Source organism: Streptomyces sp. NPDC002463, assembly GCF_042889835.1.
Classification (GTDB): Bacteria; Actinomycetota; Actinomycetes; order Streptomycetales; family Streptomycetaceae; genus Streptomyces; species Streptomyces nymphaeiformis.
Genome location: NZ_JBIARL010000028.1, coordinates 57,241 through 98,255, shown reverse-complemented (window position 1 = coordinate 98,255; position 41,015 = coordinate 57,241). Strand labels below are relative to the sequence as shown.

The following is a 41,015-nucleotide window of genomic DNA, read 5'->3' as shown; positions in this document are numbered from 1 at the left end:
GGGTGATCTTGGTCGAGAACCCGTATACCAGGAGCTTCGTCGTTGTGCAGAACCGTTCAACACACGGTCGCATCCGTCAGGTTGGAAGAGGCTCAGTACAAGCTGAGAGGTCAGCTGCGCTGCCTGCGCTTATGGATCCGCCCGATCAGCTTCTCGTCGAAATAAGCGAACCGCTCCCGATCCGTATCCACTGCGTCCAGGATCATTCTGGCCATCATGGCATGACCAGACGCATATTCTTGATAGAGGGCCCAAATCCCCTCCCGAGCCGCGATCTGACAATCGATCTCGATTTCCGGAGCTCCTGCTTCAATCTCCGTCCAGTGGGATTCCCCTCCCACACAGGCCCCGAGTTCATCAAGCAACCTGAGACGCACTTCATCGGAAGTGGGCTCATGCAGGGCCGCCACAATCATTGCGGTAACAGGTACCGCGACCTCGAAGAGCAGCGATTGGACGTAGACGTGCCCTTCCAATGATGCTTCCACAAAATCGCGCGAGGATGTGGCTGTCAGCAATGTGGCGAACTTCTCCGGGATATGCGTACCCATCTGGCCACATCCACAGCGCAGGGAGGACCAGTCAACTCGCTCAGCTTGGATCAATGCCGGGCTAACACTCATGCCTCTGTCCCTGCGCCTTTCGTTCCCTGGATCCGCCGTTCACCTGGCAGAACATCATACGTGAGCAAGCCAGTTACCTGTTGTCCCATTCGCCAGGATGCATGTACCACGCCCCCGGTTCGACGTCCTCTGGAGTCAGATACGTCTGGCAGACCTGACAGATGGGCATCTCGTCCCAGGCCCCCAATTTCATGTCCCAAGTCAGTGCCCGTGTGAGTACCACACGATTCGCGTCACCCCCCAGAGCGTTGATGACATTCCCTTCCGCGCAGTAGCCACAGCCCGATGACGCAACGGCGATCTCTCCCGTCTCGGCGTTGTACCCCGCGGACCATGTCTTCTTCGCCAGCCCCATGCTGGCCGGAATCCGACCACCGTCAGGGAAGAGGGTACGATGCGCCACCCGGTTCCGAAGGTTCCTCGCACCGGCGAGACCGTCCTCGATGGAGGTCCCCCTGGGGAGCCGAGTCTTGCTGACGACCGCCTTGGACGAGGCCTTTGAGCCAGGGTTACCCTTCCGTGCCGGCGCCCGCGAGTCTCGCGCCGAGGGCTTGACTCCGGGTGATCCGACGGCCGGGTCGTCGGCCCGCGCAGTTTCGGCCGCGGCCTTCTCGGCCTGGGCTTGGGCATTGGCGCGTTTGAGGGCGACGAGGTCGGCCGCATCGGAAGCCGCTTCGTCGACGGCTTTCGCCCCAGCACCCGCGACGACGGCGGCGTCGCCCTCGGCGACTGCGGCTCCGCCCTCCTCGACGGCGCCTTCAATACCGCCCTCAGCGACTGCCGGAACGCTTCCTTCGAGGCCACCGCCCGAGATGACGCCGCCGGCCATCTCGCAGGCTTGGTCGTGATCCGCCCCGCCCCCCGAGAGCCAGAATTCGCAGGTGACGAGGGACGCGGCCGCGACCACGATGCCACAGCCGAGGCTGACGAGGATGGGCACGCCGCCGCAGCCCTCGTCGACTGCGCCAGGCGGAGGGGGAGTGGGAGCCGGTCCCGGACTGGGACTCGGGGTCGAACCGGAGCCGCTGCCCCCGCCTGTGCTGCCCCCGCCCGTGCTGCCGCTGGAAGTGTTCGTGGAGGAAGAGCCGCCCCCCGGGGGTATGGGGGGCTTGTTCCCATAGGTGCCGTGATCGCCGCTGCAGTAGACCGGGTAGCAGCTTTCCAGGCCGTTGGCGTCGCTACTGGTGGCGGGGTTGTCGCCGGCGTAGGTGTAGCCGCCCATCTGGTTGGGGTCGCCGGCTTCGAAAAGGGGGTCGGGGGTGAGGAAGCGTCCGAGGGTGGGGTCGTAGTTGCGGGCGCCGAGGAGGTCGAGGCCGGTGGTGGTGTCGGTGGGTCGGCCGAGGAAGCCGCGGTTCTCGTCGGGGGCGACCCAGCTGGTGGGTTTGGTGCCGCGGGGGTTGCCGTAGGGGTCGAAGGAGCGGCGGGTGACGGCCAGGGAAGTGGCGTCGATGGCGGTGGTGGCGGTGCCCTGGGCGTTGGTGACCTGGTAGGTGAGGCTGCCGGTGCTGGAGCGGGTGATGCGGGTGCCGTCGGGACCGGCGTAATTGCGCAGGCCTGTCCAGGTCTTGCCGGCGACGTTCTGGGTGATCTGTTCGGTGCCGCCGAACAGATACAGGATGCGGGTGGTGTCGGTGGAGCCGACGGCGCTGGTCTGCTCCAGCAGTCCGCCGTCGGCGTCGTACAGGTACTTGCTGGTGTTGACGGTGCTGGTGCCCGAGGTGGTGGAGACGCTGGCGGTGCGGCCCTCACTGTCGTAGGCGAGACTCTGGCTCTGGCCCGCCGGGATGCTGGTGTTGTTGGTGGGGGTGCTCCACTGCTGGTCGGTGGTGGTCTTGCAGTCCCACAGGATCAGTTGCGTGCCGGGGGTCTGGTTGCCGGCCGGGTCGGCCAGGCATCGTCCGGAGCCGACGTTGACGAGGGTCTTGGTGGTGGTCGTCTTCCACTTCTGCGTGGCGATCGCGGTGTTGCAGGTGGTGATGACCACTTTGGTGGAGTTGCCCGTGGCCCCGCCGGCGGTGTCCAGGCACTTGCCCTGGATCTTGACGGTGCCGTCCAGGGCCACCGTGTAGGACTGGCCTGTGATGCCGCACGTGTTGATGGTCTGCACCGTGCCGTCGACGGTGGCATTGGCCGGGTCGGTCAGGCACAGGTTCGCGCCGGTGGTGGTTTTGATCGTCGCCAGGAGCTGGCCGGTGTAGCTGTTGGTGCGCTTGACGGTGTTTCCGGCGTTCTTGCCTGTGGTCGTGTCGGCGTAGGTGGGGGTGATGGTGGTGGTGCCGGTGGAGGGGTTGAGTGAGCTGGCGGCACCTCCCTGGTCGGGCAGCGTCGCGGCGACCGTGCCGTCCGCGCCGGGGTAGGAGATGGTCTGGGTGGTGTTGTTGACCGCGTTGCCCGAGGTGTCGTGGTTGACCATGCCGGTGCGGTCGCCGAGCTGGTCGTAGATGTAGCTCTGCCAGTAGGCCGCCGGCCCGCCGACCGTGGTGGTCTTCACCGGTGCCGCGGTGGTCTGGACGCGGCTGGTGTTGCAGCCGCCGACGGAGCCGACAGGCGCGCTGCTGGGGCTGGTGATGCCTGCGGTGTCCGTCCAGGCCGCGGTCAGGCGCTGGAAGGAGTCGTAGGTGAAGCACTGGGTGTCGTGGGTGGTGTTGTCCCGCAGGTCGTCGATCGCGGTGATCTCGGCGGCCTGGTTGTAGCGGTAGTTGACCACGTCCAGTGCGGTGGTCTGGGTCTGCAGCATGCTGGAGGTCTGGGTGACCCGGCCGGTGGTGGCGTCGTACTGGGCGAAGGTGGCCAGTTCCTTGCCGGTCGGCCCGTAGTTGGCCTGCTTGACCCGCCCGAACGGGTCATGGACGGCCGTGTCCAGGTAGGCGGGGGTGTCGGCGTTGGAGAGGAAGCCGCCGATGCCCGTCAGGTTCCCGGTCTGGGTGTAGCCGTAGTCCACGGTCTCGGCCGGGAGGTTGCCGTCGGCCTGGTAGTGGGTGCTGGCCAGCTTCCCGAGGGTGGGGGTGTAGGTGGCGGTGGCGGTGTAGGTGACGGTGCCGCTGGTGGGCGCGGCGCTCTGCCCAGCCGCTGCGAAGCCGTCGGCGGCGGGGATGGTCAGGGTGGAGCCGAGCGCCTGGTAGGCGGTGTCATAGCTGGTGACGGCCTTCGTATACGCCTTCCCCGTGGTGGTGTTGCCGCCCACGTAGCGGGTGGAGGAGGTCGGGTAGCCCTTGGCGAGGGTGTCATAGGTCCAGGACGTGAGCTGCTTGGCCGGATCCGGGGTGGCCGACCAGGGCGCCGCGTACGAGGCGGTCTTGCGGTCGTCCCAGTCGTAGGCGAAGGAGAGCACCTGGCCGCGCGCATCGGTGCTCTGCAGCAGGTTGCCCGCCACGTCGTACTTGTCGAACGTGCTGGTCCCGGCGTTCGGATCGGTCTGCGAGGTCTTCTGCCCGAGCAGGTTGTAGGAGTACGACCAGGTATTGCCCGCGGTGTCCTTGACGGTGGAGACCTGGCCGGCCGGGGTGTAGGTGTAGCGGGTGGTGGCATCGGCCGCGACGACGGCACCGGGCGTGCCCTGCTTCCACAGGACCGTCCTGCCATCGGCGGCGACGATGGACAGGGTGGAGTCGGTATGGACCCGGAGGGTGGCGCCGGCGGTCGCCGACAGGTTGGTGGTGAACTTGGCGGTGCCGGAGGTGTTGTAGACGACCAGATTGCCGTCGGTGCCGAACCGGGCGTAGGCGCCCGTGTTCCCGCCCGTCCCGCTGGACCAGATGGTCTTGCCGCTCGCCAGCGCGCTGAGGACCAGGTTCCCGTCGCCCTGCATGGTCAGGCGCACGCTGTTGGACGTCAGCGAGGTACCCGACGGGATCACCTGCCCGCCGGTGAGGGTGACGGTGGAGCCGGGGTTCTTCACCACACTGCGGGTCGTCTGCCCCAGCGCATTGGTGAATGTCGCCGTGGAGCGACCGCCCGCGACGGCGGTGGTGTCCGTCTCGTCGGCGCCGGGGTAGCTGGTGGAGGTGTCCCACTGCCTGACGGCCTGGTGCCACAGAGTGCTGGTGACCGGGCGGCCCTGGCCGTCGTAGGCGGTGGTGGTCTCCGACGGGATCTGGTTCTCGTTCGCCGCGTACAGCGTGGTCGAGGGTGGGTTGTTCGGCTCCGAATACGGGGCGAAGGAGGCGATGGGCCAGCCGTGGGAGTCGTAGAACGTGTCGGAGATGATCCGGCCGGTGTCGCTGTCACCCTGCGCGGTGGCCTGGGTCTGGCGCGGCTGCAGCATCCCGTCGTAGATCGAGATCGACGTGGCGTAGGTCTCGTCCTCACGCAGCGTCTTCGTCGTCACCGTGGACGGCGCGCCGGGCTGGGTGATCGTGCCACCGGGCGCCGCAACCGCACCGGGGTTGATGGAGTAGGCGAACGTCATGTCCGCGGTCTTGCCATCGGCCTTGTTCCTGCCGGGCAACCACACTGCGGTACGTCGCCCGAGGGCGTCGTAGGTGATATCCGTGATGCGACCGTTGACGTCGACGTTCCGTGTGGGGAGGCCCCGGAGCGCATCGAGGGTGGAAGTCACCTTCCAGTTCTGACTGTTGGTGCTCTCGATGCTTCTGGGGTTGGTGTTGCCTCCGTTGTCGTTCCAGGCCGGAAGGTAGTCGGTGTGGGTGTTCTGGCTGGTGGCGTCGACGGCGTCGGTGATTCGGCCGGCGCCGTCGTACTTCATGGCGACCGTGGTCTGCCAGTTCTCCGTGGTGCCGGTGTAACCGGTCGCCACCCGTACTGCGGTCGGCGCCCCCGTCGCCGTCAGCTGCCCGAATGTCCCCAGGTTCGCGAGGGTGCCGTCGCCGCCGTAGTAGATCTTCTTGTCGGCCAGCAGAGTGGCGGCGCCGGCCACGGTGCCGCAGGGCCCGCTGACCGTGGTGGTCTGGTCCGGGTAGGACAGCATGTGCGGATTGCTTGCGGGCGGGGTGGCGTAACTGGTGGTGGAGCACTTCTCCTGGGAGGTGTCCTTCACATCCCCGTGAGCATCCACACTGATCAGACGGCCCTCGTCGTCATATGCGGCATCGGTACGGGTGTGACGCCAGGTTCCGTCTGCGAGGAGGGAGTATCCGTGGGTCTGCCGCGTCTTGATGCGGTGTGCCGCCAGAGCCGGGAGCGTCGACAGGGGTGGCCTGGTCTCGCCGGGGTTGTCTTCTTGGGTCCAGTCCGACCAGGGTGACTGGGCCGCGCTCGCCGTGGTGGTGTCGGTGAAGGGGCCCTTGACGGTCACGGCGTTGACGGAGCCGCCGGCCGCGGTGTACGAGTCGGATTGCAGGGCCGTGCCGGCCAACTGATCGGCGTCGGTGACGCTGAGGACGGTGCTGCCGCCGACCGTAGCGTCCACGCTCACCACGCGGCGCGAGCCGTCGGCCCTGTAATCGCCGTTCATGCCCTGCAGGTACGTGGTGGTCTGCCGGGTCACCGGCTCGGGTGCCTGACCGGTCTGCACCGTCACGGTGCGGAAGCCCCGGAACTGATTCCAGGTGCGGTACTGATCGTCGGTCAGCGCCGAGTCGTCGCGGTGCCAGGCCGCTCCTGCGTAGCTGTACGTGGAGGTCTGGATCTCCGAGCCGGCCGGGATGTTCTGTGCGTCGGGCTTGTACTGGGAGGCAATCGTCAGGTCTGCGACGGTGACGGCGTGAACGGTGGTCTTGTTGAACCAGTCCGCGATCGGCTTGGAGGCCCCGGGGACCGTCCAGTACTCGGGATAGCACGAGTCGGTGTTGGAATCCGCGGTCGCGAAGCTCAGACTCTTGCCCGCGCAGGGGGTGGCGTTGTACTCGACCGCGATGGATTCGCCGGTTTCCGTCTGGATCGAGGAAATCCTGGGGTGGAAGAGCGGCGGTGCGGACGGACGGTTGTCGTTGACCCGGTTGTCGATCTCCGTACCGGTGAAGGAGACCTCGTTGGTGGAGAGGTCGCTGTTGCCGTTGTTGTAGGTGTCCTTGCCCGTGTGCTTGATCGACTGCAACCACATCACCGCTTGCAGCGATCCGGCGTCCACGGGGTCCACGGTGGTGCCGGTGACCGGGTCGACCGTGCCCCCCGCATCGGAGAAGACGTGCCCGAGCTGGTAGGAGTCGACCGCGATCAGACCCTTGTCGGTCGCACCCTCCATGACGTGCACCTTGGTGGTGATGCCGTCCAGACGGGTCGTGGTCCAGAAGGTCGGACCGCTAACGACGCAGACGTCCGTGGGCACCGAGGTCGCCCCGTCAGGGATCTTGGTGCTGTCGGTGGCGTCGCAGTGCAGGTCCCAGGGCACATCAGGCCAGTGCGGGGCCGTCGTGTCGTTCAGGTTGCCGGCCGAGCAGTCGGTGAACGATCCCGTGGTCTGACAACGCTGCTTGGAGGCGAAGACCACCTGCGCGGCCGGGGTGTGCTCGGCCAGAGCGTCGGCGAGCGTGTAGCCGTAGGAGATCGACTCCAGGAGGCCGCCGCGCGTGTACGAGGTCAGGGTGCCCGTCTCGCCGGTCGCGGCCTGGCCGCCGCCCAGGTCGTAGTAGTTGGTCTGGGTGTTGTAGTCGTAGCGCTGGACCATTCCGTTCGGTGCGACCACGAAGTCCAGGTTCCAGCGCCAGCCTTCCGGCTTGTCACAGCGGGAGGCCTTGCCCTTGGTCGGGTTGTAGCACGGGTCACCCGAGCGCGGGTGCAGCACCGGCAGACCCCACGCGGCCTGGGTGGAGGCATCCGTGGGGGCTCCCGCCTGGGGCACGCCGGCTGCGCCGACTCCGACCGGTGCGTGATCGGAGCCGAAGTAGGCGGCCGTGCCGTCCGTGGTCAGGACGCGGTAGTAGACGCCGTCGTACAGGCCGTTGGCCGCCCCGGACAGCTCCTGCACGATCGTGCCGTCGTCTCCCTGCAGCCTCCACTGCTTGATCTCGCCCGGCACGCTGGAATCGATGCCGTCCGGCACCAGCGTGCCGGAGTGGGATCCGAAGGACATCTGGGCGTTGTCACCGCCCCAGCACTGGTCCCCCGACCCCTTGAGGATCTTGTCGCCGTTGCCGTCCAGCAGGCTGCCGCAACCGCGGTAGCCGCGCTCGACGAAGCCCGGCTGGTAGCTCCAGCCGTCTCCGATCCATGAGGACTGCGAGTTGCGGGCCGAGGTCTCGCCGTCCACCGACTGAGAGTCGTAGGACAGGGCGACGGAAGGAGAACTGCCGCCGACGCCGGCGGGGACGTCTATCGGATACGAGTAGGTGTACGAGCCCGTCCCGGACGTCTGCCAGCTCCCTGACGGGGCCAATGACGTCGCCGTGTAACTGCCCTGCGATCCGGCGCTTCCCGAAGTCACCGCGAGCGTTGTGGACTCGGCCGACAGCGTCTGCGGCGCAAGTGAACGCCCCGGGAGGGACGGGCCGTCAGGAGCGGTGGCCGTGAGGGTGATGACGGCGGTGAGCTGGTGGGCAGCGGGCCGGTTGGTGAAGGCTATCGGTGTCTGCGTCCGACAGGCGGCCAACTGCGGGGTGGTCATGGCGCACGCCGGGAGCTGACGGAGCTGCAGTCGGGAGCCGTAGCCTCCGCCGTAGGCCTTGGCCAGCTGCGCGTAGTCGATGACCACTTGGATCCGGTCACTGGGAGCCTGGGCATCAGGGCGCGAAAGCGCTACGAGCATTCCGTTCGCCCCCGCACGGAGGGTCTGGGCGTGCGAGGCCACTTGGACTCGGACGGCGGCGGGACCGGACTCGGCCGTACTGCTCTGGTGGCGCACCGTGGCAGCGGGGGCGATCCAGACCGGAAGTGATCCGGCCTTGACGGGGCCTGCGACCGGCACGGTGCGTCCACTGTCCGCGTCGGATTCGGCAGGAGCCGTCTTCGGGGACTCCGACGGCGGCGTGGACGCGGCGGACGAGGGGACGCCCGGTGAGGGCACAGCGGATCCGGCGACGGGGGCGGATGTGCCCGCAGACCGCGTGGTGGACTTCGCGTCGGTGCCGGTGGCCCTCGCCCCGCGGGTACCTGTGTCGGCTGCTCGTGTCAGGGGCACCGTGACGGTTCCCGGTTTCGGCCAGGCAGGCTCGACGACGTGGTAAGCATCGAGTGGCTTGTAACCGCGGGGATGAGCCGGGGACTTCGGGCTCAGCGTGTGGTGGCCCACGGCCGGAGTCGCCGCCAGCTCCTTGGGGTTCCACACGTCGCCCTTGAAGGCATAGCGCCCGGCACCGGCCCGGGCCGCGGCGCCGACGTTGTCGTCGTCCGGGGAGAACCCGGGGCCGAGCCCCTGGGCGACGCCCTGCGGCAGAAGGAGCGCCAACAGGGTCAGCGCCACCGTCCAGCGGTTCAACTTCCCGCCCCAGATGCGATATCGAGCGCTGGCAAACCAGCGCCGCTTCCCAGACATGTGGCCCCCCCACACGGGCGACGACCGTGAGAGGTGCGCCGCTCCCCGATCACACGGGCAGCGTGATCGCAGGGAGGCTATTGATGATCCGCGAGCACCTCAATAGCCTGTGCCGGCGCCGTGACCAGGCCATATGCAAACGGTGAGCAAAATGTGTCTGGCTTGTGCAAAGCCGAACTTGATCACCGCGAGGCAAACCGGACACCGCGCGCACCATCCGCCGTTCCCGCAATCCAACCTGCGTGTTGGAGATCACATCTCTGCAGTGCTCGCGATCAAAGGAACTTCACCCCATGCTGCACCCACTTGTCCAAAGTCGTGGCCGGAGAAGACAACTGATAGTCCGTCATCTCGTACTGGCTCTGCTCGCCGGCCCGCTGCTGGCCATCCCCGCCACACCGGCGACCGCCGACGATGCCGCACCATCCGATCCCCGGCTGTCCGCACAGGCACAGGCCGTCGCCAGTGGCCAATCGGTACCGGTCGACGACCTCACCACCGAGATATCCACCACCGCCGCCAACCCCGACGGCACCTTCACCTCCACCACCAGCGTGATGCCCGTACGGGTTCGCAAGAACGGGTCCTGGACGCCGGTGGACGCCACACTGGTCACCAACCCGGACGGCACCCTCTCCCCCAACGCAACCCCTAACGGCGTCACCCTCTCCGGCGGCGGCACCGGCCCCCTCGTCACGTTGACCCACCAAGACGGCCACAAGATGGCGTTGACCCTGCCGTTCACTCTGCCGACTCCCACCGGCAACGGGGACACGGCCCTCTACAAAGAGGTACTCCCCGGGGTGGACCTCTCGGTGTCCGTCACCGACCAGGGCGGCTTCTCCGACGTCCTGATCGTCCACGACGCGGCGGCGGCCGCCAACCCGAAGGTCAAGCAGCTCACCTTCGCCGCCTCCGCCCAAGGCCTGTCCCTGTCGGCGACTCCGTCGGGCGGCATGAACGCCACCACCACGGATGGCACCCTGGACTACACCGGCCCGCAACCGCTGATGTGGGACTCCAGCACCCCGCCCACCGCGATGGCCAAACTGACCGCCGCCGCCGAGTCCACGGCGGTCGACGCCCCCACCGCCCCCACCGTCTCCTCGGCCGACGGGCCCGGCGTCGGCGCACTCGTCGACCAGGTGCCGATGAGCACCACTTCCACCACCTTCACGCTGACCCCAGACGCCACCGTGCTGACCGATCCGGCCACCACCTACCCCGTCTACATCGACCCCTACATGAACCCGGTCACCGCCAGCTCGGGCGCGTACGACGAGGTGTACTCCAGCTCCACCTGCAACAACAGCCCCCAGTACAACAAGCCCCAGCCCAATGGTGAGGGCGTGGGCTATCAGCGCTGGGGCGGGGCCTGCGGCAACGGGAAGGAGCGGTCCTTCTACGCGATTCCGTCCAGCGGCCTGGACCCGTCCATGGAAGTGTCCAAGGCGATCATCTCCATCTCCTCGACGTACGCAGCCAGTTGGGACTGCTCCCAGAACCAGCCGATCACGCTGCACACCACCGGTGGCATCTCCTCCACCACCGACTGGCTCAGCCAGCCCGGGGACAGCCCCGGGTACGCAACCGTCAGCACCACGATTCCCAGTGGCGCGAACTCCAACAGCAGCTGCAGCAACCACACCGCGAACTTCACCGTCACCGCCCAGGCGCAGAAGATCGCCGACACCAACAGCGCCAGCGGTGACTTCTGGACTGTCGGCCTGTTCGGTGACGAGTCCTCCACGAGCGACAACTACCTGCGCATGTCCAGCGTCCTCACACTGAACGTCACCTACGACATCCCGCCGGCAACGCCTTCCAGCCCGCACACCGTACCCGCCGCAGCCAAGGCGAGCGGCCCTTGCGTCATGAGCGGTGACGGCTGGATCGGCGCCACCACCTACTCCAACGCGGGCAGCAACATCCAGTTGCACTCGATCGTGACCACCGCCATCTCCGGCGAGAAAGCCGCCGCGCACTATGACGTGTGGGACCGCAGCGTCCTCGACGCCTCCGGCTACGGCATCCACAAGTCCACCCCCGACAGCGCCTACCTCGCCAGTGGCACCGACGCATCGATGCCCATCGGGTTCAAGCTGCTGGACGGCCACGAATACGGCTGGGACGTCTACAGCCAGACCGACTCCGCCCAGCACCTGAAGTCCCCGATGAGCGACCACTGCTGGTTCAAGACCGACTTCAGCGGCCCCGAAACCCCTACCGTCAACACCAACCCCTCCTTCCCCAGCGTCGGCAGCGGTCCCGCCGACCCCGTCGTCTACGCAAGCCCCACCCAGACCACCGACTTCACCGTCAGTGCAGCCGACGGTCCGCCCTCCGACACCTCCTGCACCCCCAACGCCTGCCTGACCAGCGGCATCGACCACTTCCTGTGGCAGCTCGACACACAGCCCACCGTCGCCACCGGCACCACGGCAGCCGTCAACAGCACCAACACGGCGGGCACCGCCACCGCCACGTTCAAGGTTCCCGTCACCCACTGGGGCGTGCACACCCTGTACGTGGTGGCCGTCGACAGAGCCGGCAACGCCTCCTCTGAGCCCGCCGGCTACACCTACACCGCCCCCTGGAACCCCGCCACGAAGATCACACCAGGTGACATCAGCGGCGACGGAATCCCCGACCTTCTCGCCACCACCAGCACTGGCGACCTCGACCTGATCACCGGCGACACCGACTCGGCACAGAGCGCAGCCCCGAGCCAGACCGGCCCGCTCACCGGCACCCCGCCGCCCATCACCGGTCCCGTCACCGTCTCCACGGCCGCCCAGTCACCCGACGGGACCGGATGGAACAACTATCTCGTCGCTCACCGCGGCAACCTGCACGGCGCCGACGTCGACGACCTGTTCGCCTACAACAAGCAGACCAAACAGCTCTACGTCTACCAGAACGACCTCGATCCAACCGACGACAACGCCTTCCCCCGCGTCAAATGGTCCACCTACCCCGGCTTCATCAGCAAGCGCTCAGAAATCGTCGTCAAGGATGGTTGCGAATCGGCCGCCATCACCCCGGACGACTCCCGCTGCCGCACCGCCGACTACGACGCCTCCGGCTGGAACATCACCCAGCTCATCACTCCCGGCAACGTGTTCGGCAACACGCAGAACAACCCCGCCGTCATCACGGTCGAGAACAAACGACTGTGGATCTACCAGACCACACAGGGCAAGCACCTCCACAACCCGATCCTGCTCGGTGACGGTGACTGGTCCGGCTACACACTGATCGCGCCAGGCACGGTCGGCGGCACCCTCACCACTGATACCGCTGGCAAGGGGAGCATCACCGGCGGATCCCCCGTTCTGTGGGCCCGCGACGACACCAGCGGCACAGTTCTCACCTTCCCGATCACCGTGGAACCCAACACAAAGACCCCCACGCTGCTCCACGCCCCGGTGCGCACCGCCTTCACCTCCGCTGTGGCCGCTTCTGGGGGCGGAAAGCTCTGCCTCGACGTGTACGGCGGCGGCACGGCCGACGGTACGAAGGTTCAGACCTGGGGATGCAACCAGACCCGCGCCCAGACCTGGTCGATGATGTCCGACGGCACGATCCGTGCCCTGGGCGGCTGCCTCGATGTCTACAGCGCCGGCACAGCCAACGGCACACCCGTCCAGCTCCATTCGTGCAACGGTACGCCCGCGCAGGAATGGGTCCTCAACACCTCGGGCAGCCTCAAGAACCCGAACTCCGGCAAATGTCTGGACGACCCGAACGCCAGCCCCACCGCCGGCACACAGCTACAGATCTACACCTGCAATGGCACGGCGGCCCAGAACTGGACCACTGGTGCCACCCCCGGGTGGCAGAGCAACCTGGCCACTCCGCTGGCTCCGGTCCTGTCGTCTACGAAGTACCCGGCGGTAATGTCTCCCGGCGATCTCAACAGCATTGCCGGCGGCCCGGACGGCCTCCCCGAGCTGTACGCGGTCGACAGCACCGGACAGCTCATGGAGTATCCGGGCGCCACACCCCAAGGTCAGGTCGCCGCATTCTCCGCCCCCGCATCGCTAGGCGCCGTGGGCAACACCTCAACCCACAACTGGCGCCTCAACGAAGGCACGGGCGCCACTGCGTCCGATGATCCGGGAGACCTCAACGCCGATTTGGCCGGCGCGTATGCCTGGACGAACGACACCACACGCGGGAAGGTGCTCCAGCTCTCCGGGACTACCGGGTACGCCGCCACCACCGGCCCAGCCGTGAATACGGCTGGCAGTTTCACCGTCTCGGCCTGGGTCAAACTCGGATCGCTGACCAGCAACTCCACCTTTGTGTCCCAATCGGGCTCCGTCGGGAACGTGAGTGGATTCCAACTCTATTACTCCTCCGGTGCGAAGGCGTGGGCCTTCGGTCGCCACACCGACGGCACCGCAACCTCCTCATTCTCCGCCGCCTACGGGTCCGGAACGCCGGTTGCGGCTGGGCGTTGGACTCATCTGGTCGGCGTCTTCGACGCCGCAGCGAACGAGATGCTGGTGTACGTAGACGGCCGTCTCGCCGGGGCGCACGCCTACACAGGCATCGATTGGAACGCAGACAATGCGGTGCAGATAGGCCGCAAGGTAGCCGGCACTGTATACGCCGAGTACGCCAACGGCTCTGTGAGCGACATACGGATCTACCCGACCGCTCTGCCCGCAGCGAACGCTGCCGCCACGGGCGAGCTGCCAAGAATCACCCAGCTCGACTGACGGAAAGACGGTGGGTGGTACGCAACCACGTACCACCCACCGCAATCAGCGACCTGTATTCTGCAGTCGCGAGAAGGAAAGTTAATACATCTCCTCAAGAGTGAGCCCTGTATCCAGATCACGTTCCCTACGCTCGCGCTGGTCACATACGCGTTCTGGCACAACTCCAGCCCCGAGCGCGGCACGATCCGGGCGTTGGGCAGGGCGGGGCGGGGAGGCGGTCGCCGGGGTAGCCGTCGACGCGAGCAGCAGCCGGAATCCGTCCTTTGACCAGCAATAGTTCACCCCGTCACGAACTCCAGCCGGGGAGAATCCGGGGAGAACGAGGGCCCGTTGGGGAGCGGCTGGGGAGAATCGACCGCGTAAACCGGCGTCACCATGAAAGCCCCGGAAACGAGCAAACTCGCAGGTCAGCACGGCCGATACAGCCATCTGTGCAGGTCAGCGTCCCGAGGACGAGGACTTCTTGAAGATCTTCTCGAAGTCGAGGCGGGTGACGGCCTCGACGGTGGAGGAACGCTGCGGCAGCTTGTACTCGGCCAGGGTGTCCAGGGTGCGCGGGTCGAGCAGCTTCAGGAGGAAGCCGCCGAAGGTGCCGCAGACGGTGACCAGACGGCCGCCGGCGTCGAAGGTGACGGTGGCGCACTCGCCGCCGACGGCGGCGATCTTCTCGCTGGTGACCCGCGGGTCGCGCCCGAGCGGCCCGGACCAGGGGTAGGTGCCGCTGCCCGCGCCGTCGGCGTGCATGCCGCTGCGGCCGTTGGGGGCGAGGTACGGGTGCCGGACGGGCCCGTCGCCGGGCACGGGCCGGGCGGTGGCGGGGGCGCCTTCGTAGTGGTCGACGAGGCGGTGGCCGGGGGCGAGGGGTATCTCCTCGGCCTGGGCGACGGGCGCGGAGCCCGCCAGGAGGGTCGCCGCGAGCGCGGCGACCAGCGCGAGCGCGCGTGCTCGTCTGCGGGGCGGTGGGGTGGTCAAAGCGGCTCCTCGGGGTCCTGACGTGTGTCGCGCCGGCGGCAGACGTCAGGGCCGAGTGCGTGAGATGTACATGGAACTGCCCTGTGTTTCACGGGCAGTTCACGGAGGTACACACGCCGAAACGATCACGGTCTGAGGCTGGAGACCACGTCGGCGGTGGCGGCCACGCCGTTGTGGATGGTGGGCGCCATGCTGGTGCCGGCGAGGAAGAAGCCGAGCAGGGCGCAGACGAGGGCGTGGGTGATCTTCAGCCCGCCGGTCCGCAGGAAGATCACGGCCAGCACCAGCAGCAGCAGCACGACAGAAATGGAAACGGCCATCGCTCTCACGTCCCTCCGTCGCCGCACCGGAATTGCGGCGTTCGGGGGACAGTGTGGCGGAATGCGCGATCCGTCCGGGCGTATGGCGGGGCGGCCATACGGGTGAGATTTCGGTCAGGCCGCGGTGGGCAGGCAGTCCTTCCATTCGACCGTACGGTCGCACCAGCGGTTCAGCAGGACGCGGTCGTGACCGACGGCGAGGAGGCCGGCGCCGGTCTCCTCGCGATAGGTCTCGACGGCGGCGACGAGGGCCGCGGTGGTGGAGGCGTCGAGCATGGCGGTCATCTCGTCGCAGATCAGCCAGCGGGGGCGCAGCGTCAGCGCGCGGGCCAGGCAGGCGCGTTGGAGCTGGCCGTCGCTGACCTCGTGGGGGCGGCGGCCGAGGAGGTCGGGGGTGAGGCCGACGGCCGGGGCGAGGGCGGCGACCCGCTCGCGGGCCTCGGTGCGGCGGCCGGTGGCGCGCAGGGGTTCGGCGATCACGTCGGCGAGGGTGAGGCGGGGGTCGGCGGCGGTGCGGGGCTGCTGGAAGACGACGCCGACGGCGGTGCGCCGGGCGCGCGGGGCGCGGTGGCGCCAGGCCCGTACCTCGGTGCCGTCGAGGACGAGGCGGCCCGCGTCGGGGCGGTGGAGGAGGGCGGCGACCCTGGCGAGGGTGGACTTGCCGCAGCCGCTGGGGCCGAGCAGTCCGACGGACTCGCCGGGGGCGACGGTGAGGGAGGCGCCGCGGAAGACGGGGGCGCGGCGCTCGTATCCGGCGGTGACGGAGTCGAGTTCAAGCACGGGGCTGCTCCGGATGGTGGCAGGCGACGCCGGCCGCGGGTTCGGGGCGGATGGCGCAGCGGGCGGTGGCGCGGGGGCAGCGCGGGGCGAAGGCGCAGCCGTCGGGCAGGGCGGAGAGTTCCGGCGGCATGCCGGGGACGGGGGTGAACGCCCGGTCGGGCAGCGCGTCGAGGAGCCCGCGGGCGTAGGGGTGGCGGGGTCCGGTGGGGCCGAAGAAGCGGTGGGCGGGGGCTACTTCGACGATCCGGCCCGCGTACATGACGGCGACGCGGTCGGCGATGCGTGCGGCGGCGGCGAGGTCGTGGGTGATGAGGAGCAGGGCGCGGCCCTCGTCGGCGTGGCGGCGCAGTTCGTCGACGGTGCGGTCGACGAGGTCGCGGTCGAGGCCGGTGGTGGGTTCGTCGGCGAGGAGCAGCCGGGCGTCGCCGATGAGGGCGAGGGCGGTGGCGGCGCGCTGGGCGAGGCCGCCGGAGAGTTCGTGCGGGTACCGGTCGAGGTGTCCGGCGGGGAACGCGGCCCGGTCGGCGGCGTCCTCGGCGGCCTTGCGCCTGGCCCGGCGGGAGGTCCCGGTGAGGGCGCGGACGGTCTCCTCCAGGTGGGACCGCACGGTCCGGACGGGGGTGAGGTGGGCGGCGGGGCTCTGCGGTACGAGGCCGACGCGCCGGCCCCGTACGGTGCGGGCGAGGGTCTTCTCGTCGGCGGCGAGGAGGTCCGTGCCGTCGAGGAACGCCGTACCGGACGTCTCGGCGTTCCCGGGGAGGAGGCCGAGGAGGGCGGAGGCGAGGACGGACTTGCCGCAGCCGCTCTCCCCGACGAGGGCGAGGCACTCCCCCGCCGCGAGGTCGAAGCCGGCGTCGCCGACGGCGGCGACGGTCCGCCCGCCGGGCAGCCGGAAGCGGACGGTGAGGCCGCGGACGCTGAGGACGGCGTCCCCGGCCCGCTCGGCCGTGACGGCCTGAAGGGCGCGTGCGATGCGGGCGGTCACAGGGGCAGCTCCGATCGGCGGCGCGGGTTGAGGCGGTCGCGCCAGACGCCCGCGAGGCCGGCGATGGCGAGGGTGGGGACGATGAGGAGGAGACCGGGGAAGAGGGTGGGCCACCAGTCGCCGGCGAGCAGCGAGGAGCGGGCGTTCTGCACGAGGTTGCCGAGGCTCGCCTGGTGGCTGGGGAGGCCGAGGCCGAGGAACGACAGCGCGGACTCGTGCCACATGGCGTGCGGGACCATGAGGACGGCGGCCAGTCCGGCCTGGGGCAGGACGGCGGGCAGCAGGTGCCGGACGGCGACGCGCCATCGGCTCGCGCCACCGGAGACGGCGGCGTCCACGAACGGCCGGCCGCGCAGCGAGAGGACCTCGGCGCGGACGATCCGGGCGGTGGAGAGCCAGTGGGTGACGGCGACGGAGGCGATGACGGGCCAGACGCCGGGGCGGAAGAGGGCGACGACGAAGATGCCGAGCAGCAGGTGGGGCACGGAGGAGAAGGCGTCGACCAGCCGCATGAGGGTGCGGTCGGTCCAGCCGCCGAGGGCTCCGGCCGCAGCTCCGACGGCGGTGCCGACGACGGTGGCCACGAGTGCGGCGACGAGGCCGACGAGGAGCGAGATCCGCAGGCCGTGGATGCAGCGCAGGAGGAGGTCGCGGCCGAGGTCGTCGGTGCCGAAGGGGTGGTCCCAGGACGGCGGGAGGAGTTTGCGGGAGAGGTCGACGGCCTGCTCGTCGAGCTGCACGAGCGGGGGCACGAGGAGCACGGCGAGGACGAGGACGGCGACGGTGCCGGCGGAGGTCCGGAGCCGCAGCCGGTGGGTGCGCGGGTCAGCCATCGAAGCCCGCCCTCGGGTCGGCGAGTCCGTACAGCAGGTCGGAGAGGAGGTTGCCGAGGAGGACGGCGGCGGTGGCGAGGACGGTGAGGGCGGCGAGCAGCGGGAAGTCGACGGAGGTGGCGGCGGTGACGGTGGCGGCGGCGATGCCGGGCCAGCTGAAGACGGTCTCCACCAGGAGGGCTCCGGTGATGAGTTCGGGGACGCGGGAGCCGACGAGGGTGAGCATGGGGAGCATGCCGGAGCGGAGGGCGTGGCCGGTGAGGACGGTGCGTTCGCGCAGGCCGCGGGCGCGGGCGCCGCGCACGGGGTCCTCGTCGAGCGCGTCGCCGACGCCCTGGCGGACGTACAGGAAGAACCAGGGCAGCTGGGAGAGGCCGAGGACGAGCGCGGGCAGCACGAGGTGGCGGGCCACCTGACCGGCGGTGACGGTGTCGCTGCCGGTGTCGGTGAGCCCGCCGGCGGGCAGGACGCCGAGCTTCAGGGCGAAGAACCAGACGGCGAGGAGGCCGAGCCAGAAGGCGGGGGCGGCTTCCAGGGTGTACGCGGCGGAGCTGACGGCCCGGTCGAGGAGGCCGCCGCGGCGGCGTCCCGCGAGGACGCCGAGCAGGGTGCCGAGGGCGAGGGCCACGGCGAAGGCGGTGGCGGCGAGGAGGACGGACCAGCCGAGGCGTTCGCCGATGACCTCGGTGACGGGGCGGCGCAGCACGGCGGAGTCGCCGAGGTCGCCGGTGAGGGCCGAGGTGAGCCACTCCCACCAGCGGGTGAGGAGGGGCCGGTCGACGCCGAGGTTGGCGCGGAGCTGGTCGAGGTTCTGCTGCGAGGCGGTGAGTCCGGCGGTGCCGGCGTAGGCCTTGACGGGGTCGAAGGGGGAGGCTTCGGCGACGGCGAACACCGCCAGGGTGACGCCGAGGAGGACGGGTACGGCGGCGAGTGCCCGCCGCCCCGTCATCCGGGCCATGGCCCCCCAGGGGAGGCGGCGGGTCACTTCTTCGGCTTCCAGTCCTCGACGTTCCACCAGGGGCCGGAGGCGAGGCCGTGGTCGTGGGGTTCGGTCTGGGTGCCGGGTCCGTCCCAGGCGTCGTTCATGACGTAGAGGTGGTCGATGTGGGTGAGGAAGGTGTAGCCGGGGTTCTTGGCCAGTTCGCGCTGGACGGTGTCGTACGCGGCGCGCCGCTTGCCGGGGTCGTCGGTGCGGCGGCCGTCCTCCAGGGCGCGGTCGACGGTCGGGTTGTCGTACCGGGCCATGTTGTTGAAGCCGTCGCCGGCGAGGGTGGACTTCAGCAGGAGGTACTGGTCGAAGTCCGGGTCGCCGGGCGAGCCGCCGCCCGCGAGGACGGCGTCGGTCTTCATGCGGGGTTCGATGACCTCCCAGGTGCCCGCCTGGGTGGTGATGTCGAGGCCGGCCTTCTTGGCGTCGGAGGCGTAGGCGAGGGCGTGGTCCTGGCGGAGCTTGTCGCCGGAGAGGTACCAGAGGGGGAAGGCGGCGCGGACGCCGTTCCTGACGCGGATGCCGTCGGGGCCGGGCTTCCAGCCGGCCTCGTCGAGGATCTTCCGCGCGCCGTCGAGGTCGTGGCGCCGTTCGGTGCCCTTCGCGAACCAGGGGCTGTCGGTGGGGACGGGTCCGTAGGCGGGCTTTCCGGCGCCTTCGAGGATCTTGTCGACCATGGCCTGCCGGTCGACGGCGAGGTCGAGGGCGCGGCGGACGGCGGTGTCGCCCGCGACCTGGTTGCGGGTGGGCAGGGTGACCGTGCGGTAGTCGAAGGTCTTCGCCGTCCACGTCTTCTTCACCCGGTCGCCCTTGAAGCCGGCGGCGAGGTTGGGCGGGAGGACGGCGCCGTCGAGGTCGCCGGCGCGCAGGCGGGTGGCGCGGACGTCGTCGTCCTTGATGATCGCCATGGTGAACCTCTTCACCGCGGGCGCGCCGTTCCAGTAGCGGGGGTTGGCGGCGAAGGTGAGCTTCTCGCCCTTGGACCAGCCGGTGAGGACGTACGGCCCGGTGCCGATCGGCTTGTGGGTGAAGGCGCCGGTGTTGACGTCCTGCTCCGCGGTGACGTGCTCGGGGGCGATGGCGTGGACGGTGCGCTGGGCGAAGGGCGCGTAGGGGTACTTGAGCCGGAAGACGACGGTGCCGTCGCCGACGGCCTCGACGCTCTCGAGGGCGTCGAGTTCGGTGCGGGAGGGGTTGTTCGTCCTCGGGTCGAGGATCGTCCGGTAGGTGTGGACGACGTCCTTCGCGGTGAAGGGGACGCCGTCGCTGAAGGTGACGCCCTTGCGGAGGGTGTACGTGTAGGTGAGGCCGCCGTCGCTGACGCGCGGCAGCCGCACGGCGAGGGCGGGTTTCAGCCTCATGTCGGCGTCGAAGGCGAGGAGCCCGTCGAAGATCTTGGAGTTGCCGTCCTTGCCGTAGCCGAGGAGGGGGCTGAGGGTCTCGGGCTCGTAGGCGATGCCGACGACCGCGGAATCCCTGGGTCCGCCGGAGCCGCCGGCGGTGGAGCCGGGATTCGTGCAGGCCGCGACGGCGAGGGCGAGCGCCCCTGTGAGTATCGCGGCGGTCGCTCGGCGGACGGATCGGGCGGCCAAGGTGTCCACACCCCTCTTGAAGATCAACTGTTATTGCGAACAGCTCGCAATTAAACAATATGTAAAGGGGTGCGGACACAGGGGCCCCTTACCTGGGTGCGATCAGGCGCTGCACCCGGGTGCGGGCGGATCCCTTACGCGGGCGCCTGAAGGTCCATCAGGTCGGCGATCACGTCCTGGTGCCGGCCCGTCGAACCGAGCGCGATCTGGTCGGACTTGGCCCGCTTCAGCGCCAGGTGCGCCGGGTGCTCCCAGGTCATCCCGATCCCGCCGTGCAGCTGCACGCACTCCTCCGCGGCGCGCACCGCCGTCCTGGAGCAGTACGCCTGGGCGACCGCCACGGTCAGCGGGGCGTCCGGGCTGCCGGTGGCGAGGGCGTCGGCGGCCGCGCGGGCCACCGCCCTGGCCCCGACGAGGTCCAGCCAGAGCTGCGCCATGCGGTGCTTGAGGGCCTGGAAGGAGCCCACGGGCCGGTTGAACTGATGGCGCTCGCGGGTGTACCGGACGGTCTCCTCCAGACACCACTCCGCGAGGCCGAGCTGCTCGGAGGCGAGCAGTCCGCCCCCCGCGAGCAGCCCGCGCCGGACGGCCGCACGGGCCGCGTCGCCGTCGGCGAGCCGGGTGCCGCTCCCGGGCTCCGTGGTGACGCGGGCCAGGGGACGGGTGAGGTCGAGCGGGGTCTGCGGCTCGACCGTCGCCTCTCCGGCCGGTACGGCGTACAGGCCGTCGGCGCGCGGCACGAGCAGGACGTCGGCGACGACGGCGTCGGCCACGCCCGCGACGGTGGGACCGGGTCGCGGCTCGACGCCCGGCGCGGTCGACAGCGGCACCGCGAGGACCGCGACGCGCTCGCCGGAGGCGAGTGCGGCGAGCAGCTCCGCCGCCGGGTCGCTCTCCCCCGCGAGGGCGAGCAGCGTCTCCGTGGCGACCACCGCGCTCGTGAGGTACGGCAGCGGCGTCACCGCGCGGCCCAGCTCCTCCAGGACCACGGCGGCCTCGCGGTGGCTCGCGCCCTGGCCGCCGAGGGCCTCGGGCACGAGGAGCCCCGCGGCGCCGATGTCGCCCGCGAGGGACTTCCAGAGACCGGGGACGTAGGGGCTGTCCGTCTCGATCCGGTCGAGGAGGGTCTGGTGGCCGGCCCGGTCGGCGAGCAGCGCACGGACGGCCGCCCGCAGGTCGTCCTCGGTCTCGGAGTACAGCAGATCGGTCTGTGCCGTCATCGGGTCAGGTCCTTCCAGGCGACGTCCTTGTCGTTGCGGGGCTCCGAGGGCAGGCCGAGGACCCGCTCGGCGACGATGTTGAGGAGCACCTCGCTGGTCCCGCCCTCGATCGAGTTGCCCTTGGAGCGCAGATACCTGTATCCGGCGTCCCGGCCGGTGAAGTCGACGAGTTCGGGGCGACGCATCTCCCACTCTCCGTACAACAGGCCTTCTTCGCCGAGGAGTTCGACCTCCAGGCCACTGATGGCCTGGTTGAGCCGGGCGAAGCCGAGCTTCATGGCGCTGCCCTCGGGGCCGGGCTGTCCGGCGACGAGCTGCTGGCGGAGGCGCTCGCCGGTGAGCCGGGCGACCTCGGCGTCGACCCAGAGGTCGAGGAGGCGGCGGTGCAGTTCACGGGTGCGCAGCTCGGGGCGCTCGCGCCAGGTCGCGGCGAGCTTCCCGATCATGCCGCCCTCGCGGGGGATGCGGGCGCCGCCGATGGAGACCCGCTCGTTCATGAGGGTGGTCTGGGCGACCCGCCAGCCGTCGCCGACCTCGCCGAGGCGGTGGGCGTCGGGGATGCGGACGCCGGTGAGGAAGACCTCGTTGAACTCGGCCTCGCCGGTGATCTGGCGCAGCGGCCTGACCTCCACGCCGGGGTCGGTCATGTCGCAGACGAAGTAGGTGATGCCCCGGTGCTTGGGCGCCTCCGGGTCGGTGCGGGCGATGAGGATGGCCCAGCGGGCGATGTGCGCGCTGGAGGTCCACACCTTCTGCCCGTCGATCACCCAGTCCTCGCCGTCCCGTACGGCACGGGTGCCGAGGGCGGCGAGGTCGGAGCCCGCTCCGGGCTCGCTGAAGAGCTGGCACCAGACCTCCTCGCCGACCCAGAGGGGCCGCAGGAAGCGGGACCTGACCTCTTCGGAGCCGTACGCGAGGAGGGTGGGGGCGGCCATGCCGAGGCCGATGCCGATCCGGCGCGGGTCGTTGTCGGGGGCGCCCGCGGCGGCGAGTTCGGCGTCGACGACGGCCTGGAGGGCGCGGGGCGCGTCGAGTCCGCCGAGGCCGACCGGGTAGTGCACCCAAGCGAGTCCGGCGTCGAAGCGGGCCTTGAGGAAGTCGGTGCGGTCGGTCGTGGCCGGCGGATGCTCGGCGAGCAACTGTCGTGTGCGGGTGCGGAGTTCCTCGGCGTCGGTCATGCGTGGGCTCCTTCCGGGAGGACGACCAGACGGCCGGTGGTGGTGCCGTCGGCGACGCGCTGGACGGCGTCGGCCGCACGGGCGAAGGGGACGCGTTCGCCGATGAGCGGCTTGATGAGCCCCTTGGCGGCGTAGCCGGTCAGGGTCTCGTGGCAGCGGGCGATCGAGGCCGGGTCCTTCGCCGCGTACAGGCCCCAGTGGAGGCCGAGGATCGAGTAGTTCTTCACCAGGGCGTGGTTCAGGGCGGGAGCGGGGACGGTGCCGCTCGCGAAGCCGACGATCACGATCCGGCCCTCGAAGGCGACGCACTTGGCGGACTGCTGGTAGGCCTCGCCGCCGACCGGGTCGTAGATCACGTCCGCGCCGCGGCCGCCGGTGGCCGCCTTGACGGCGGCGACGACGTCCTCGGAGCGGCGGTCGATCACCAGGTCGCAGCCGAGGGCGCGGGCGACGGCCGCCTTCTCGGGGCCGCCGACGACGCCGATGACGGTGGCGCCGGCCGCCTTGCCGAGCTGGACGGCGGCGCTGCCGACGCCACCCGCCGCCGCGTGGACGAGGAGGGTCTCGCCCTCCTTCAGGGCGGCGCGGCGGTGCAGGCCGAACCATCCCGTCTGATAGCCGATGTGCAGGGCGGCGGCCTCGGCGTCGTCGAGCGCGTCCGGGGCGGGCAGGAGTCCGGCGGCGTCGGCGAGGGCGTACTCGGCGAAGCCGCCGTGCGGGAGGGCCGCGGTGGTGATGACGCGACGCCCGTCCCCGGTCTCGGCGCAGACCTCGACGCCGGGGGTGAAGGGCAGCGGGGGCCGCACCTGGTAGTGGCCGCGGCAGAGCAGCGCGTCGGGGAAGTTGACGTTCGCGGCGCGGACGCGGAGGAGGACCTGGCCTTCGCCGGGCGCGGGCGGTTCCACCTCCTCGCGGCGCATCACCGCGCCCGGTTCGCCGTTCTCGTGCACACGCCATGCCTGCATCCGGAATGCCTCCTCCGTACCGAGTGGTCGGTGGCATACTAAGCGGTCGCTTGCCCTGGGGGAACGGCTCAGCCGGACTTCTTGGGGCGCGCCCTGACGTGCATGCGCTCCCCCTGCGGCCCGAACAGGCTCAGGAACTCCACCGGCCCCTCGGCCGTCGGCCCGAACCAGTGCGGGACGCGCGTGTCGAACTCGGCGGCCTCGCCGGCGGTCAGGACGACGTCATGCTCGCCCAGGACGAGCCGGAGCCTGCCGGAGAGCACGTACAGCCATTCGTACCCCTCGTGCACCCGGGGCTCCGGGCTGTCGTACGGCTTCTCCTGGATCACCTTGTACGCCTGGAGCCCGCCGGGCTGCCGGGTCAGCGGGTACATCGTCCGGCCGTGGCGCACGATGGGCTTCGCCCTGACCCGGGGGTCGCCCACCGGCGGGGCGCCGACCAGCTCGTCCAGGGGGACCTGGTGGGCGCGGGCGAGCGGCAGGAGCAGTTCGAGGCTGGGCTTGCGCCGGCCGGACTCCAGCCGGGAGAGGGTGCTCACGGAGATCCCCGTGGCGGCCGAGAGGTCGGCGAGGGTCACCCCCCGGTCACGGCGGACGCGGCGGAGCCGGGGGCCGACCTCGGTCAGTACGGCGTCGATGCGGTCGTCTTCGGTCATGGCACCAGTCTTGCAGAACCGGCAAGATTTCTTGCGATCACGGCTGGCTCCGACCGAGTCTCGACGTATGAACGCACAGACGGACGACAGGTACGACGCGGCACTGCTCGACGCGGCCGGGGTCGAGGTCGTGGCCGGGGAGGTCGCCGGGCTCGCCGTCGAGGACGACCGGCCGAGGCGATCGGCGACGAGCTGCTGCTCGTGGATCCGGAGGCGGAGACGGCCCGTCGGCCGGCCGGATGAATGAGGGCGGTTGGGGCTGCGTCACGCGGGCCCAAGGGTGAGGATCGGCCATGGTGACCACAATCGGCCACGTACGACATAAGGACGGGACACCTCCATGCTCGGTACGCAGTTCACCAAGGGCTCCCCCAACTGGCTCGACCTCGGCAGCCCCGACACGGAGGCCGCCGCCGCGTTCTACGGCGCAGTCTTCGGCTGGGACTTCCGGTCGGCGGGTCCGGACGCCGGAGGCTACGGCTTCTTCCAGCAGGACGGCGCCACGGTCGCCGCGCTGGGGCCGCTCGACGAGGGCGCGCACAGCGCCTGGACGGTCTACTTCCAGACCCCGGACGCGAGCGCCACCCAGAAAGCCTCGGAGGCCGCGGGCGGCACCACGCGCACCGAGGCCTTCGACGTCATGGACGCGGGCCGCATGGCCAACCTCACCGACCCGGCGGGCGCCGAGTTCGCCGTCTGGCAGCCCGGGACGGTGCAGGGCCTGGAGAAGACCTCCTCCCCCAACACCCTCCTCTGGGCCGAACTCCACGTCCCCGAACCGGAGTCCACGCTCGGCTTCTACAAGTCCCTGTTCGACTGGCGCTGGGCGCAGATGGACGCCCCCGGCATGACCTACCGCGTCATCTCCACCGCCGAGGGCGACCAGGAGGACGCCTCCTTCGGCGGCGCGGCGGAGGCACAGGAAGGGATGAAGCCGTCCTGGGTCCCGTACTTCGCGGTCGAGGACGCCGACGCGACCTCCCGCTCGGTCCAGGGCAACGGCGGCCAGGTCCTGATGCCCGCCGCCGACATCCCCGACGTCGGCCGCATCGCCTGGCTCGCGGACCCCTTCGGCGCGATCTTCGCGGTCCTGAAGCCGTCACCGAGGATGTGACCGGCCGGTCTGCTGTTCCTGGCGGTGGCCGGGGTTTCCCGCGCCGGCCACCGCGGGCGGTGATCCCGTGGGATCCGCACGTGTCGGGCAGGGTACGGCTCCCGACGCGTGCGGGCTGTCAGCACTGCCAGGAACAGACCGCCTCCATGCACATCCCGCAGGCGAACACGTAGGCACAGCCGGTGCCGAAGTACGGGGGTCCTTCCTGATCCCGCTTGTCCTCGAACTGGGCGACGAAGTCCATGACACGTCCGCAGGAAGGACAGGACGGCGTCTCGTCCTGCTGCAACCAGTCGGGCCGACCACCGAGTTGGCCCAGCACGGGAAAGTTCACGGTGCTCGCAGCGTCCTTGTGCTCAGGGACGTCCACGCAGAACGTGGTGAGCGCGGTGGCTGCCGCCAAGCTCGTGCGCCCGTCGTCCGGCGCCGCATGCGGAGTCAGCCCCCGGGCGGAAAAGACGCGAGCCCGATTGGCTCCGGCCCACGGATGCCGCTCCTCGCATTCCCCGGGACTGTTGCGGCACATGAAGACGCACACGACGTGATCGCGCAGATCCAGATGCGCCAGAAACAGCATGGGCCGCTCGCACGAGGAGCACAGCGGCCATCTGAACGTCGGTGGAGCCAGGGGGAGGCCTCCCCAGCGGGAGACCGGTGCCGTAGGCGCGGTCCTTCCGCCGGAGAGCAACGACGTCGTCACCCTCACAAGATAGACCGCGCGGCGACGACCGCAGAGTCGCGACGCGGGCCGTTGCGCGGCCCTGGTCGGACGGCCGGGCAGGGGTCAGTACGTCACGGTGATGCGTCGTGCCGGGCCGTCCACTCGGACCAGGCCCCCGTAGAGGATCACCAGTTGGGGATCGGTGTGCCCGAGGTCGACGTCGAAGACCGCCATGGTCCGTGGGGCGTAGGTCGCCGGCGCGCGCAGCACCGCCTCGCGCTGCTGCGCGGTGTCACGTTCGATCTCGCGGTCGGCCATCAGCAGCCAGGAGAGGATCTCCGGATTGCCGCCCCAGGCCCGGCCCTCGACCGTGCGCTCGGGTCGGTGCCAGATCCAGCCGTCCGCGGGCTCGGAGCCGGGTTCCGCGTCGAACGTGGCCGGTTCCGCCCAGTCGCGGTCGGTCTTCGGCGTCACGGTACCGCTCGGCGGGGCGGAGTTCGTAGGGGCCGCGGGTGAACAGGGCCGCGCGTACGGAGTCGGCGGTCAGGGGGTGAAGTGTGTACGGACGGCCGGACTCGGTCATCAGGCAGCCCCGTGGTAACCGACGATGCCCGGGTTCCGCAGCAACATCAGCAGATTGATGTTGTCGCTGGTGCCGAAGAAAGGCTTGGGGTGGGCACGGATCAGCTCTCGGTCGAGCAGCGGGAGCACGGTGAGCTGGTCGTCGCCGCCGATGCACGCCAGGTCCCCCGCCCCGTGCAGGACCGCGTCGGCGCTGACGATGTCTGCTCCCCGGCCGGCCGCCGGCGGACGGCTCACAGGCCGGGGAGCACGCACTCAGCGGGCGAAGAGTTCGAACGTCACCGCCGGGCGGTCGCCGAAGCGGGCGGAGGCTCGGGACGTCGCCGTGGTGAGGAAGTCGCGGACGTAGGCCTCCGGGTCCTCGTCCGTCAGGGCCTCGATGTAGGCGCGGTGGCAGAGGAGGGAGCGGATCGCGCGGTCCAGGCCGGGGGTCGCGTCGGCCGCGTGGGTCGGGGTGCTGGAGGCGGCCACCGCCACCCAGCGGACGCCGTTCCAGGGGGCGAGGCCCTGTTCCTCGGTCAGTTCGGGGAAGATCCAGCGGTTGCCCGCGTCGGCCGCCGCGTCCAGGGTGGCGCGCCCGACGGCCAGGTGGTCGGGGGTGTTCCAGGGGGCGCCCGGGCCCCCGCCCCAGGTGTCGCGGTGGTTGAGGGTGATCACGAGCTCCGGGCGGTGGCGCCGGATCGCGGCCGCGATGTCACGGCGCAGGCCGAGGCCGTACTCGATCACGCCGTCGCGGTGGTCGAGGAACTCGACCGTGTCCACGCCGACGACAGCGGCGCTGTCCCGCTGCTCCTGCTCGCGGAGCGGGCCGCAGACGTCGGGGGCGAGGGTGTCGATGCCGGCCTCGCCTCGGGTCGCGAGGACGTACGTGACCTCCTTCCCCTCGTCCGTCCAGGCGGCGATCGCGGCCGCGCAGCCGTACTCCAGGTCGTCGGGGTGGGCGACGACGCACAGCGCGCGCTGCCAGTCGCCGGGCATCTCCAGGAGGTTCTCGTTGTCGATCATGAGCGCAGGATACGGGCGGCGTCCGACGCCGTGGGGCGGAACGCTCCGGCCAGGATGACCGAGCGTGAGATGTGGCGCGGGCGGTCGGGGTTGAGGCCGCGCCGGTCCGCGAGGGCGACCGCGAGCCGCTGGGCGCGGACGAGGGCCGCGACCGGGTCGATCGCGTCGGCGGCGAACAGCGCGCCCGTGGACTCCACTTCGTCGCGGAGACCGGACGGCTCCGGGCCGATGCAGCAGACCAGGCTCGCACGGTCGCTGATGCTGATCGGGCCGTGGCGGTACTCCATCGCCGCGTACGACTCCGTCCAGGCGCGGGCCACTTCGCGGAGCTTCAGCGCCGCCTCGTCGGCGAGCCCGACGGTCCAGCCGGTGCCGAGGAAGGTGAACTGGCCGCGCCGCTCCCAGGCGGCGGGCAGCTGCTCGTACAGGACGAGTTCGGCGTCGGCGATCGCGGGCCCGAGGTCCACCCCGAGCCCCGCGCGCAGGAGTTGGAGGGCGGTGGTGGCGAACCGGGTCTGGACGACGGAGAGTTCGTCGGCGAAGCCGAGGTCGACGATCCGGTCCGCGAGCCGCCCGGCGGGGCTGTCGGGGACGCCGGTGACCACGAGCGTCGGGACGCGGCCGGCGGCGCCGGCGAGCAGGTCCACGACCTCCGTGGTGATGCCGGAGCGGGTGAGGGCGACGATCCGGTCGTAGCCGCGGCCGAGCGGGGTCGCGTCGGAGGCGGGGAACGCGTCGGTCTCGCCCGCGCCGAGGGACTCCCGCAGGGCCGCGTAGGCGCGGGCGATGAAGTACGAGGTGCCGCAGCCGACGACCGCGACGCGCTCGCCCCGGGCGGGCAGCAGGGCGGCGTCGCGGTCGGCGATCTCGGCGGCGCGGCGCCAGCAGTCGGGCTGGCCGGCGATCTCCGCGCTGACGTGGGTGCTCATGGTCCGGGTCCTCTCCTCACAGGGGCCCTCGCGGGTCCGGACCGAGTTGTATCCGTGCGCGAGCAGAGCACACCATGAGCAATTCGTGCTCAATGCTTGGACTTTTCACACGGCTCCCCGGGCCCGCCCGCCGCAGGAGGCCCGGACCACGAGGCGCGGTCGCAGCTGCACCTGGTGGAGCGGGGCCGCGTCCCCCTCGGCGAGCCGCCGGAGCAGGATCTGCGCGGCGAGGCGGCCGAGCTGGTACTTGGGCGGCGAGACGGCCGTCAGCGGGGTCTCCGCGACATCGGCGAACTCGTTGTCGTAGCTGATCAGGGCCAGGTCCTCGGGCACCCGAACCCCGGCGCGGCGGGCCGCCCCGAGCATCAGGGCGGCCTCCCGGTCGCCGAAGCAGAGCGCGCCGGTGACACCGGAGGCGCGCAGTGCGGCGAGCGCCCGGTCGGCGCGGTCCGGGTCCCAGCGGGCCATCACGTCCCGCTCGTACGCGGGGGCCTCGGGCAGTCCGAGGTCGCTCAGCGCGCGGGCGAAGCCGGACTCGATGGGCGCGGTGGTGGGCGCGTCGGTGCGGGCGACGAGCCCGAGCCGCTCGTGGCCGAGGGCCCGCAGATGCCGCACGGCGTCGTAGGCGCCGCCCTCGTGGTCGGTGCACACGTGCTCGGTGGGGTCGCCGGGTCCGTGGGCGGCGAGCCGGCGCTCGACGAGGACGGCGGGGACGGGCAGGGCGAGGAGCTCCTCGGCGCGCCGTCCCGGGTCGGTCGCGGTGTGCAGGCTGGGGACGAGGAGCAGTCCGTGGACCCCGGCGGAGAGGAGCCGTTCGACGGCGGCGTCCTCCTCGTCGGGGTCGTAGTGCGAGCAGGCGAGGACGAGCCGGGCGCCGGCCGCCGCGAGTTCCTTCTCGATGCCCTGGAGGACGCGCGGGTAGTAGAAGGTGGTGTCGGGGACGAGGACGCCGACGATCCGGCGGTCGGACCGGTCCCGCTCGGGCCGGTGGGCGGAGAAGGTGCCCGCGCCCTGGCGCCGTTCGACGAGCCCCAGGGCGACCAGGTCCTCGTAGGCGCGGCGGACGGTGGTGACGGAGAGGCCGGTCTCGGTGGCGAGGGCCCGCTCGGTGGGGAGCTTGCTGCCGGGGGGCCAGGTGCCGTCGAGGATGCCGCGCCGCAGCTCCGCCATGAGGGCCCGGAACTTCAGCTCCCGGCCGGAGGCCGGTGTCTCGTGTGCCGCCATCCGGGCCCCTTCGCGCAGGCCGGGGCTCGTGCCCCGGTGTCATTGCTGATCGATTGCGCGGCGAATCCTATGACCTGTGCTCTCAGATCTCTCCCCGCGCGAGGGAGAGGAGCCGGTCGAGGACGCGCGGTCCGCCGGCCCGCACCCCGTCGTGCTCGAACTCGTCGGTCACCCAGGTCCGCAGGCCGCGTACGGCACGCGCGGTCTCCAGGGAGTGGGCGGTGTCGACGTACATGTCGTCGTGGTAGACGGCGGCCGCCACCGGGACCTCGTTGGCGGCGAGGCGCTCCGGGTCGTACAGCGGGGTCCAGTCGGTGCGCGCGGCGAGCAGTTCGGCGGTCTCGCGGAGCGGGCGCAGGGCGGGGTCGGTGGTGAAGTGCCAGGGGTGGACGGTCTCGCCGGTGAAGAGCAGCGGCGCGCCCTCGGCGAGGGCCGTGCGGGCGTCGAACTCGGGGTGCTCGGCGCGGACCCGCTCGGCGGCCCAGTCGGTGGGGCCCTGGCCCTGGGCGTAGATGGCCTCGTGGAGCACGGCGTAGAGCGGGTGTCCGGCGTACGAGAGGTGGGCCTGGACCTGTTCGAGGAACGCGTCGGAGAGCGCGGGTCCGCCCGGGGTGGGCACGAAGGCGCCCTCCAGGAGCAGATGGAGCTGGTGGGTGCCCTCGCCGGAGCCGAGGAGGATGCCGAGGGACTGGAAGGCCTCGACGGTGAGGAGGCCGCCGCCGGGGAGGGTGACCTCGTGGTCGAGGAGGTGGGCGGCGATCGCGTTGACCCGTTCGGCGTCCTGGGGGTGGCGGGCGAAGTGGGCCTCGTTCTTCCGCCGGATACGGGGGTAGGCGGCGCGGTAGACCTCGTCGGCGGTCGCGTCCAGGGAGGGCAGGCCGCCGGTGATGAGGACCCGTTCCAGGCCTTCGGGGGCGGTGGAGAGGTAGTGGGTGGCGCAGAAGCCGCCGAAGCTCTGGCCGAGGACGGTCCAGGGGGCGCCACCGGTGAGCCGGCGCCGGATCAGCTCGCAGTCCTTGACGATGGAGTCGGCGCGGAAGTGGGCCAGGTAGTCCGCCTGCTCGGCCGGGCCGCCGCGCAGCGGCAGGGTCTGGCGGTTGGCGGGGGTGGAGCGGCCGGTGCCGCGCTGGTCGAGGAGGAGGACGCGGAACTCCTGCACGGCGCGGCCCAGCCAGGCCTGCGGGCCGATGAAGCGGCGGGCGCCGAAGCCGGGGCCGCCCTCCAGGTAGACCAGCCAGGGCAGCTGCTCGTGGCCGGAGCGGGCCTTGTCGCTCGCGACGACCTCACGGCCGAAGACCTCGATGCGCTCGCCGTCGGGGCGGGTGTGGTCGAGGGGGACGGGGAAGCGGTGGTCGGTGAGGACGAGCCCCGGCTGGCGGTAGGTGGTCAACGCTGCTCCTGCTCCTGTTCGTACGCCCCCGCGAGGAGATTGGATCACACGGCGGGGAGGCTATCCGGGACGGGAGCGTGCCGCCGCGGTCAGCCGGTCGAGAGGACCGCGATCACGTTGCCCGCCGGGTCCGTGAACCAGGCGATGGCGGGGCCGTGTCCGTCGCGCACGACGCCCTTCTCGTCGGCCTCGAAGCCCTCGTAGCGTTCGAACGTCACTCCGCGCCCCGTCAGCTCGTCGACGGCCCGGTCCACGTCGTCGACCTCGAAGTTGAGGATCGTGAAGGTGGCGGGGGTGTGGTTCTCCTTGGGATAGACGAAGACCCGCGCCCCGCCCGGCAGGGTGAGGTTGAGCATCCGCATCCCCTCGGGGCCGGTGTCCTCCACCCGCAGGCCGAGGACGTCGCCGTAGAAGCGGCGTGCGGCGTCGAGGTCGTCGACCGAGAAGCCGCTGTACGCCGTGGACTCGCCGAACATGACGTGCTCCCTTCCGGGGGCCTGACCTGCCAGGCACCCCTTCCAGGATCCTCCGGCTCCGCCGCGCCGTCCGCTCAGGGAGCGATCGGCAGCTGCCGCTTGTGCTCGGTGAGCTCGTAGCGGCGGACGATCGTGGCGTAGGCGGCCTCCGCGACCGGCTTGCCCTCCAGGAAGTCGTCGATGTCGTCGTAGGTGACGCCGAGCGCGTCCTCGTCGGCCTTGCCCGGGTCGAGGGTCTCCAGGTCGGCCGTGGGGGTCTTCCACACCAGCTCGGCCGGGGCGCCCAGCTCGTCGGCGATCGCGCGGACGCGGCGCTTGGTGAGGCCGGTCAGCGGGACGACGTCGGCGGCGCCGTCGCCGAACTTGGTGAAGAAGCCGGAGACGGCCTCGGCGGCGTGGTCGGTGCCGACGACGAGTCCGTCGTGGGCGCCGGCGACCGCGTACTGGGCGATCATCCGCTGCCGGGCCTTGATGTTGCCGTGCACGAAGTCCTGGTGGTGGGCGTCGCGGAAGGTCACGCCGCCGGCGAGGGAGGCCTCCAGGGCCGCGTCACTGGCCGCCTTGACGTCCACGGTGAGGACCCGGTCGGCGCGGATGAAGCCGAGGGCGGTCTGCGCGTCGCGCTCGTCGGCCTGGACGCCGTACGGCAGGCGCATCGCGTAGAAGGTGGCGTCGTGGCCGGCGGCGCGGGCCCGCTCCACGGCGAGCTGGCAGAGCCGCCCGGCGGTGGTGGAGTCGACGCCTCCGCTGATGCCGAGGACGAGGGAGCGCAGTCCGGTGGAGGTGAGCCGCTCGGTGAGGAAGGCCACCCGGCGCTCGATCTCCGCCTTCGGGTCGAAGGTCTCGGCGACCTGGAGGTCCCGGGCGATCTGCAGCTGGAGGGCGGTGGACGCCGGGTCGGTCACGGAGGTCTCCTCATCAGGTCGGTCGGCGGTGTACCCGCTGGTTGCGGGGGTGCACCGGGGTCGACTCTACGCGCCCGCCGACCGGGCTTCGGACGCCTCCGGGGTGCACAGCACCTCGACCCGCTGGACGAGGTTGTTGGCGAAGCCGCCGCGGTTCCAGGGCGGCGCCAGCGGCTGGACGTTCCCGGCGGCGTCGGTGGCCCGGACGGTCAGGTGGCGCAGTCCCGGCGTCGCGGTCCAGGTGGTGCGCCAGGCGGACCAGGCCCAGGGGTGCGCGGGGTCCCGTGCGATCTCGGCGTCGCTCCAGGCCGCGCCGCCGTCCTCGCTGACCTCGACGCGGGTCACCGGGCCGTACCCGGACCAGGCGCGCCCGGTGAGCGGCACGGGGCCCGGGCGGACGACGCGGGTGCGGGACATGAAGTCGGGGAAGCCCGGCGGCATCATCAGGGCCCGGGGCGCGATGAGCGTGACGGGCTCCCCCGGTTCGTCCGCGTCCCGGCGCAGGCGGTAGGCGACGCTCTGCTGGAAGCCGGTGTACGGGGTGTCGGTGAGCGTGATGTCGTGGAGCCACTTCACGTGCGCCATGCCGTACCAGCCGGGGACGACGAGCCGGAGCGGGCTGCCGTGCTGCGGCGGCAGGGGCGCGCCGTTCATCGCGTACGCGACGAGGACGTCCCGGGCGGGGTCGGCGGCCGTGGCCAGGGGGAGGCTGCGGCGGTAGTCCTGCTCGACGCCGCGCTCGACCCCGTGGTCGGCGCCGGTGAAGACCGCCTCGGCCGCGTCCTCGGCGATGCCCGCCTCCGCGAGCAGGTCGGCGAGCGGGACGCCGGTCCAGTCCGCGGTCCCGACCGCCTCGACCAGCCAGGGCTGGCTGACGGGGCGGGGGGTGAGCCGGGCGCGGCCGTTCCCGGCGCACTCCAGGGTCACCCGGCGGGTGACGGCGGGCCGGGCGCGGAGCGCCGCCAGGTCCAGGTCGAGCGTCCGCAGGACCCGGCCGCCGACGGTGAGCCGCCAGCCGTCCGCGTCGGTGGCGGGGATGTCGTAGTGGACGAGGACGTAGTGGAGACCGGGCGGGGTGACGTCGTACCGCAGGGCTTCGAGGGGCAGCCCGTGGTTCCGGGCGGCGAGGGCGAGCTCCTGCGCGGTGACACCCTCCTCGGGACCGGCCACGCGCCCCGGTGTGCTGATGTCACCCAGACCACTCAGGGATCCGTCCATGCCCTCATGGTGCGCCGGGGCGGGGGGCGTGGCATGTCGGGCCGGGGGGCCTAGTCCTGACGGCGGCCGCGCAGGGCGCGGTCGAGGCCGTCCTGTGGGGGGCCGGTGAGGGCGCGGGCGAAGATCTCCTCGTACGCGGGTTCGCCGATGGTCGCGCGGGCCGTGTCGGCGTACTTCTCGCGCAGCGCCCGCAGGCCGATCAGGCCGCGCCGGGGCTGGCCGGTGGAGCGCCAGTACGCCTCGCCCGTGCCGCTCACGTCGGCCGCGCGCTCGCCGTCCCCGGCGGCCGCCAGGGCGGTCGCCAGGACGTCCAGGCCCAGGGCGACACCGAGGCTGGCGCCCAGGCTCCGGGTGCCTTCGAGCATGGCGCGGGCGTGTCCGGAGGCGGCCGCCGGGTCGCCCTCCAGGAGGCCGGTGAGGGCGAGCTGGTACTCCAGGGCGGTGCGGGTCCAGTGCTCGTCGAGCTCCTCGCACAGGGCCCGCAGCCGCAGCGCCCGCTCCCGGGCCTCGGCGAGGCGGCCGAGGCCGGTGAGGGCGAAGACCCGGACGAGGTGGCAGCGGAGCCGGGCGGCGGAGTCGGCGGGACCGCCGGGGGCGGCGTCGAGGACGTGGCCCACGACGACGTACGCGGCCATGGGACGGCCGGTGGTCAGGGCGAGGAGTCCGGCGAGGGCGGCGGCGTCGAGGGTGAGGTCGCCGGGCCCCTCGGTCTTCCCGTACGACGCGTGCTCGGCGTGCTCCGTGTGCCTGGCCTCGCGGGCGCAGCGCTCGCTGATCTCCTGCGCGGGGCCGGACTCGCCCTGGAGGACCAGGGTGACGCCGAGGGCCCACAGCGCGCGGGCCCGGGTGCGGCCGCGGGCCTCGCTGAGGAGGAGGGCCTGTTCGAGGCCGTCGCGGGCCTCGCGGAGGCGGCCGCGGCAGGACCAGGCGAAGGCGACGGAGCCGACGAGGTCGAGGGCGGCGTCGGGGTCGGTGCGCAGCAGCCGGTCCAGGGCGGTGCGCAGGTCGGTGTGGTGCGCGTCGACGGTGCGGTACCAGCGGAGCTGGCGGGCGCCGTGCCATTCGGTCTCGGCCCGGCGGGCCAGGCCCCGGAAGTGGGCGGCGTGCCGGTCGGCGACCGCCGCGGTCTCGCCGGTGCGGTCCAGCCAGGTCGCCCCGTACTCGCGGATCGTGTCGAGCATGCGGTGTCGGCCGGCGGTGTCGGGCGGGCGGACGACGGAGGAGCGGACGAGTCCGTCGAGCGCGCCGGGCAGAGTGGCGCGGTTCAGGGGTCCGCCGGCGCAGACGGCGGTCGCGGAGGCGAGGTCGAAGGGCCCGCGGAAGACGGAGAGCCGGGCCCAGAGGAGGCGTTCGAGAGGGGTGCTGAGCTCGTGGCTCCAGCCGATGGCGGCGCGCAGGGTCTGGTGGCGGCTGGGCCAGACCCGCTCGGTGTGGGCCAGCAGGTCGAAGCGGGCTCCCGGCGGTCTGTCGAGGCGGGTGCCGAGCTGGTCGCGGACGGCTTCGGCGCCCTGGAGGCGGATCTGCGCGGCGGCGAGTTCCAGGGCGAGCGGGATGCCCTCCATGCGTACGCAGATCTCGCCGGCGGGCCCGGCGGCGGGGAAGTCCTCACCGGCGGCCCGGCGGAGCAGCTCCAGGGCGTCGCGTCCGGCGGGCGGCAGCGGGTCGAGGGCGACGACCCGCTCCCCCGGGACGCCGAGGGGGCGGCGGCTGGTGGCGAGGACGGCGAGTCCGGGGGCGGCGGCGAGGAGTTCGGTGACGAGCCGGGCGCAGGGTTCGGCGAGGTGCTCGCAGGAGTCGAGGACGAGGAGCAGCCGGTCGTCGGCGAGCCGGTGGCAGAGTCCGGTGGTGGCCATGCCGGGGGTGTGGTCGGCGAGGTCGACGGAGTCGGCGACGAGGGCGACGAGGAGCCGGTCGCCGTCGAGCTGGCCGAGGTCGGTCCACCAGGCGCCGTCCGGGTAGGCGTCGGCGGCGAGGTGCGCGGCGCGCAGCGCGAGCCGGGTCTTCCCCACGCCCCCGACGCCGGTCACGGTGACGAGGCGGTGCTCCGCCAACGCGGCGGATATGCGCTCCAGTTCCGTGCGGCGTCCCACGAAACCGGGGTTCTCGTCCGGCAGATGTCCACGCACGGGAGCAGTCTCCCTCATGTCGGCCTCGAACGGACCTGCGGAGCCGGTTCGTTACGGTGCCGATCTCCGCTCCGGACCCGACGGATGCCGCTCGTCACGCTGTCGGTCTCCGCTCCGGCACGGCGGAACCCGATCGTCGGGCCGCCCCTCTCCGTTTCCGGAACGGCGGAAATTCGTTTGACCCGGCCACGGGGCGGGGCTGCACTGTGCGGGGCGCCACGAGCGGTGGTGCCGGTGTTCCGGGGAGGCGGCAGTACCGATGGAGATTCGTCCCACGACCGAGCAGGACCGCGGTCTCTTCGTCGACACGATGCACACCGCCTTCGGGCTCTTCCCCGACACGCCGGCCGAGGACGGCGGCGGGGTCTGGTGGTCGGCGCTCGAGATGGACCGCGGCCTGTTCGCCCTGGCGGAGGACGGGCGGCCCGTCGGCACGACCGCTTCGTACTCCTTCGAGCTCACGCTGCCCGGTGAGGTCCTCGTCCCGGTCGGCGGGGTGACCGCCGTCGGCGTGCTGCCCTCGCACCGGCGCCGGGGCGCGCTCAGCGCGATGATGCGGCGGCAGCTCACCGAGCTGCGGGCCCGGGGGGACTTCCTCTCCGTGCTCCTCGCCTCCGAGGCGACGATCTACGGCAGGTTCGGCTACGGCCCGGCGACGTACACGCAGCGGCTGACCGTGCCGCGCCGGCGGGCCGCGCTCGCCCTCCCCCGGGCGCTCGGGACCGCGGACGCGACGGACGCGGGCTCGGTCGAGGTGCTGCGGCGTGCCGACTGCGCGGAGATCCTCGAAGAGGTCTACGACCGGTACCGCCGCGCGCAGCCCGGCGCGCTGTCCCGGCCGCACCGCTGGTGGGGCCTGCGGGCGGGGCAGCCCCCGATCGCTCCGGCGCCGCGCCACGTGGCGGTCCACCGGGACGCCGACGGGACCCCGGACGGGTACGCCAGTTACACCGTCGGCGACGACCGCAGCCTGACCGTGGACGAGACGATCGCCTGCGACGACGCCGCCTTCACGGCCCTGGCCCGGTTCGTGCTCGAACACGACCTGGTCGACAAGGTCGTGTTCAAGCACGTCCCGCCCGAGCACCCGCTGCGCTGGCAGCTCGCGGACTTCCGCGCGGGAGAGTCGGGCAACCACACGGACTGGCTCTGGGTGCGGCTGCTCGACGTCCCGGGCGCGCTGACCGCGCGCGGCTGGTCCGCGGACGGCGAGCTCGTCCTCGATGTCGACGACCCGTTCCTCGGCGAGCGCGGCCGGCACCTGCTGACCGTCCGGGGCGGCAAGGCCGAGTGCGTCCCGACGGACCGGGAGCCCGATCTGTCCCTGGACGTGCGGGACCTGGGCTCGGTCTACCTCGGCGGCACCGCCCCGAGCACCCTCGTGCGCGCCGGGCACGTCCGGGCCCACCGGCCGGGCGCCGCCGCGCTCGCCGACGCCCTGTTCCGCGGGGAGCGCGCCCCGCACTGCCTGCACTGGTTCTGAGGGCCCACCGGCCGGGGGTCACGCCCTTCCGACGGTGACGTCGATCGAGTGCCAGCCCTGTGCTCCGTCGGGCATGGTGTCGGTGCGCTGTTCCGGCTGGGTGGTGCCGGTGCCGTCGGTGGCGCGGACGGTGAGGGTGTGGCGGCCGGGGGTGGCGGCCCAGGGGTGGACCCACTGGCGCCAGGTGTCGACGCTGTCCTGCGCCGCGAGCCGGGCGTCCTGCCAGGGGCCGTCGTCCACCCGTACCTCGACCCGGCGGATGCCCCGGTGCTGGGCCCAGGCGACCCCGGCGACCATGACGGTGCCGGCGGCGGGGTGGGCGCCGTCGCGCGGGGTGTCGATGCGGGACTGCGTCTTGACGGGGGCCTGCGCCGCCCAGCCGCGCGGGACCCAGTAGGCGTCGTACGCGTCGAAGGTGGTGAGCTCGATCGACGCGATCCACTTGCAGGCGGAGACGTAGCCGTAGAGGCCGGGGACGATCATGCGCACGGGGAAGCCGTGGGTGAAGGGCAGGGGTTCGCCGTTCATCCCGAAGGCGAGGAGGGCGTCGCGGCCGTCCATGACGGCTTCGACGGGCGTGCCGATGGTCATGCCGTCGACGGAGCGGGCGACCAGCTGGTCGGCGGGGCCGCCCTCGGAGGGCGGGCGGACGCCGGCCTCGCGGAGCAGGGGGGCCAGGGGGACGCCGAGCCAGCGGGCGTTGCCGACGAGCGAACCGCCGACCTCGTTGGAGACGCAGCACAGGGTGATGTCCCGCTCGACCGTCGGCCGGGCCATGAGCTGCCGCAGGGTGAGGGTGCGTTCCTCGCGGACGCCGCTGCCGTGGATGCGCAGCCGCCAGCGGTCGGCGTCGACCTTGGGGACGATGAGCGCGGTGTCGACGCGGTAGAAGTCGCGGTTCGGGGTGACGAAGGGGCCGAGGCCGGGGACGTCGAGCCGGGCTCCGACGGGCACTCCCGGTGCGGGGGAATCGGGTCGGGGCAGGACGAGGGCCGCACGGGAGGCGGCTGCGTTCTCCTGTACGGGGGTGCCGACGGCGCGGCCGATCGCGGCGGCGCCCGTCGCGGCGAGGCCCGTGGAGGCGGCGACGATCAGGAATCCGCGCCGGTCGGCCCGCGCGGTCCCGGGCCGGGGCGTGAGGAGCCGGCCGATCAGGACGTACAGGAGGAGCGCCCCGGCCGCGGCTCCGACGAGCGAGGGGACGGCGTCCATGACGGCCCCGGAGTCGGGGCGGGTGACGGCGGCGACGGCTCCGAAGACGCCGAAGGCACCGACGGCAGCCGCGCCGAGCAGACGGTGGCGCAGCGCGAGCAGCCCGACCCCGAGGGCCAGGAGGGCGAGCAGGAGCAGGATGCCGAGCTGGAGGACGGTCTTGTCGTTCTCGCCGAAGGCGCGGATCGCCCACTCCTTGACGGGCGCCGGGGTGCTGTCGACGACGGCGCCGCCGACGGCGGGGACGGGGCTCGCCTCGGGGCGCACCCAGCGGGCGACGAGGTCCGCGACGGCCAGGGAGACGTACGCCGAGACGAGGCCGCCGAGCGCGGCGAGGAGACGGTCGGTGCGGGTGGGTTGTTCGCGGCGCGGTTCGTCGTGGGGCTCGGGCGCGGGCCTGGTGGCGTTCATGGTCGCTATTTCGGCACACACGGACGCCCGGATGGACCGCATCACCCGGATGGGCCTCGGCGCGTGTCCGCCTGCCCGCCGGCCAGGGCCTGTCTTTCGGATCAGGCCGGATCAGGGAGCGGGGCCCGGTGCACTGCACTCGCTTCGCTCGCTCCGTCTCGGCTCCCTGATCCATCCTTCGGATGCCGAGCGCGATCGCAAGGCGGAGGGAGTCGACGCGGCGGGGGCACCTCCCGTGCCCGAAGGGCTACGGGGGAGTCGCCGACCGACGACGACGCGGCGAGCGCGCGTGCCAGGCCCCGCGAGCCCGGCACGATCCGGAAGACAGGCCCTAAGGCCCTCCGCGCGTGTCCGGGTGCTCGCCCGGTGCCGCCAGTTCCTCCACCGCCTCGACGCCGACGACCGCCCCGGTGGTTCTCTTGCCGCGCCGCAGCCGGCGTTCGAGCCAGGAGGCGAAGGTGGTGAGCGCGAAGTTGAGGGCGATGAAGATCACGGCGACGACGGTGAAGCAGGCGATCGTGTTGGCACCGTAGTTTGCGCTCATCGGGCGGACGGAGGCGAGGAGTTCGGAGAAGCCGAGCATCGCGCCGCCGAGGGCGGTGTCCTTGACGATGACGACGAGCTGGCTGACGAGGGCGGGCAGCATGGCGGTGACGGCCTGCGGCAGGAGGACGTAGGTCATGATCTGGCCCTTGCGCATGCCGATGGCCTTGGCCGCGTCGGTCTGGCCGGTGGGGAGGGCGAGGATGCCGGCGCGGACGACCTCGGCGAGCACGGAGGCGTTGTAGAGGACGAGGCCCGTGACGACGGCGTACAGGGGGCGGTTGTCCGGGCTGACGTCGGTGAACTCGGAGTAGGCGGCGTCCGCGAAGAGCATGAGGATCAGGACGGGGATGGCCCGGAAGAACTCGACGACGGTGCCGGCGACGGAGCGGAGGATGATGTGGTCGGAGAGCCGGAGCATGCCGAGGAACGCGCCGAGGGGCAGTGCGATGACCATGGCGAGCGCCGCGGCGATGACGGTGTTCTTGAGGGCGGGCAGGATGTACGTCTCCCAGACGCGGGCGTCCGTGAAGAAGGGCGCCCACTTGGACCATTCGAGCTGGTTCTTGTCGGCGAGGCCCGCGACGACCCACCACACGACGGCGGCGAGCCCGATCAGGAACAGCACGCTCCAGAGGACGTTGCGCCGCCGGGCGCGCGGGCCGGGGACGTCGTAGAGGACGGTGGGCCGGTCCTTCACCGCTTCACCGCCGCCTTCTTGGCCACCCAGCCGAGGAAGAGCCCGGTGGGCAGGGTGAGGCAGAGGAAGCCGACGGCGAAGATCGCGGAGATGAGGAGGAGCTGGGCCTCGTTCTCGATCATCTCGCGCATCAGCAGGGCCGCTTCGGCGACGCCGATGGCGGCGGCGACGGTGGTGTTCTTGGTGAGGGCGATGAGGACGTTGGCGAGCGGTGCGACGACGGATCGGAAGGCCTGCGGGAGCACGATCAGGCGCAGCACCTGGGGGAAGCTGAGGCCGATGGCGCGGGCGGCCTCGACCTGTCCGAGGGGGACGGTGTTGATGCCGGAGCGCAGGGCCTCGCAGACGAAGGCGCTGGTGTAGGCGGTGAGGCCGAGGACGGCGAGGCGGAAGTTGATGGTGGTGAACCGTTCGGCACCGAGGCTGACCCCGAGGGTCTGGAAGAGGCCGAGCGAGGTGAAGACGATGATGACGGTGAGGGGGATGTTGCGGACGATGTTGATGTAGGCGGTGCCGAAGCCCCGCATGAGGGGGACGGGGCTGACGCGCATCGCGGCCAGCAGCGTCCCCCAGACGAGGGAGCCGATCGCGGAGTAGACGGTGAGCTGCACCGTCACCCAGAAGGCTCCGAGCAGGTCGTACCCCTGGAGGAAGTCGAACACGGCGGCCGGCTCACTGGACGATGACGCCGATCTTCGGGGCGGGCTCGTTCTGGTAGCCGGCGGGCCCGAAGTTCTTCGTGACCGCCGCCTGCCAGGAGCCGTCGGCGACCATCTTCTCCAGGGCCGTGTTGATCTTGGCCTTGAGGTCGCTGCCCTTCTGGACG

General features: G+C 71.5%; 29 protein-coding genes and 2 pseudogenes (1 of these 31 running past the window's edge). 4 read left to right on the top strand and 27 right to left on the bottom strand.

Annotated features, from left to right (window positions below):
- Positions 1–110: 110 nt before the first annotated feature.
- Together ACFYX3_RS37435 and ACFYX3_RS37430 are read right to left on the bottom strand one after the other, a co-directional pair.
- Complete coding sequence (locus ACFYX3_RS37435; protein WP_389023700.1) at positions 111–551, bottom strand: hypothetical protein; 441 nt, start codon at positions 549–551, stop codon at positions 111–113.
- A gap of 145 nt (positions 552–696) precedes the next feature.
- The gene (locus ACFYX3_RS37430; protein WP_389023697.1) at positions 697–8,934 is read right to left on the bottom strand and encodes a ricin-type beta-trefoil lectin domain protein; all 8,238 of its coding nucleotides are present in this window, start codon (positions 8,932–8,934) and stop codon (positions 697–699) included.
- A 350-nt stretch (positions 8,935–9,284) separates the two neighbouring features.
- Between ACFYX3_RS37430 and ACFYX3_RS37425 the strand changes: the two genes are divergently transcribed.
- Positions 9,285–13,718 carry a ricin-type beta-trefoil lectin domain protein gene (locus ACFYX3_RS37425; RefSeq protein WP_389023694.1) on the top strand — a complete coding sequence of 1,478 codons (4,434 nt, stop codon included), beginning with the start codon at positions 9,285–9,287 and terminating at the stop codon, positions 13,716–13,718.
- A gap of 456 nt (positions 13,719–14,174) precedes the next feature.
- Here the strand turns inward: ACFYX3_RS37425 and ACFYX3_RS37420 are convergent.
- From ACFYX3_RS37420 to ACFYX3_RS37370, 11 genes and pseudogenes are all read right to left on the bottom strand, one after another.
- Positions 14,175–14,693 (bottom strand): annotated as a pseudogene (locus ACFYX3_RS37420) (hypothetical protein); the annotation flags it as partial.
- Positions 14,694–14,818: 125 nt separating this feature from the next.
- Positions 14,819–15,013 (bottom strand): hypothetical protein, encoded by a 195-nt coding sequence (locus ACFYX3_RS37415; protein WP_116157458.1) that lies wholly within the window; start codon positions 15,011–15,013, stop codon positions 14,819–14,821.
- 114 nt (positions 15,014–15,127) lie between these two features.
- Positions 15,128–15,793: an ABC transporter ATP-binding protein gene (locus ACFYX3_RS37410; protein ID WP_389023691.1), complete on the bottom strand. Its 666-nt coding sequence runs from the start codon at positions 15,791–15,793 to the stop codon at positions 15,128–15,130.
- Positions 15,786–16,778, bottom strand: coding sequence for an ABC transporter ATP-binding protein (locus tag ACFYX3_RS37405; protein ID WP_389023688.1), 993 nt, complete (start codon positions 16,776–16,778; stop codon positions 15,786–15,788). The genes ACFYX3_RS37410 and ACFYX3_RS37405 overlap by 8 nt, the downstream gene beginning before the upstream one ends.
- Positions 16,775–17,611: an ABC transporter permease gene (locus ACFYX3_RS37400; RefSeq protein ID WP_389023685.1), complete on the bottom strand. Its 837-nt coding sequence runs from the start codon at positions 17,609–17,611 to the stop codon at positions 16,775–16,777. Before ACFYX3_RS37400 ends, ACFYX3_RS37405 begins: the two co-directional genes overlap by 4 nt.
- Complete coding sequence (locus ACFYX3_RS37395) at positions 17,604–18,596, bottom strand: ABC transporter permease (RefSeq protein WP_389023682.1); 993 nt, start codon at positions 18,594–18,596, stop codon at positions 17,604–17,606. Before ACFYX3_RS37395 ends, ACFYX3_RS37400 begins: the two co-directional genes overlap by 8 nt.
- Complete coding sequence (locus ACFYX3_RS37390) at positions 18,593–20,191, bottom strand: ABC transporter substrate-binding protein (RefSeq protein ID WP_389023679.1); 1,599 nt, start codon at positions 20,189–20,191, stop codon at positions 18,593–18,595. The genes ACFYX3_RS37395 and ACFYX3_RS37390 overlap by 4 nt, the downstream gene beginning before the upstream one ends.
- Before the next feature lie 134 nt (positions 20,192–20,325).
- Positions 20,326–21,411 (bottom strand): acyl-CoA dehydrogenase family protein, encoded by a 1,086-nt coding sequence (locus ACFYX3_RS37385; RefSeq protein ID WP_389023675.1) that lies wholly within the window; start codon positions 21,409–21,411, stop codon positions 20,326–20,328.
- The gene (locus ACFYX3_RS37380; protein ID WP_389023672.1) at positions 21,408–22,589 is read right to left on the bottom strand and encodes an acyl-CoA dehydrogenase family protein; all 1,182 of its coding nucleotides are present in this window, start codon (positions 22,587–22,589) and stop codon (positions 21,408–21,410) included. Before ACFYX3_RS37380 ends, ACFYX3_RS37385 begins: the two co-directional genes overlap by 4 nt.
- Positions 22,586–23,554 carry an NADPH:quinone oxidoreductase family protein gene (locus tag ACFYX3_RS37375; protein WP_389023669.1) on the bottom strand — a complete coding sequence of 323 codons (969 nt, stop codon included), beginning with the start codon at positions 23,552–23,554 and terminating at the stop codon, positions 22,586–22,588. Before ACFYX3_RS37375 ends, ACFYX3_RS37380 begins: the two co-directional genes overlap by 4 nt.
- Before the next feature lie 68 nt (positions 23,555–23,622).
- Positions 23,623–24,210 (bottom strand): helix-turn-helix domain-containing protein, encoded by a 588-nt coding sequence (locus ACFYX3_RS37370; RefSeq protein WP_382662283.1) that lies wholly within the window; start codon positions 24,208–24,210, stop codon positions 23,623–23,625.
- 67 nt (positions 24,211–24,277) lie between these two features.
- On the opposite strand from ACFYX3_RS37370, the gene ACFYX3_RS37365 reads away from it, so the two are divergent.
- Complete coding sequence (locus ACFYX3_RS37365) at positions 24,278–24,457, top strand: hypothetical protein (protein ID WP_389023666.1); 180 nt, start codon at positions 24,278–24,280, stop codon at positions 24,455–24,457.
- A gap of 93 nt (positions 24,458–24,550) precedes the next feature.
- Positions 24,551–25,324: a VOC family protein gene (locus tag ACFYX3_RS37360; protein ID WP_376589970.1), complete on the top strand. Its 774-nt coding sequence runs from the start codon at positions 24,551–24,553 to the stop codon at positions 25,322–25,324.
- A gap of 118 nt (positions 25,325–25,442) precedes the next feature.
- On the opposite strand, the gene ACFYX3_RS37355 is transcribed toward ACFYX3_RS37360, so the two are convergent.
- The 10 genes and pseudogenes from ACFYX3_RS37355 to ACFYX3_RS37310 all read right to left on the bottom strand — a co-directional run bounded on the left by ACFYX3_RS37355 (position 25,443) and on the right by ACFYX3_RS37310 (position 35,858).
- A complete protein-coding gene (locus ACFYX3_RS37355) occupies positions 25,443–25,901 on the bottom strand; it encodes a hypothetical protein (protein ID WP_389023663.1) in 459 nt (152 codons plus the stop codon).
- A gap of 207 nt (positions 25,902–26,108) precedes the next feature.
- Positions 26,109–26,780 (bottom strand): annotated as a pseudogene (locus ACFYX3_RS37350) (LD-carboxypeptidase); the annotation flags it as partial.
- A gap of 42 nt (positions 26,781–26,822) precedes the next feature.
- Complete coding sequence (locus ACFYX3_RS37345) at positions 26,823–27,572, bottom strand: PIG-L deacetylase family protein (protein ID WP_389023660.1); 750 nt, start codon at positions 27,570–27,572, stop codon at positions 26,823–26,825.
- Positions 27,569–28,501 carry an SIS domain-containing protein gene (locus ACFYX3_RS37340; protein ID WP_389023657.1) on the bottom strand — a complete coding sequence of 311 codons (933 nt, stop codon included), beginning with the start codon at positions 28,499–28,501 and terminating at the stop codon, positions 27,569–27,571. Before ACFYX3_RS37340 ends, ACFYX3_RS37345 begins: the two co-directional genes overlap by 4 nt.
- A 105-nt stretch (positions 28,502–28,606) precedes the next feature.
- Positions 28,607–29,725, bottom strand: coding sequence for a GntR family transcriptional regulator (locus ACFYX3_RS37335; protein ID WP_389023654.1), 1,119 nt, complete (start codon positions 29,723–29,725; stop codon positions 28,607–28,609).
- Between the two features lie 82 nt (positions 29,726–29,807).
- The gene (locus ACFYX3_RS37330; RefSeq protein ID WP_389023651.1) at positions 29,808–31,115 is read right to left on the bottom strand and encodes an alpha/beta fold hydrolase; all 1,308 of its coding nucleotides are present in this window, start codon (positions 31,113–31,115) and stop codon (positions 29,808–29,810) included.
- An 89-nt stretch (positions 31,116–31,204) separates the two neighbouring features.
- Positions 31,205–31,591, bottom strand: a complete 387-nt coding sequence (locus tag ACFYX3_RS37325) for a VOC family protein (RefSeq protein WP_389023648.1) — start codon at positions 31,589–31,591, stop codon at positions 31,205–31,207.
- Between the two features lie 74 nt (positions 31,592–31,665).
- Positions 31,666–32,496 carry an ammonia-dependent NAD(+) synthetase gene (gene nadE, locus ACFYX3_RS37320; protein ID WP_389023645.1) on the bottom strand — a complete coding sequence of 277 codons (831 nt, stop codon included), beginning with the start codon at positions 32,494–32,496 and terminating at the stop codon, positions 31,666–31,668.
- A gap of 66 nt (positions 32,497–32,562) precedes the next feature.
- Positions 32,563–33,714: a sulfite oxidase gene (locus ACFYX3_RS37315; protein ID WP_389023642.1), complete on the bottom strand. Its 1,152-nt coding sequence runs from the start codon at positions 33,712–33,714 to the stop codon at positions 32,563–32,565.
- Positions 33,715–33,764: 50 nt separating this feature from the next.
- Entirely contained in the window at positions 33,765–35,858 is a 2,094-nt protein-coding gene (locus ACFYX3_RS37310) for an ATP-binding protein (RefSeq protein ID WP_389023639.1), read from the bottom strand.
- Positions 35,859–36,099: 241 nt separating this feature from the next.
- On the opposite strand from ACFYX3_RS37310, the gene ACFYX3_RS37305 reads away from it, so the two are divergent.
- Positions 36,100–37,323 carry a GNAT family N-acetyltransferase gene (locus ACFYX3_RS37305; RefSeq protein WP_389023636.1) on the top strand — a complete coding sequence of 408 codons (1,224 nt, stop codon included), beginning with the start codon at positions 36,100–36,102 and terminating at the stop codon, positions 37,321–37,323.
- An 18-nt stretch (positions 37,324–37,341) separates the two neighbouring features.
- On the opposite strand, the gene ACFYX3_RS37300 is transcribed toward ACFYX3_RS37305, so the two are convergent.
- From ACFYX3_RS37300 to ACFYX3_RS37285, 4 genes are all read right to left on the bottom strand, one after another.
- Complete coding sequence (locus tag ACFYX3_RS37300) at positions 37,342–38,946, bottom strand: molybdopterin-dependent oxidoreductase (protein ID WP_389023633.1); 1,605 nt, start codon at positions 38,944–38,946, stop codon at positions 37,342–37,344.
- 331 nt (positions 38,947–39,277) lie between these two features.
- Positions 39,278–40,189 (bottom strand): amino acid ABC transporter permease, encoded by a 912-nt coding sequence (locus ACFYX3_RS37295; protein WP_389023630.1) that lies wholly within the window; start codon positions 40,187–40,189, stop codon positions 39,278–39,280.
- Positions 40,186–40,851: an amino acid ABC transporter permease gene (locus tag ACFYX3_RS37290; protein ID WP_389023626.1), complete on the bottom strand. Its 666-nt coding sequence runs from the start codon at positions 40,849–40,851 to the stop codon at positions 40,186–40,188. Before ACFYX3_RS37290 ends, ACFYX3_RS37295 begins: the two co-directional genes overlap by 4 nt.
- A 10-nt stretch (positions 40,852–40,861) precedes the next feature.
- Positions 40,862–41,015, bottom strand: the final stretch of a protein-coding gene (locus tag ACFYX3_RS37285; RefSeq protein ID WP_376589950.1) for a glutamate ABC transporter substrate-binding protein. The gene runs 695 nt beyond the window's last position; 154 of the gene's 849 nt are visible here — the last part of the coding sequence; the start codon falls outside the window, past its right edge — the gene reads right to left on this strand; it ends in the stop codon at positions 40,862–40,864.

Excerpts from the sequence above, each read along its gene's own strand:
- ACFYX3_RS37355 (WP_389023663.1), bottom strand. The coding sequence starts at position 25,901 with ATGCTGTTTCTGGCGCATCTGGATCTGCGCGATCACGTCGTGTGCGTC.
- ACFYX3_RS37425 (WP_389023694.1), top strand. The coding sequence starts at position 9,285 with ATGCTGCACCCACTTGTCCAAAGTCGTGGCCGGAGAAGACAACTGATA.
- ACFYX3_RS37345 (WP_389023660.1), bottom strand. The coding sequence starts at position 27,572 with ATGATCGACAACGAGAACCTCCTGGAGATGCCCGGCGACTGGCAGCGC.
- ACFYX3_RS37340 (WP_389023657.1), bottom strand. The coding sequence starts at position 28,501 with ATGAGCACCCACGTCAGCGCGGAGATCGCCGGCCAGCCCGACTGCTGG.
- ACFYX3_RS37365 (WP_389023666.1), top strand. The coding sequence starts at position 24,278 with ATGAACGCACAGACGGACGACAGGTACGACGCGGCACTGCTCGACGCG.
- ACFYX3_RS37380 (WP_389023672.1), bottom strand. The coding sequence starts at position 22,589 with ATGACCGACGCCGAGGAACTCCGCACCCGCACACGACAGTTGCTCGCC.
- ACFYX3_RS37415 (WP_116157458.1), bottom strand. The coding sequence starts at position 15,013 with ATGGCCGTTTCCATTTCTGTCGTGCTGCTGCTGCTGGTGCTGGCCGTG.
- ACFYX3_RS37435 (WP_389023700.1), bottom strand. The coding sequence starts at position 551 with ATGGGTACGCATATCCCGGAGAAGTTCGCCACATTGCTGACAGCCACA.
- ACFYX3_RS37305 (WP_389023636.1), top strand. The coding sequence starts at position 36,100 with ATGGAGATTCGTCCCACGACCGAGCAGGACCGCGGTCTCTTCGTCGAC.
- ACFYX3_RS37360 (WP_376589970.1), top strand. The coding sequence starts at position 24,551 with ATGCTCGGTACGCAGTTCACCAAGGGCTCCCCCAACTGGCTCGACCTC.
- ACFYX3_RS37370 (WP_382662283.1), bottom strand. The coding sequence starts at position 24,210 with ATGACCGAAGACGACCGCATCGACGCCGTACTGACCGAGGTCGGCCCC.
- ACFYX3_RS37385 (WP_389023675.1), bottom strand. The coding sequence starts at position 21,411 with ATGACGGCACAGACCGATCTGCTGTACTCCGAGACCGAGGACGACCTG.
- ACFYX3_RS37335 (WP_389023654.1), bottom strand. The coding sequence starts at position 29,725 with ATGGCGGCACACGAGACACCGGCCTCCGGCCGGGAGCTGAAGTTCCGG.
- ACFYX3_RS37310 (WP_389023639.1), bottom strand. The coding sequence starts at position 35,858 with ATGAGGGAGACTGCTCCCGTGCGTGGACATCTGCCGGACGAGAACCCC.
- ACFYX3_RS37400 (WP_389023685.1), bottom strand. The coding sequence starts at position 17,611 with ATGGCTGACCCGCGCACCCACCGGCTGCGGCTCCGGACCTCCGCCGGC.
- ACFYX3_RS37375 (WP_389023669.1), bottom strand. The coding sequence starts at position 23,554 with ATGCAGGCATGGCGTGTGCACGAGAACGGCGAACCGGGCGCGGTGATG.
- ACFYX3_RS37315 (WP_389023642.1), bottom strand. The coding sequence starts at position 33,714 with ATGGACGGATCCCTGAGTGGTCTGGGTGACATCAGCACACCGGGGCGC.
- ACFYX3_RS37325 (WP_389023648.1), bottom strand. The coding sequence starts at position 31,591 with ATGTTCGGCGAGTCCACGGCGTACAGCGGCTTCTCGGTCGACGACCTC.
- ACFYX3_RS37300 (WP_389023633.1), bottom strand. The coding sequence starts at position 38,946 with ATGAACGCCACCAGGCCCGCGCCCGAGCCCCACGACGAACCGCGCCGC.